Origin of the sequence: Mucilaginibacter corticis (assembly GCF_007558865.1) — a bacterium.
GTDB classification, from domain to species: Bacteria; Bacteroidota; Bacteroidia; order Sphingobacteriales; family Sphingobacteriaceae; genus Mucilaginibacter; species Mucilaginibacter corticis.
Window position 1 is genome coordinate 230,686 of the sequence record NZ_VLPK01000004.1, and the last position, 57,553, is coordinate 288,238.

The 57,553-nt window shown below is 42.3% G+C and carries 58 protein-coding genes (2 of these 58 running past the window's edge); 15 read left to right on the forward strand and 43 right to left on the reverse strand.

Features of this window, described 5'->3' with window-relative positions; translation table 11 throughout:
- The 3 genes from uxuA to FO440_RS19645 form a co-directional block, all read right to left on the reverse strand.
- Positions 1 to 344, reverse strand: the 5' end (the start) of a protein-coding gene (gene uxuA, locus FO440_RS19635; protein ID WP_144249999.1) for a mannonate dehydratase. The gene continues 853 nt to the left of window position 1, outside the view; the window shows 344 of its 1,197 coding nt (coding positions 1-344); its start codon is at positions 342 to 344; its stop codon lies off the left edge, out of view.
- A 304-nt stretch (positions 345 to 648) separates the two neighbouring features.
- The gene (locus tag FO440_RS19640; protein WP_144250000.1) at positions 649 to 2,322 is read right to left on the reverse strand and encodes a sodium/sugar symporter; all 1,674 of its coding nucleotides are present in this window, start codon (positions 2,320 to 2,322) and stop codon (positions 649 to 651) included.
- 98 nt (positions 2,323 to 2,420) lie between these two features.
- Entirely contained in the window at positions 2,421 to 2,771 is a 351-nt protein-coding gene (locus FO440_RS19645; RefSeq protein WP_144250001.1) for a hypothetical protein, read from the reverse strand.
- Between the two features lie 232 nt (positions 2,772 to 3,003).
- On the opposite strand from FO440_RS19645, the gene FO440_RS19650 reads away from it, so the two are divergent.
- The 3 genes from FO440_RS19650 to FO440_RS19660 all read left to right on the forward strand — a co-directional run bounded on the left by FO440_RS19650 (position 3,004) and on the right by FO440_RS19660 (position 5,615).
- Positions 3,004 to 4,998, forward strand: a complete 1,995-nt coding sequence (locus FO440_RS19650; RefSeq protein ID WP_144250002.1) for a glycoside hydrolase family 127 protein — start codon at positions 3,004 to 3,006, stop codon at positions 4,996 to 4,998.
- 32 nt (positions 4,999 to 5,030) lie between these two features.
- A complete protein-coding gene (locus FO440_RS19655; protein ID WP_144250003.1) occupies positions 5,031 to 5,345 on the forward strand; it encodes a toxin-antitoxin system YwqK family antitoxin in 315 nt (104 codons plus the stop codon).
- Positions 5,346 to 5,429: 84 nt separating this feature from the next.
- Positions 5,430 to 5,615, forward strand: a complete 186-nt coding sequence (locus FO440_RS19660; protein WP_144250004.1) for a hypothetical protein — start codon at positions 5,430 to 5,432, stop codon at positions 5,613 to 5,615.
- Positions 5,616 to 5,750: 135 nt separating this feature from the next.
- Here the strand turns inward: FO440_RS19660 and FO440_RS19665 are convergent, their stop codons facing one another.
- The 9 genes from FO440_RS19665 to FO440_RS19705 all read right to left on the reverse strand — a co-directional run bounded on the left by FO440_RS19665 (position 5,751) and on the right by FO440_RS19705 (position 18,400).
- Positions 5,751 to 6,203, reverse strand: a complete 453-nt coding sequence (locus FO440_RS19665; protein WP_144250005.1) for a hypothetical protein — start codon at positions 6,201 to 6,203, stop codon at positions 5,751 to 5,753.
- Between the two features lie 66 nt (positions 6,204 to 6,269).
- The gene (locus FO440_RS19670; RefSeq protein ID WP_144250006.1) at positions 6,270 to 7,085 is read right to left on the reverse strand and encodes an energy transducer TonB; all 816 of its coding nucleotides are present in this window, start codon (positions 7,083 to 7,085) and stop codon (positions 6,270 to 6,272) included.
- A gap of 81 nt (positions 7,086 to 7,166) precedes the next feature.
- On the reverse strand, positions 7,167 to 7,565 hold the full coding sequence (locus FO440_RS19675) for an ExbD/TolR family protein (RefSeq protein WP_144250007.1): 399 nt from the start codon (positions 7,563 to 7,565) through the stop codon (positions 7,167 to 7,169).
- Positions 7,565 to 8,263: a MotA/TolQ/ExbB proton channel family protein gene (locus tag FO440_RS19680; protein WP_144250008.1), complete on the reverse strand. Its 699-nt coding sequence runs from the start codon at positions 8,261 to 8,263 to the stop codon at positions 7,565 to 7,567. The genes FO440_RS19675 and FO440_RS19680 overlap by 1 nt, the downstream gene beginning before the upstream one ends.
- 11 nt (positions 8,264 to 8,274) lie before the next feature.
- A complete protein-coding gene (locus tag FO440_RS19685) occupies positions 8,275 to 9,588 on the reverse strand; it encodes a hypothetical protein (RefSeq protein ID WP_144250009.1) in 1,314 nt (437 codons plus the stop codon).
- 114 nt (positions 9,589 to 9,702) lie between these two features.
- Positions 9,703 to 11,586: a porin family protein gene (locus FO440_RS19690; protein WP_144250010.1), complete on the reverse strand. Its 1,884-nt coding sequence runs from the start codon at positions 11,584 to 11,586 to the stop codon at positions 9,703 to 9,705.
- Between the two features lie 14 nt (positions 11,587 to 11,600).
- Positions 11,601 to 14,732: a tetratricopeptide repeat protein gene (locus FO440_RS19695; RefSeq protein WP_144250011.1), complete on the reverse strand. Its 3,132-nt coding sequence runs from the start codon at positions 14,730 to 14,732 to the stop codon at positions 11,601 to 11,603.
- Positions 14,733 to 14,908: 176 nt separating this feature from the next.
- The gene (locus FO440_RS19700; protein ID WP_144250012.1) at positions 14,909 to 15,271 is read right to left on the reverse strand and encodes a response regulator; all 363 of its coding nucleotides are present in this window, start codon (positions 15,269 to 15,271) and stop codon (positions 14,909 to 14,911) included.
- Positions 15,272 to 15,463: 192 nt separating this feature from the next.
- Positions 15,464 to 18,400, reverse strand: a complete 2,937-nt coding sequence (locus FO440_RS19705) for a M16 family metallopeptidase (protein WP_144250013.1) — start codon at positions 18,398 to 18,400, stop codon at positions 15,464 to 15,466.
- Positions 18,401 to 18,629: 229 nt separating this feature from the next.
- On the opposite strand from FO440_RS19705, the gene FO440_RS19710 reads away from it, so the two are divergent.
- Complete coding sequence (locus FO440_RS19710; RefSeq protein ID WP_144250014.1) at positions 18,630 to 19,298, forward strand: porin family protein; 669 nt, start codon at positions 18,630 to 18,632, stop codon at positions 19,296 to 19,298.
- A gap of 116 nt (positions 19,299 to 19,414) precedes the next feature.
- On the opposite strand, the gene FO440_RS19715 is transcribed toward FO440_RS19710, so the two are convergent.
- The 4 genes from FO440_RS19715 to FO440_RS19730 form a co-directional block, all read right to left on the reverse strand.
- Positions 19,415 to 19,909 (reverse strand): RNA recognition motif domain-containing protein, encoded by a 495-nt coding sequence (locus FO440_RS19715; RefSeq protein WP_144250015.1) that lies wholly within the window; start codon positions 19,907 to 19,909, stop codon positions 19,415 to 19,417.
- Between the two features lie 176 nt (positions 19,910 to 20,085).
- Complete coding sequence (locus FO440_RS19720; RefSeq protein WP_144250016.1) at positions 20,086 to 20,445, reverse strand: response regulator; 360 nt, start codon at positions 20,443 to 20,445, stop codon at positions 20,086 to 20,088.
- 214 nt (positions 20,446 to 20,659) lie between these two features.
- Positions 20,660 to 21,874 carry a BamA/TamA family outer membrane protein gene (locus FO440_RS19725; RefSeq protein ID WP_144250017.1) on the reverse strand — a complete coding sequence of 405 codons (1,215 nt, stop codon included), beginning with the start codon at positions 21,872 to 21,874 and terminating at the stop codon, positions 20,660 to 20,662.
- Positions 21,875 to 21,967: 93 nt separating this feature from the next.
- Positions 21,968 to 22,291 carry a YMGG-like glycine zipper-containing protein gene (locus FO440_RS19730; RefSeq protein WP_186292726.1) on the reverse strand — a complete coding sequence of 108 codons (324 nt, stop codon included), beginning with the start codon at positions 22,289 to 22,291 and terminating at the stop codon, positions 21,968 to 21,970.
- 245 nt (positions 22,292 to 22,536) lie between these two features.
- On the opposite strand from FO440_RS19730, the gene FO440_RS19735 reads away from it, so the two are divergent.
- Positions 22,537 to 23,766, forward strand: coding sequence for a multidrug effflux MFS transporter (locus FO440_RS19735; RefSeq protein WP_144250018.1), 1,230 nt, complete (start codon positions 22,537 to 22,539; stop codon positions 23,764 to 23,766).
- 6 nt (positions 23,767 to 23,772) lie between these two features.
- Here the strand turns inward: FO440_RS19735 and FO440_RS19740 are convergent, their stop codons facing one another.
- The 9 genes from FO440_RS19740 to FO440_RS19775 form a co-directional block, all read right to left on the reverse strand.
- Positions 23,773 to 25,989, reverse strand: coding sequence for an alpha-galactosidase (locus tag FO440_RS19740; protein ID WP_144250019.1), 2,217 nt, complete (start codon positions 25,987 to 25,989; stop codon positions 23,773 to 23,775).
- Between the two features lie 110 nt (positions 25,990 to 26,099).
- Positions 26,100 to 26,783, reverse strand: a complete 684-nt coding sequence (locus FO440_RS19745) for a ClpP family protease (protein WP_144250020.1) — start codon at positions 26,781 to 26,783, stop codon at positions 26,100 to 26,102.
- A gap of 12 nt (positions 26,784 to 26,795) precedes the next feature.
- Positions 26,796 to 27,068 (reverse strand): hypothetical protein, encoded by a 273-nt coding sequence (locus FO440_RS19750; RefSeq protein WP_144250021.1) that lies wholly within the window; start codon positions 27,066 to 27,068, stop codon positions 26,796 to 26,798.
- Positions 27,049 to 27,582, reverse strand: a complete 534-nt coding sequence (locus FO440_RS19755; RefSeq protein ID WP_144250022.1) for an RNA polymerase sigma factor — start codon at positions 27,580 to 27,582, stop codon at positions 27,049 to 27,051. The genes FO440_RS19750 and FO440_RS19755 overlap by 20 nt, the downstream gene beginning before the upstream one ends.
- A 65-nt stretch (positions 27,583 to 27,647) precedes the next feature.
- Complete coding sequence (locus FO440_RS19760; RefSeq protein WP_144250023.1) at positions 27,648 to 28,040, reverse strand: hypothetical protein; 393 nt, start codon at positions 28,038 to 28,040, stop codon at positions 27,648 to 27,650.
- 52 nt (positions 28,041 to 28,092) lie between these two features.
- On the reverse strand, positions 28,093 to 28,251 hold the full coding sequence (locus FO440_RS24545) for a hypothetical protein (RefSeq protein WP_186292727.1): 159 nt from the start codon (positions 28,249 to 28,251) through the stop codon (positions 28,093 to 28,095).
- A gap of 151 nt (positions 28,252 to 28,402) precedes the next feature.
- Positions 28,403 to 29,398: an MlaD family protein gene (locus FO440_RS19765; RefSeq protein ID WP_144250024.1), complete on the reverse strand. Its 996-nt coding sequence runs from the start codon at positions 29,396 to 29,398 to the stop codon at positions 28,403 to 28,405.
- A gap of 23 nt (positions 29,399 to 29,421) precedes the next feature.
- The gene (locus FO440_RS19770; protein ID WP_144250025.1) at positions 29,422 to 30,195 is read right to left on the reverse strand and encodes an ABC transporter ATP-binding protein; all 774 of its coding nucleotides are present in this window, start codon (positions 30,193 to 30,195) and stop codon (positions 29,422 to 29,424) included.
- Between the two features lie 9 nt (positions 30,196 to 30,204).
- Positions 30,205 to 31,014 carry an MlaE family ABC transporter permease gene (locus tag FO440_RS19775; protein ID WP_144250026.1) on the reverse strand — a complete coding sequence of 270 codons (810 nt, stop codon included), beginning with the start codon at positions 31,012 to 31,014 and terminating at the stop codon, positions 30,205 to 30,207.
- 209 nt (positions 31,015 to 31,223) lie between these two features.
- Here FO440_RS19775 and FO440_RS19780 point away from each other — a divergent pair, with 209 nt between their 5' ends.
- Positions 31,224 to 31,496 (forward strand): hypothetical protein, encoded by a 273-nt coding sequence (locus tag FO440_RS19780; protein ID WP_144250027.1) that lies wholly within the window; start codon positions 31,224 to 31,226, stop codon positions 31,494 to 31,496.
- Between the two features lie 128 nt (positions 31,497 to 31,624).
- Here the strand turns inward: FO440_RS19780 and FO440_RS19785 are convergent, their stop codons facing one another.
- From FO440_RS19785 to FO440_RS19850, 14 genes are all read right to left on the reverse strand, one after another.
- Positions 31,625 to 32,326 (reverse strand): DsbA family oxidoreductase, encoded by a 702-nt coding sequence (locus FO440_RS19785; protein WP_144250028.1) that lies wholly within the window; start codon positions 32,324 to 32,326, stop codon positions 31,625 to 31,627.
- 56 nt (positions 32,327 to 32,382) lie between these two features.
- Entirely contained in the window at positions 32,383 to 32,574 is a 192-nt protein-coding gene (locus tag FO440_RS19790) for a heavy metal-binding domain-containing protein (protein WP_144250029.1), read from the reverse strand.
- A gap of 3 nt (positions 32,575 to 32,577) precedes the next feature.
- Positions 32,578 to 34,029, reverse strand: coding sequence for a PepSY-associated TM helix domain-containing protein (locus FO440_RS19795; protein WP_144250030.1), 1,452 nt, complete (start codon positions 34,027 to 34,029; stop codon positions 32,578 to 32,580).
- Between the two features lie 2 nt (positions 34,030 to 34,031).
- Positions 34,032 to 36,356: a TonB-dependent receptor gene (locus FO440_RS19800; RefSeq protein ID WP_144250031.1), complete on the reverse strand. Its 2,325-nt coding sequence runs from the start codon at positions 36,354 to 36,356 to the stop codon at positions 34,032 to 34,034.
- Positions 36,357 to 36,491: 135 nt separating this feature from the next.
- Positions 36,492 to 36,863: a hypothetical protein gene (locus FO440_RS19805; protein WP_144250032.1), complete on the reverse strand. Its 372-nt coding sequence runs from the start codon at positions 36,861 to 36,863 to the stop codon at positions 36,492 to 36,494.
- A gap of 103 nt (positions 36,864 to 36,966) precedes the next feature.
- Complete coding sequence (locus tag FO440_RS19810; protein ID WP_144250033.1) at positions 36,967 to 37,329, reverse strand: glycoside hydrolase; 363 nt, start codon at positions 37,327 to 37,329, stop codon at positions 36,967 to 36,969.
- Positions 37,330 to 37,456: 127 nt separating this feature from the next.
- Positions 37,457 to 37,825, reverse strand: a complete 369-nt coding sequence (locus FO440_RS19815) for a glycoside hydrolase (protein ID WP_144250034.1) — start codon at positions 37,823 to 37,825, stop codon at positions 37,457 to 37,459.
- Between the two features lie 121 nt (positions 37,826 to 37,946).
- The gene (locus FO440_RS19820; protein WP_144250035.1) at positions 37,947 to 38,849 is read right to left on the reverse strand and encodes a hypothetical protein; all 903 of its coding nucleotides are present in this window, start codon (positions 38,847 to 38,849) and stop codon (positions 37,947 to 37,949) included.
- Positions 38,850 to 38,984: 135 nt separating this feature from the next.
- Positions 38,985 to 39,986 carry a fatty acid desaturase gene (locus tag FO440_RS19825; RefSeq protein ID WP_144250036.1) on the reverse strand — a complete coding sequence of 334 codons (1,002 nt, stop codon included), beginning with the start codon at positions 39,984 to 39,986 and terminating at the stop codon, positions 38,985 to 38,987.
- Positions 39,987 to 40,091: 105 nt separating this feature from the next.
- Positions 40,092 to 41,081, reverse strand: a complete 990-nt coding sequence (locus FO440_RS19830) for a YncE family protein (RefSeq protein ID WP_144250037.1) — start codon at positions 41,079 to 41,081, stop codon at positions 40,092 to 40,094.
- A 51-nt stretch (positions 41,082 to 41,132) separates the two neighbouring features.
- Complete coding sequence (locus FO440_RS19835; protein ID WP_144250038.1) at positions 41,133 to 44,213, reverse strand: efflux RND transporter permease subunit; 3,081 nt, start codon at positions 44,211 to 44,213, stop codon at positions 41,133 to 41,135.
- Entirely contained in the window at positions 44,213 to 45,151 is a 939-nt protein-coding gene (locus FO440_RS19840) for an efflux RND transporter periplasmic adaptor subunit (protein ID WP_144250039.1), read from the reverse strand. The genes FO440_RS19835 and FO440_RS19840 overlap by 1 nt, the downstream gene beginning before the upstream one ends.
- Positions 45,152 to 45,154: 3 nt before the next feature.
- Entirely contained in the window at positions 45,155 to 46,390 is a 1,236-nt protein-coding gene (locus FO440_RS19845; RefSeq protein ID WP_144250040.1) for a TolC family protein, read from the reverse strand.
- 83 nt (positions 46,391 to 46,473) lie between these two features.
- Positions 46,474 to 47,157: a CPBP family intramembrane glutamic endopeptidase gene (locus FO440_RS19850; RefSeq protein WP_144250041.1), complete on the reverse strand. Its 684-nt coding sequence runs from the start codon at positions 47,155 to 47,157 to the stop codon at positions 46,474 to 46,476.
- A gap of 105 nt (positions 47,158 to 47,262) precedes the next feature.
- On the opposite strand from FO440_RS19850, the gene FO440_RS19855 reads away from it, so the two are divergent.
- Genes FO440_RS19855 through FO440_RS19865 form a run of 3 tightly spaced genes read left to right on the forward strand, consistent with a single transcriptional unit; the run spans position 47,263 to position 49,118 of the window.
- Positions 47,263 to 47,676, forward strand: a complete 414-nt coding sequence (locus FO440_RS19855; RefSeq protein WP_144250042.1) for an EamA family transporter — start codon at positions 47,263 to 47,265, stop codon at positions 47,674 to 47,676.
- Between the two features lie 34 nt (positions 47,677 to 47,710).
- A complete protein-coding gene (locus FO440_RS19860; protein WP_144250043.1) occupies positions 47,711 to 48,877 on the forward strand; it encodes an MFS transporter in 1,167 nt (388 codons plus the stop codon).
- Positions 48,878 to 48,929: 52 nt separating this feature from the next.
- Entirely contained in the window at positions 48,930 to 49,118 is a 189-nt protein-coding gene (locus tag FO440_RS19865; RefSeq protein WP_144250044.1) for a hypothetical protein, read from the forward strand.
- 60 nt (positions 49,119 to 49,178) lie between these two features.
- On the opposite strand, the gene FO440_RS19870 is transcribed toward FO440_RS19865, so the two are convergent.
- The gene (locus tag FO440_RS19870) at positions 49,179 to 50,867 is read right to left on the reverse strand and encodes an ArnT family glycosyltransferase (protein ID WP_144250045.1); all 1,689 of its coding nucleotides are present in this window, start codon (positions 50,865 to 50,867) and stop codon (positions 49,179 to 49,181) included.
- Between the two features lie 279 nt (positions 50,868 to 51,146).
- On the opposite strand from FO440_RS19870, the gene FO440_RS19875 reads away from it, so the two are divergent.
- Positions 51,147 to 51,692, forward strand: coding sequence for a DUF2911 domain-containing protein (locus tag FO440_RS19875; RefSeq protein WP_144250046.1), 546 nt, complete (start codon positions 51,147 to 51,149; stop codon positions 51,690 to 51,692).
- A gap of 87 nt (positions 51,693 to 51,779) precedes the next feature.
- Positions 51,780 to 52,862: a DUF3810 domain-containing protein gene (locus FO440_RS19880; RefSeq protein ID WP_144250047.1), complete on the forward strand. Its 1,083-nt coding sequence runs from the start codon at positions 51,780 to 51,782 to the stop codon at positions 52,860 to 52,862.
- A 65-nt stretch (positions 52,863 to 52,927) separates the two neighbouring features.
- Here the strand turns inward: FO440_RS19880 and FO440_RS19885 are convergent, their stop codons facing one another.
- From FO440_RS19885 to FO440_RS19895, 3 genes are all read right to left on the reverse strand, one after another.
- The gene (locus FO440_RS19885; protein WP_144250048.1) at positions 52,928 to 53,179 is read right to left on the reverse strand and encodes a hypothetical protein; all 252 of its coding nucleotides are present in this window, start codon (positions 53,177 to 53,179) and stop codon (positions 52,928 to 52,930) included.
- Between the two features lie 167 nt (positions 53,180 to 53,346).
- The gene (gene trxA / locus FO440_RS19890; RefSeq protein WP_144250049.1) at positions 53,347 to 53,643 is read right to left on the reverse strand and encodes a thioredoxin; all 297 of its coding nucleotides are present in this window, start codon (positions 53,641 to 53,643) and stop codon (positions 53,347 to 53,349) included.
- A 372-nt stretch (positions 53,644 to 54,015) separates the two neighbouring features.
- Positions 54,016 to 54,378, reverse strand: a complete 363-nt coding sequence (locus FO440_RS19895) for a response regulator (RefSeq protein WP_144250050.1) — start codon at positions 54,376 to 54,378, stop codon at positions 54,016 to 54,018.
- A 400-nt stretch (positions 54,379 to 54,778) separates the two neighbouring features.
- Here FO440_RS19895 and kaiC point away from each other — a divergent pair, with 400 nt between their 5' ends.
- The 4 genes in view from kaiC to FO440_RS19915 are tightly spaced (at most 11 nt apart) and all read left to right on the forward strand, a layout consistent with a single transcriptional unit that may run on beyond the window.
- A complete protein-coding gene (gene kaiC / locus FO440_RS19900; RefSeq protein ID WP_144250051.1) occupies positions 54,779 to 56,521 on the forward strand; it encodes a circadian clock protein KaiC in 1,743 nt (580 codons plus the stop codon).
- A complete protein-coding gene (locus FO440_RS19905) occupies positions 56,518 to 56,811 on the forward strand; it encodes a circadian clock KaiB family protein (protein ID WP_144250052.1) in 294 nt (97 codons plus the stop codon). The genes kaiC and FO440_RS19905 overlap by 4 nt, the downstream gene beginning before the upstream one ends.
- An 11-nt stretch (positions 56,812 to 56,822) precedes the next feature.
- Positions 56,823 to 57,128: a circadian clock KaiB family protein gene (locus tag FO440_RS19910; RefSeq protein ID WP_144250053.1), complete on the forward strand. Its 306-nt coding sequence runs from the start codon at positions 56,823 to 56,825 to the stop codon at positions 57,126 to 57,128.
- 7 nt (positions 57,129 to 57,135) lie between these two features.
- Positions 57,136 to 57,553: the 5' portion of a PAS domain-containing sensor histidine kinase gene (locus FO440_RS19915; protein ID WP_144250054.1), read on the forward strand. Its footprint extends 1,241 nt past the window's final position; only the first 418 of its 1,659 coding nucleotides appear in the window; it begins with the start codon at positions 57,136 to 57,138; the stop codon falls past the right edge of the window.

Sequence of the window (57,553 nt, forward strand, 5' to 3'; positions counted from 1 at the left end):
GTCCAGTCCAACACCGGCATAAAGTTATAGCATACGGTGCTTACGCCTGCGGCGGACAGGTTCTTTAGCGTTTCAATGTAGTTATTGATGTAATGGTCGCGGTCCGCGTCGGCGGTTTTAATGCTGTTGTGCACATTCACGCTCTCAACAACCGACCACCTGAAGCCGGCTGCCTCAATGATAGCCTTACGCTTTTTGATCTCGTCAAAGCTCCACACTTCGCCGGATGGGATATGGTGCAGCGCGTTCACTATGCCGGTAGCGCCGGTGTGGCTTATAGCGGTAAGCGTAGCCGCGTCATTCGGGCCGTACCAGCGAAAGGTTTGTTCTAAATCAGGTATCATGATCAACTAATATAGTACGATGGTTTATAGATTACAAATAAACGTAATTTGATGTACTGTACCACGTGAGTGTGTAACAGTTGGAACATTTGGTACACCTGTTTTTGCAATTTGTTGATAATAAAGCAATTAATTTCCTGCAGGAGATTTCATGATACACTTTGGCACAACTTTTACGTCAGTAAGTTTACAGACAAAAAATCTATAAATTATTGTATATAAGTTTATTGCGCTGTTGAAATTTTTGAAAACAAAAAAGGCGATGAATTTTAAATTCATCGCCTTTTAAAAATTGTTTTATTTCTTACCAGAACATTGAATACAAAGCAACCAGCGCGCCGCCAATTACTAAAGTACCGATGGCAAAGCTTCTTGATGTTTTGAACATGCTTGGGTCAACTTCAAGGCCGTGAACTTTATCGCCTTTGGCATTTTCTATCATTGAAATAATATACATACCCACCACGCAGATCAGGAACACAAAACCCATACGGTCAATAAACGGCATTTCGTAAACGCCATCAGCATTTTTATCGGCAAAGCCTGATGATGCCAAGCCCTGAAGATTGATATAATGCGGCATTACCTTGAATCCAACGGATAAAATAAAACCACCAACGGTAGCAAATAGTGCCGCGCTTGAGGTAGTTTTTTTCCAGAAGAAACCTAAAATAAACATGGCAAAGATCCCCGGCGAAACAAAACCGGTATATTCCTGGATATATTGGAAACCGCCTTTTTTGTCGATGCCCAAATGCTTACAAATAAGTACGCCAAGCAACATGGCTACAACCACGGTTATCTTACCAATAGTTACTGTTTTTTTATCGGTGATGCCCGGGTTAATTTTCTTGTAAACGTCAAGAGTGAATATGGTTGCGATACTGTTTGCCTTACCTGCCAGTGAAGCTACCACCGCAGCTGTAAGCGCCGCGAATGATAAACCTTTTAAGCCTGAAGGCAACAGGTTAAGCAGGACAGGGTATGACCTGTCAGGGTTCACCTCGCCGCCAATAGTCATTTTACTGACAAAGTTAGATACGTCCTGTTTATATAAGATGAATGCTGCAATGCCTGGTAATACCACAATTATCGGCATTAATAATTTTAAGAAAGCAGCGAACAGGATCCCGCCGCGGGCTGTTTTTAGATCGGCACCCAAAGCACGTTGGGTGATGTATTGATTACAGCCCCAATAGTTCAAGTTTACTATCCACATACCGCCAATTAATACGCTTAAGCCCGGCAGGTCAAGGTAGTTAGGGTTATCGGTTTTAAAGATCATGTGGAAGTGGTCGCCGGCTTGTTCTTTCATGGTGCTTAAACCGTGTAGAAAGCCGCCTCCGCCAAAACGGTCAGACACTAAATTTACTGCGATATAGGTGGTTACCAAACCGCCCAGTATTAAAAAGAATACCTGGATAACATCTGTATAACCAATAACCTTCATGCCACCCAGCGTGATGATAACCGCGAATATGGCCATACCCCAGATACAAACATCAATATTAACGCCTGAAATTGCGCTTACTGCTAATGCCCCTAAGAAAAGTATAGAAGTTAAGTTTACAACAACATATAGCAATAGCCAGAAAATAGCCATAATCATAGCCACTGTGCCGTTGTACCGCTGGTTCAAAAACTGCGGCATGGTAAAGATCTTGTTCTTGAGATAGACGGGGATAAAGAACACAGCTACGATTATCAGTGTGGCGGCAGCCATCCACTCGTACGTAGCAATAGCAAGGCCCATTTTAAAGCCCGACCCGCTCATGCCGATAAATTGCTCGGCAGATATGTTTGAAGCTATCAGCGAAGCGCCAATTGCCCACCAGGTTAATGAACCTTCGGCCAGGAAGTAATCGTTTGATCCGGTTTCGGCTTTACGCTTGCGCCAGTAAACCCATAGCCCATAAGAGGCAACTACTACAAAGTAAATAGCAAATACTATATAATCGCCATTTGAAAGCTTATTCATATTGTGTAAAGTTTATTAATTGGAGCGCAATTATAAACTTTATATAACGCTTTATCAAGCTATACGTAGCGTTTGTTACAATTATTTATTAAAAAGTATTATTTGCTTACTGTTATCTGATTAGGCTCTGAAGCTACAATTTCCAGGCTGTTTTTATACAATTCCAAAAGTCCGGTCACGCAAACGTGTTTTCGTTTTAGGTTAACCCAATCCAGTTGCAATTTATTGCCCTTTATCGCTATGGTAAATTTTTGGTTGGGATAATTACCGCCCATGTTTAGTAACGTTAGCGTATCACTGAATATTTTCACACCATAAACGGTATCGCATAAGGTAGCTTCCTTACCAATATGGTCTTTGTATTCGGTTGGGGCAAGTGGTTTTTGCTGGGCTTTGGCAGTAAAGGCAAAGCAGGTTATCAGTAAAAATGAGTATAATAAATTTTTCATAGCAGGTAAGTAAATGTGTTTTAAAAGTAACAAATATTCCTGTGCTATGTTTATGGGCGTTACCTTTAATTCGTAGAACCACGATATCCTGTCCCTGCAGGGTCTCTCAAAGAGGACCCTGCGATGAGAGCTACTTTTAATTCATCGCTCTTAAAATGAAATAAGTTATTACCGTTCCGTTAAATTATTTATAAATTAGTTTTCCAATTTTATAAATAGCCAACCAAACTCCATGAGTGTATTTAAAATAAGTGCAGTTTTTGCAGGTGTTGTTCCCGCGTTGTTTTCCGCGTCGGTATTCGCGCAGCAAAATGTTGCTAAAATGACGCCGGTAAGTTTCTCAAATGTCGAGATCAATGATAAATTCTGGTCGCCGCGTATCAGCACCGTAACCAATGTTACTATACCTGTCTGCATAGAGCAAACAGAGGTTAAAACACCGCGCATCCGTAATTTTGAAAAGGTGGCCCGCGCCAAAGGCGAAAAGCATGAAGGCATTTATTATGACGACTCGGATGTTTACAAAGCCCTTGAAGCTATTGCCTACTCGCTTAAAAATCATCCCGACCCAAAACTTGAAGCTAAGGCAGATGAGTGGATAGATAAAATTGCCGCCGCCCAGCAGCCCGACGGTTACCTGAATACGTACTACACCTTATCGGGCCTTGACAAACGGTGGACGGATATGGAAAAGCACGAGGATTACAACGCCGGCCACCTGATAGAAGCCGCTGTTGCTTATTATAATACCACGCATAAACGTAAACTGTTGGAAGTAGCTATGCGTGTTGCCGATAATATTGACAATACATTCAGGCAAAAAGGCCTGCACTGGGTATCGGGCCACGAAGAGATAGAGCTGGCGCTGGTTAAGCTGTATAAGGTTACCGGCAAGGAAAAGTATCTTGACCTGGCGGATTGGTACCTGCAGCAGCGCGGGCACGGCTATGGCAAGGGCGCTATCTGGAATAATAGGGATATGGGCGCAAAATATTGCCAGGATGATGTACCCGTAGCCGACCAAAAACAGATAGAGGGACATGCCGTTAGGGCCATGTACCTGTACACCGGGGCTGCAGACGTAGGCGCTGCAAAAAATGATCCCTCATATTTTAAGGCGATGAACAATGTTTGGGAAGATGTGGTTTATCGCAACATGTATATTACGGGTGGTATCGGTTCGTCGGGCAGTAATGAGGGTTTTTCGGTTGATTATGACCTGCCTAATAAAAACGCCTATTGCGAAACCTGTGCTTCGGTAGGGATGGTGCTTTGGAACGAGCGGATGAACCTGCTGACAGGTAACGCCAAGTTTGTTGATGTTTTGGAGCGAAGCCTGTACAACGGCGCGCTCGACGGTCTATCCCTAAGCGGCGATAGGTTCTTTTATGGTAATCCCTTAGCGTCAGAGCCTAACTACCAGCGCAGCGAGTGGTTCGGTACGGCTTGTTGCCCGTCAAATATCGCGCGGCTGGTTGAGTCGTTAGGTAATTATATTTACGCGTCTAATAACGACGCGGTTTGGGTTAACTTGTTTGTGGGCAGTAAAACCAGTATCCCGCTTAAAAAAGGCACGGTGCAGTTACAGCAGGAAAGCAATTACCCATGGGATGGCAATATCAAGCTGACGGTAAATCCGGCAGCCAAACAAAGCTTCCCGCTGCATGTACGCATCCCGGGGTGGGCCAACAATCAGCCGGTACCGGGCGAAACTTACCGCTTCGCGGATAAAGAAGAAAACCCTATCAGCATCAGCCTGAATGGAAAACCTGTAAAATATGAGATGCAGAATGGTTATGCGGTGATCAGCCGCGAATGGAAAAAAGGTGATGTGATAGCCCTGAATTTACCTATGCCGGTAAGGCAGGTGCTGGCTACAGATAGTGTTAAGGCCGACCGTAACAAAGTAGCCATACAACGCGGCCCGTTAATGTATTGTGTGGAACAGTTAGCCAATGCCGACCCAAAACAGAATTTCATTATCCCGGACAATGCAACGTTTAAAACTGAATTTGAGCCAAACCTGCTAAATGGCGTTACTGTGATAAAAGCGGATGTATCAGTCATCAAACCGACTGCCAACGGCAAAAGCCTGGAAACACAAAACGGCAGTATCACCGCTATTCCATATTATTCGTGGGCCAACAGAGGCCGGTCGCAAATGGAGGTATGGCTGCCAACCAAGGTTAGCAGTGTAAATATTAAGGCTAATAGTGATGATAATTAATAGATAAGTTTGATAGTTCACTATAATAGGATATGAGCCTTAGAGTAAATTATGATGATTTGGAGATAATTGGGTTTGATGGCGGGGGTATAGAAATGTTTAACTATGAGGGACAGCCGTTTACCGGGATAGTAGTTTCTATGAAAGATGGCGTTGTGTACACCGAGGAAGAATACCAAAACGGGTATAAAGAAGGTTTGCAAAAAGAATATTTCTTTACAAGTGGGGTACTAAGATTTGAATTTACTGTCAGGAATAACAATTTGAACGGAGTTTTTAAAACCTGGGATGAAAATGGGAATTTAGTAAAACAGTCAAACTGGAAAGATGGAGCAAAGATTAGTTAATTCTATACAGGTTAAGTGCAAACTAAAACAACAGAAACTTATTTCGATCTGCATTGTTGAATTTATTACCAAAACATAAATACGATGAAGACTTTAACAGTTCCCGGTGATCCGCATTCAGTAAGCGCAATTATGGTGTCAAAAACAGAAGATTTCCATGATCATGAGATCGTGCAGATCAACTCGTCTGACGGCAGCAAAAGCGTAGAGAAGAAAATTTTCCGCGTGGTAGATGGCGGCGAAGACCATTGGGAATTGCAATTTGAATAACAATTCGCCCTGTAAAGCGTCCACGCTTTACAGCATATAAATGCGAGCGTCCACGCTCGCGGATTGGATTGAGTTTGAGCGCAGACGCTCAAAAAACTTATTGTTAAAGCGCAGACGCTTTAACAGGCGGTGTATTTAAAACCAGCTTTTAAGTTTTCCGGGGATTTTTTCCTCTTCGGGTGTTTTGCCGCATATCAGTTCGTCGATCCCAGCGGATACGCTGAATGCTACGCTTTCGTGTCTTATTAAATTGGTAATCCAATTAGCGCCGCACAGCCATGAAAATGTGGCTATACCTATCCACCATGGCCCTCCGTTTATTAACGCAAATATTTCTGCTAATACAGATAATATGGATGTACCTGTAAATAGCTTACGCATATTAATTTGATAAACAAGGCACCAGCAATTGTTCTTAAAAGCAAAACTGAATATGCCGCTATCGACACTTCCAAACAGTGACCCTCTCCAAATAGACGTAGATCCATTATAACTCACATCTAATTCTGTAACAGTAACATTATCCGCTTTATCCTCTGAGATATATTTTGCTATGAACTGTAATGCTTGCGGTTGATTTTCGGACATTATTTCGGCTTTCAATTTTTTGTTAAATCGTACAGAAAAAGGGAAAATCATTTTGAACGAATAAGCCTAATTCACCTTAAACACAAACACTACAGTACCTACCTGTTGGTCAGGTGCCGACTCAAGCGGATTAAGTTTGGAGTTTTTAACGGCATCCTCGCATTTTTGCAGCAGGTTCGAGTCGGTTATGGTGGTGCCGCGGGCACCTGCACGGGCATAGGTTACGTTACCGTTCTTATCTACACGTAGGTCAACCACTACCTTACCGGTATGCCTGCCGTCATCACTTATGGCCGGTTTGCTGGTAAAGTTACGCTGTGACATCATCAGGCTGCCGCCGTTGCCTGAGCCTGTACCATTATAGTTATTGGTAAGTGTACTGCCGGTTGGTTTACCCTGGTTGCCCGGCGTATTGGTTGTACCGTCGCCTTCGCCCACGCCATTGTTGGTTTTGCCTTTGTACAGCGCGTTTTGATTTACTGTAGGTTTGCTTACCGCCTTGGTTGGCTGGGTGCTGATATTATCGGTTTTCTTTTTTGTATTTGCTGCAACTTCGGGTGCGTCTTCGGTATTTTGGGTGACTACGTTTTTATCGCTGGCATCTACTTTAGTTTTCTCTTCGGTAGGCGGGGCCTTGGTTACTTTGTCGGGCCGGGTATGGTTGGCCTTTTCGGCTACCGACGGCTGCTCGGTGCTCATGTAATCGCTACCCATACCTTCGTCGGTAGTACCGTAATTTACCAGGATCCCACCTGTACCATTCTCTGGCGGCGGCGGATTGTTAAACACGATAAAATAACACATAGCCATCACCAGCGCCAGGATAACGCCTGTCGCCGCAAATGCCTTTGGATAGTTATTTTCTTCCTGGTAGTAATTCATTGTTCAGTTTGCAGTTGTTAGTTTGCAGTTACCAGTTAATAGTTCGGTTTGCAAACTGCTAACTGCCTACTGCCAGCTACTCTACTTAGGTTCCGTTGCCAGTACCAGTTTAATATTTAATTTTTGTGCGATGTCCATTACCGATACTACATCCTGTATGGCTACTACTTTATCAACGTATAAAACGATTGTTACTTCGGTATCCGCGGTTTTATAGGTAGATAGTACAGCATTAAGGTCTGCCACGGCTACGGGTTTTTTATCAACGTAGTAGGTCAGGTCCTTTTTGATCGAAACTATAATGGTTTTCTTAGCGATTGATTTACCCGCTGCCGACTTAGGCAAGCTCAGCTTAATCACATTCGGATTGGTCAATGTCGACGCGATCAGGAAAAACAAAAGCAGGAAGAACATGATATCGTTCATGGCCGAAGTATGTACCTCGGCAGATGCCCCCCTCGTTCTCTTTCTTAAATTCATTATTTGCTGGGCTCTTCTAACAGGTCAATAAATTCAATGGCGTCAGTCTCTAATTGTAAGATCACCTTATCAACCATCATATTTAAAATGTGGTAACCCACATAAGCAATAATACCTACAAATAAGCCAGCTGCAGATGTTACCATCTTTACGTATAAACCACCGGATATTACAGACATACTGTAATTATCGGTCATAGAGATATCGTAAAAGATCTTAATAACCCCGGCAATTGTACCAAGGAAACCAAACATGGGCGCAATACCGGCAACTATACCTAAAATACCTATGTTTTTTTCAAGCTTTGATACTTCCAGCTTGCCAATGTTTTCAATAGCGCCTTCAATATCCTTAATTGGCCTGCCGATACGCAATAAGCCTTTTTGCAGCATACGGCCCAAAGGCGAGTTATTGTTACGGCAAATAGCAATAGCCGATTCCAAATTACCCGAATGGATACTGCTGCGGATCTGCTGCAACAGGTTCGACTCGTTTTTTGATGCCTTGCGGATAGTGAAATATCTTTCAAAGAATATAACCAGTGCCAGCACTGCCAAAATACCAATAGGTATCATTACCAATCCGCCTTTTACTATCAACTCGCCAAAATGAAGTTCTTTTGGGGCCGCTGCTAATTGTTGTGCAGCATGATTAGCTGTATCTGTAATATTTTTTACTGTGTCTGTTACTGCTTGCATTAATTATTGTGTTATTTTTTTTGTGGTATAATTTCTATAGGATAAGCGTCTGTACTTACTTTACCATTTTCCTGCTGTTGTATCCCATAGGCCATTGCTTCTTTTTGTGTTGCAAAATGACCAATGGATATATGGATCAATTTACCCGGGGCATCTGTAACAATGCGCGGATCCAAGCCTTTTTTTCTTAACTTCATACTGTAACGCATAGCTGTAGGCATAGTTTTACAGGCCAATACATAAACTTCAAAACGCCTGGTACCCGTAGCGTCTGATGGTTTTAGCGCGCTTGTATCTAACGCTGCCGCCGCAGTAGTTGTTGCTGCCGGTTTTGTTACCGTTACTGGCGGTTTAGCCGCAGGCTCTTCTTTTTTAGTTGCTACCACCGGGGCTGCTTTTTTCGGCTCTGTTTTCTTAACTGCAGGCGCGGCTTTAACAACGGTATCTCCTTTACTTTGCGGGCCTTCAGCTGTTTCAATCGAATCGGTGTTAGCTGTATCTGCAACCTTAACGGGCACCTCTGTATTAGCTTTAACGGTGTCAGCAGGTTTTGTATTGTCCTGCCAGAAAGCAACTTTAGCAAAAACATCCGGGTAATAGCGGTAAATCCCAAGTATAACAGTATCCAGCAGAAGTATAATAACTACTATTATCAGGAAGATGCGTAAAGGGCTCTTACGCTCATCAGTTTCAGGGGCTACATAGGTGTATTCAGCACCTTCCTGCCGGTTGTAAAATTCTACTGGTTGTGCCTGGTAATGATTTTCAAATACTACAGGTTCACTAACAATTACCGGTTCAACAACCGGCTCAGGTACAATTACCGGTTCAGGGTGATGTTGTACTTCGGCAACTACCGCTGTTTCTTCTGCAACAACTGCTGCAGGTACAGCAGGTACTTCTTCAACAACAGTACCATTTGTTTTGGCTATGCCGACAGGTTCAAGCCCGTAAAAAATGCTGTCGTCAGTTATTTTATCGGCAGGCTTAAAGGTTAGCTGACCGCCATCGGTATAAAACCAGCCGAGGTTACCAACAGCAACTTCACCGGTTAGGGCTTCCTGTTTTAGGTTGGCTACGTACTTTTCAACAAAATATTCTGCAGATGCACCAGAGATGTGTTTTTTTAGCGCGATATAGCCGGACAACTCTTCGGTGCCCGCAGTACCTGCAGTAAATTTAGCCCGGTGATAGGGCGGATAAAATGCGCGTTCATTCTCGTCGTAATACCCACTCATACGCAGCCGCTCAAAGTTACCCAGTCCGGGTATGTCTACTTCGCCCTGCTGCATGAGCAATTCGCTTAAATAAAAGCCTACATCCATTTGCTAAAAGTAACGGTTAATTAGTTAACTTCAAATATAAGTCTTAAGACGATACTGTAAAATGTTAAGTAGTTTAAAAAACTTGCTTAACAGTTTAATCATATAACTTTAATATTAGAAGCTGAAACTGGCACCGCCAAAGATATTAAATCCGTAGTCAGGATAATACAACCAGGTTTGATTTGTTGAATTTAAAATGTTATTTACTTTTCCAAAAATGGAGATTTGTTTGTTAATGCTGTACTCAACGCCTCCGCTCAGGTCAGCAAACTGGCTGATCTGTGATATAGCGGTAGTTGGCGGATTTACACCAAAAGTTTTGTTATACAATGCGTTGTTAGTCTGATCATAAGCTATGCCCCTGAATAATAACGAACCGGTAACTTTAACCTTATCATTAATATTGATAGATGTACCTGCGGTCAGTTTAAACTTAGGCAGGTTCCAGGCCTGTACTTCGCTGGCCATGCTGTAGTTTTTAAATTCGGCACGTCCAAACACACTTACATCACTTGATGCTTTAAAGTCCAGTTCGCCGTTAAAACCGCTTATGGTAGCTGTGCCATTGTCATAAATAACACCAAACCTGTTTTGGCCGGCAGCAAAGTTAAAGTTGCTCACAAACAAAGGCATGTTTTTAACCGTGTTCCTGAAGAAGGTTGCTTTAAAACCAAGCCCCGGTGCCAATGTGCCTTTAAGACCGGCGCTCAGGTCAAGCTTATCAACCGAATTTTTGATATCCAGGTTCTGGCCCAGGAAAGGGTTAAGCCCGTAAAAATCTTTTAATGATGATTTATTTACATCGCCTTTGGCCTCAACAAAAATGCGCACATATTTAGGGATAACCTGTAACTCCGCCTTAGCAGCCGGGAAGATCGAGAAGCGCGATGCAAAGCCAAACTCATCGACAATGTTTACACCTGCGTCAACTTTATAAGCCGTTCCCTGGAATTTGATATAGGGGTTTAACCTTACAATGCTATTGTTGTAGTTATATAAAGAGTCCTTTTGTGTACTCAGATCAAGCGAGGCGCTTAAACCGGCGTAGAACTGGTTAATGGTCTCGTTTAAAAATCCTGACAATACCAGGTTGCTTTCTCTGGCATCAAACTTATCGCTGAAAATATAGCCTTTTAATTTAAGGGCGTAGGTAAAGTCGTTTTCAACGTCTTTGTAGTTTTTAGCAATCTCGCCCTCAGCGCCTAAGGTGCTAAAAGTCTGGCCGGCAACATCAAGCTTAACAGGCGGATGGTCTTTATCATAACCGAAAAAGTTGTTACTGCTGTTGCTGTAATCAATGCGGCCGGTTAACGTATTTTCGTCGCCTATGTTTTTGCCAAAAACGCCTATCTGATCATTACGGGTGTCTTGCTTGTAGTAAGTGGTACCGCCCTGCATTAAATGCTTAACGTAACCGCCCACCTGTAAAGCCTGGTCGCGGCCGTTACCAAAATAGCCTTCAAAAAAGGTGGTTTTTAAATTACCAACCGCGCCACGTACAATGTTGTTGTATGGCAATGTATCCAGCTGGGCAGGCATTTTCATGGCATCCAGTTGTTTTATCTCAGAGTTTTGCTCTAAACGTTTATCAAGCGGCGTATAGGTTAATGGTGCTTTGTATGGTATTTTATCCTCCAGGTCAGGGTTACGACGAATCTTTACAGCATCAGCCAGTAAAGGTTTGTAAGCTGATGTAATTACAATCTCTTCTGATAGGCTGCCGCCGTTAGCGCCATTGGCACCACCTGCGCCGCCGCCACCTTTAGTAGTATCAGCCGCGCTTTTTGCAGCCTGATCGCCTAATGATTTAGTATCGGTTGCTTTTTTTGTACCTGTTGATTTTGCAGCCGGTTTAGCGGTGCTTTTGGCAGGTGCTTTCTTTGCAGTAATTTTTGTTGTCGTCGCTTTTTTTGACTTGGTACTTTTTTGCGCGTCAGCCGGAACAAAGTATAATACCATGATCAAAGTAAACAGCGTATAGGTGTATTTTAATTTCATGTGCTTGTCTTCTTTTATCCTTTGTTAACCGGTTTATTAGTTGTAGTATCTGTTTTACTATTGGTGGAATCAGGTTTGGCTTCATCCGTAGGAGTGGCGAGTGATTTACTGCCAGCCTTTCCTGGTGCAATTTTTTCCATCCTTTGTTGTGCCGCAGGCAATATATCATCATTGCCTTTGTAATTATCCAGTACGCTTTGCAGTGTAGCCTTTGCCTGGAATTTGTCTTTCAGCGCTATATAATCATCGGCCAGCAAGATAAAGGTCTTGGCTATCCAATAATCATAATTAGGCATCTCTTTAGCAATTTCAAAGCAGGTTTTTTGCGATGCTTTGTACTGGTGTTTTAAGTATTGAATGTTGGCGATGTTGTACTTAGCCTCGGCAGCCGCAATGGTTTTGGTATTGCTGATGGTGTAGTCAAACTCGTTTATAGCTGCTGTGGTATCGCCTTTCTGTAAGTGAGCTATACCCGCATATAAACCGGTCTTGAATTTATCTTCCTGCGATGATTTTTCATTTTGCCTAACCAGTTTTACATAGTTCAGTACATCGTCTGATGCTTTCATTTGCGAGTAGCATAGCAGCAGGTTGTTAACTGCAAATGTGTAATCGGCTTTATATTCGGCATTGATCTCCAATTTTTTCAGGAACACCACCGCGTCATTGTATTTTTTCTGGTTCATGTACAGCTTAGCCATCGCGATCAGCGACTGCTCTGTTGACGAACTGGTCCAGTCGTTCAATATCACGTTATAATCCTGTACGGCTTCGTCTGATCTGTTCAGGTTAACTAACGCTTGCGCGCGGATAAACCTGGCTTGTTTTTCGTAGATAGGTTTGGTTGGGAACTTATCAAAGTAGCCATTCACAGCGGATACAGTTCCCTGCCAGTCGCCCTTTAAATATACGTTATTGGCCGCAGTGTACATGATGTTTTCCTGGTCGGCAGCCGAGTAGTTACCGATAGGAGTAGTGCCAGCGTAAGCAATGAAGGTCTGCGCGTCGCCCTTATCTGTATAGATCTTCTCGATCTGTTTAAGCGCTTGTTTAGCTTCGTCTGTTGACGCGTAATCTTTTATCACCTGTTTAAACGACTCGACAGCAAGGTCATCATTACCCGCATTATAGTCTATTAAACCAATGGTAACTAACGCCCGTGGCACATAGCTGCTTTGCGGGTATTTTTGGATCATGGCCTGTAAAAGCGTTTTGGCAGTAGGGCCGTCATTCTTTACAAAGTAAGTATAAGCTATCTCGAAGTCGGCATCGTCAGCATAATCAGAGTTAGGGAAAGTGCTTAGCAGGTCTTTAAGGGTACTGATCTTAGTATCAGGCGCGCCTTGTAAACCCTGAATCATACCGCGTTGAAATAACGCGTAATCCTCGCCTTTTATATGCTGATTAATAATGCGGTTGTAATACTCTAAAGCTTTTTCATAGCTCTTTAATACAAAGTAGCTGTCGCCTATGCGGGTTACCGCGTCATTAATAGTGTTAGGGTCTTTTTCTTCGCCGTCTAAGAATTTTTGGAAGTAAGTTGCAGCAGTTTTATATTTTTCACCATAAAAGGCAGCATATGCTAACGCGTAGTTGGCGTAGTTATAAACGTTAGTTTCTTTAGCTTCGGGCATATCCAGGAAATCCTGGAAGGTTGATACCGACTCGCTGTATTTACGCACCTCATACATGGCCTCGGCCATCCAATAGGTAGTTAAAACTTTAACTTTCGGATCAACCGGATCTTTTAATGAGCGCAAGAAAATACCGATAGCATTTTCAAAGGCGCGTTCGTTGTAAAACTCTAAACCACGGAAATAAGTAACTTTTTGGTAAGCGATCTTGGCACTTTGTGTTTTATTGGGGATAGGCTCTAAGATCTCAACTGCTTCTTTATAGTTATGCGAGTTCAGTAATTCTTCGCCTAATAAAACCTTAACTTCGGTAGTACGGGTCGCTCTTGGGTAATTTTTTAAGTAAAGACGGGTAGCTTCAAGGGCCTGGGTGTTAAAGTCAAGCTCGTATGAAAGTTTTGCATACTGAAACAAAGCGTCTTCCTGTAATTGCTTATCAAATGTTAACCGTGATGCGGTAAAGAACGCGTTACGCGCGCTTTGCTTATTATTCATTTTCAGGAATACCAAGCCTAAGGTATAGCTGCCGCTTTGGCTGTAAGCATCGTTTTGTTCAATCAGTTTTTCAAGTTCGCTGGCAGATTTGGTATAGTTGCCCACTTTATAATAAGCGTAACCCATCTGGTAGCTGTCCTGCGTGTTTTGCGTTCTGCCCTGGTCGCGCGCCTCAAAACGGTCGTAATATTTTACAGCGTTGTCATAATCAACCTTAGCGAAGTACGACGCGGCAATAATGCGCAGCATTTCGGTTTCGTTTTGTTGTTTGGTTGAGTTTACAATGGGTACGGCATAGCTTATTACATCGTCATAACGTTTATCTAAAAAATAAACCGCTGTGATATAGTATGGATAGCTGTTGATGTATTTTTTAGAGTTTTTTAACTTCTCGAAATTCACCAAAGCCAAATGGTAATCTTTGTTCAGATAAGCTATATACGCGAAATAATAAGTAGCGTCATCGGTAAATGGCGAGCGCCTTGTTTTTACCTCGCTAAACAATAATTGCGCATTGGTATAATCGTTCAGCGAGAAATAAGCATAACCTTTGCGGAATTTATACTCGGTATTTTCACTGCCGGTTAATTGGCCGGCGGTTATTTTATCAAACCACTCTAAAGCTTCTTTATATTTCCCCTGAATAGAATAGGCGCGGCCTATCTGATAAACAGCCAGCTTTGCCAACGGATTTTCAGGATGCTCGTTTATGAACTTTAAAAATAGGCTTTCAGAATTGTCATTACCCAGCTCAAGCGCACAAAGGGCTATGTAATATTGCGAGTTTTCTTTTAACAGGGATAATTCACTTTCAAACTGCGGCTGGTTACTTGTTTTTAACGGTGTAGACATAACCAACTGGTACTGCTGCGAAGCGGCAACATACATACCGCGCTGTAAAAGATCAGTAGCCGCATGGTACGTATGGTACACCTTAAACGATTGGTCTGTTTGGGCGTGTAAAGTAAGAGCGGAGGATATAAGTAGTATGAATATGCTGTATTTGAATTTTATCATAATGCGTAACAATGGTGGCGCTAATTTAGCTAAACACAAAAATGTAATTCACAATAGTAATTAACAAACTGTGGAAAACACTTTTTAAACGCACATGTAAAAAGGGATGTTGTTTTTGTTGAAAACTTTAAAGATTGTTAATTAGTTAAGGGGCTTGTTAACAATCTTATAGTATGTTAGGCAGCCAGCTGGCGCTCAACTCGGTCAAGCAATACGTCAATATCAAAAGGTTTGGCAATAAAATCGTCGGGGTTGCCATTTTGTTTCAGACTGTCTGTTATCGCGTGGCTGGCAGACAATAGGATAACCGGGATGCTGTTGGTTTCTTTTTTGGCTTTAACGAGGCGGCAAAGATCGCGGCCGTCTAAATTACCCAACATAATGTCCAGCAAGATCAGGTCAGGGTGGTGTTTCTCTATGCGGTCAAATAAATATTCACCATCGGCAAGTGTTTCTACTTCGTATCCTGAGTCTTCAAGTATTAACTGTAAAACTTCTAAAATGTCTTTGTCATCATCAACCGCTAAGATCCGTTGCATTGTATTAAGTATTAATCCTTTTCAAAATAAAAAAGGTATAGTTATATGTTAAAACAGTTATAACAATTACTATACCAATATTATTTTTAATTATTAATATTTAATTATTAGCCATAATGTGTTGTAAAACAAGCACTAAATAAAACCTATACGTTTTATTTAGTGCTTGTTTTACAACACATTAATTAGTTATTAATAGCCAAATATTTGTTTCAGGTCGGGCTTTATTAATTCGCCATATTTTTGCAGATCGGTATCATTAACCCGTTTAGCCGAGGCTACTATGCAATAGGTATAAGGCTTGTCTTTTAGCTCGCTATCATGAAAAGCTTTGATGGTATTGAAGTCAAGCTTGTTCAGGTTATCAAAAGTGGTTTTACGCAGATCGTAATCAATCCCCAGGCGCCGTGCTGCCAGGTAATTAAATATAATATCATCCTGGGTTATCCGGTCTGTTTCTAACGATTTTCGGATATTATCCTTAGCATCACTCAATCCTTTTTCAGATTCAGGCATATCATTCAACAGGTCGTTCATGCTTTTAACGGCTTCGTTCAGCTTATCAGCCTGCGTACCTACGTAGCCTATAAAAAAGTTAGGGTCGCTCTTTTTAACCGGCGACGCGTACGACGCGTAAGTATTATATGCTAATGCCTTAGACTCGCGGATCTGCTGAAAAACAACCGCGCTCATGCCACCGGTGCCAAAGTAGTTGTTAAACAGTTCGATCTTTGGTGCCTGGGCCGGGTCATAAAGGCCTTCATTACGGATCCAGTAGATCTCTGCCTGTACCATATCATAATCAGCAAATAATACCTGGTTGTGGTCAGCCTGCAGTTTAACAAAATGTTTTTTCTCAGGGTATGGTGTAAACACCACAGGTGTACTATGCAGTTTGGTTAATGCTGTGGCCGCCTGTAAAGCAGTATATGGCCCGTAATATAAAATGTTATGCTTGTAGTTGTTTAACTGGTGCAGAATATTCACCAGGTCTGTCGCTTTAAGGTTATCCAGTTCGGCATCGCTCAATACGTTGTTAAACGGATTTGACGGCCCGTATTGCGCGTAGCTCACCAATCCCTGGGCTATGTTTGTTTTATTGAGTTTAGCGTTTTCACGTCCTTTTCTTATCCTGGCTTTAAGCGCGGTTAATGCTGCTTCGTCGGGTTGACAATTGGCTAACAGGTCTTCATACAGTTTTACAGTAGCGTTAAAGTTTTCCTGCAAGCCACTGATAGTGATGGTGGAGATCTCTGTACCGGCAGATATATTGAATGACGATGCCAGTTTATAGAACGCCTTGCTAAAATCCTCGGCGGTTTTTGTTTTGGTACCCAGGAATTGGATGTATTGGGCAGCAATAGGGAGTAGCTTGCTGTTCCAGCTGCCCATGTCATAGCGATAGTATAGCCTGAAAATACTGTTGTCTTTATTTTGTACTGATAGCAGTTCTGCACGGCCCGACTTTGCCCTTTGGATATCTTTATTATAATCAAGCCATACCGGTTTTACCGCACTGGCAGGTATGGCCGCGACGCTTTGTAAAAATGGTGATTGGGCGGTAGTATTTACATCAACAGGGGTAATGGGTGGCTTAACTACTTTTATTACACTTTTGTCTTCGCCCTGGTGTTTGTAAACTATCACATAGTTGTTATCCGTAAGGTATTTGTTGGCGAATGCCACAATTTGTGCTTTGGTTATTTTTGACAGCTCGTTTATGGTACCCACATCTGCGCGCCAGTCAACACCTGCAGTAAAATCGCTCAACAGGTTTGAGGCCCGGTTCGAGTAGCTTTCGTTTTGTTCGATAATGCTTTTTTTCTCGTTATTAACTATCGATGTAATCAGGTCTTCAGAAAAGTTGCCATTTCTCAGTTTGGCTATTTCATTAAGCATTAAGGTTTTTACCTCGTCTAATGATTGTCCTTTTATGGGGTTGCCAGTTAACAGTAATACGCTGTAATCTTTTAAGGCGTATGAATTTGCGTTGGCGCTTAACAGCAATTGTTTTTTGGTAAGATCAAGATCAAATAAACCGGCTTTACCATTGGTAAGCATTGATCCCATCAGGTCAAGCAGGCGGGCATCGCGGGTGTTAGCCCCCGGGAAACGGAACCCGATGGTTAAAGTTTCAGGGCTTGGGCCATACACATCTTTTTTTACCGGGCTGGTGATCGGTTTTTCAGGTGCGAAACTATAAACCGGGATAGGCTTGGCTTTCATGTAGCTGAAATGATCATCAACCTTTTTGATCATTACATCAGGGTTAAAATCGCCCGAAAGGATAATGCCCATGTTATTAGGCACATAGTAAGTGTAATAATAATTGCGGATGGCTTTTAATGACGGGTTTTTCAGATCCTGAATAGTGCCTATAGTGGTGTGTTTACCATAATTATTATTTGGGAAAAGTGCGGCAAACATGGCCTCGACTGTTTTGCGACCGTCATTGTCCAGTCCTATATTTTTTTCTTCATAAACAGCCTCAAGCTCGGTATGGAAAAGGCGTAATACCGGTTCGCGGAAACGCTCGGTTTGCAGGGTTAAATATTTATCTATGGCAGAGCTGGGGATATCGTCCTCATAAACTGTTTGCTCAAATGAGGTAAAGGCATTGCTGTTTTGCCCGCCCATTGCAGCCATGATCTTATCATACTCATTAGCTATCGAAAACTTTGCCGCCTGGCCTGATACCTGGTCTATCTGCTTGTAAATGTCGGCGCGTTTACCTTCGTCTGTAGTCGAGTTATATTGCTCATATAAGGCATCTATCTGATCGAGGTAAGGTTTTTCCTTCTCGTAATCCATGGTGCCGTATTTGTCAGTGCCCTTAAACATCATGTGTTCCAGGTAATGCGCAAGGCCTGTGTGGCTATCCGGATCTGTTTTGCTGCCTGCCTTTACTGCAACGTAAGCTTGTATGCGCGGTTGCTTATTGGTTGGGCTAAGTATTACCGTAAGCCCATTTTTAAGCGTGTAAAAACGCGAGTGGGTAGGGTCGCCGGTTACATATTTATAAGTATAACCGCCGGATGTGCCTTGTTTCCAGGCAATAACGGTTTGCGCGTGCAGGTTTGATATAAAAGCAGAAAGAAAAATACAGATCAGAAATAACTTGTGTTTCATGGGGCTTGTTTGAACCATAAATGTATTTAAAAATTTTGTTTGATAAAAGGTGGCGATCAGCACAAAAAAATGTCTTTAGCATAGCTGAAATCAGCTATTTGATGTTGTTTGTTAACTGTTGTTACAGTGGTATTTATTAATATTTAACAAAAATATTTCGGGGTAAATAAACCTTTACAAATGTCATCGCTCTAAAAAACATTGTTTAACAATATAAAAATACACTACAATGAAAAAAAATTTCTTCTTAGCTATATTATGTTTGCTAATTGCAGGCTCAGTAAGCGCACAACGACGGTACTACCACTCGCCGCGTAGTGGTTACAATTACAACAATAATGATAACAGCGATTTTTACACACCATCTGTAGGCTTTGAGATCGGTGCCAACGTGTCCAACATGGTGTCGTCAAATTCGGATTATAATACAGGTAGTTTGGCCGGGCTAAACATTGGTCTTACTTTCGACCTGCCCATCATTTACCCGGTATCTTTCGCGCCCGAAGTTTTATTCTCGCAAAAAGGATACACTGCAACCACCACCGATGGTAACTTTACACAGCGTACCAACTATATCGATGTGCCGTTATTGTTTAAATTTAAGGCCGCGCCGGCATTCAATATTTATATAGGCCCGCAATTGTCTTACCTTGTATCAACAACCAATACTTATGATAACGGTTTTGAAACTACCAGCGAGCAATACTATGAAAGCAACAACGGCCATAAATCATACCTTGACGGCGTGTTGGGTATAAGCTTTGATCTGAGCAGGAATGTCGACCTGCATGCACGTTATACCATAGATCTTCAGAAAACAGATTACCAGGGCAATACCTATGTGCCTAACTACCAAAACCAGGTTTGGCAATTTGGTATAGGATTTAAGTTTAAATAATAATAGACAGCGATTAATATATAGCGATGGGTTTAAAACCCATCGCTATGAAAAAACATGAACGAAAAAAGCCGGATCATAATTTATGATCCGGCTTTTTTTATATCATCTGCAAATTAATAGTCAGAATTTTCTTTACCGCCACGGTCACGGTAGCTACCGCCGCCGCTCCTGTCGCGGTCTTTGTTATAACCACCACCGCTGTTGCCACGGTCTTTGTTATAACCGCCGCCACCGCCGCTGTTCCTGTCGCGGTTGTAGCCGCCACCACCGCCGCCGCTGTTGCCACCACGATAACCACCGCCACCGCCGCTTCCGCCACGATAGCCGCCGCCGCCACCATAACCGCCACCGCCGCTCGGTCTGTCCGTTTTTTCTTTAGCCTGGCTCACCGCAATGGTTTTGTCTAAAATTTGTTTTTCGTCAAGGTTGGTAATGGCGTTTTGCGCCTCTTCATCATTTGGCATTTCAACAAAAGCATAGCATTTGCTCCTGCCAGTCTCGCGATCCATGATTACGTTAGCAGAACTTACTTCGCCATAAGGGGCAAAAAGTTCAATAATGTCAGCTTGCTGGTATTGGTACGGCAGCTTAGCGATAAAAATTTTCATCTAAAAAATAAGTTAATGAGTTGTTTTAGTTATAGCAATAGTAAGCATTATTAATTGTAAAAAAACATAGCCATCAGTATATGATATGCCCAATCTGTTTAAAAGACAACATTGGTATGTTTTTATTGTTTGCGCTTTTTAATTATTATAGCTAAAGGGAGAGTGAAGCGCAGCGCCTAAGATATCAGGCTGTTAACTTTTTCAACCAGCTCGCTAAGATCAAATGGTTTGTTTATAACCGCGTCGCAGCCGTAACCAAACAATTCGTCGTCATGATTAATATAAGCCGAGAAAATAATAACAGGGGTATCTTTATATTCGGGGTGGCATTTTATTTGCCGGCACAGTTCGCCGCCGTTTGCACCAGCGACGCGGTAATCCAATATCACCAGGTTTGGTTCAAAGCTTTCAACCAGGGGCATAACCTCAGCCCCCTCAGAGATGCTCTTTACATCAAAGTTTTCGTACGACAGTGTTTCGTGAACGATATCCAGAATGTCCTGGTTATCGTCTAATATTAAAATACGTTTTGACATGTATATAAATTAATACTACTTCGAAAAACTTGTAAATCGTAAAATGTATTGCTTCTAATTAAGCTTAGAGGGTAAAGGCTGATATTTTTTCGAACGTTAATAGCCAAATATACTTATATATTTTTAATATTATTATATCAAACGTAACAATCCGGTTAAAATATTGTAAAAAAGATATTTATGCTTTCAACACTATTTAAAGGCAGTTTTTTGCTTAAAAAGCCTCGCCTAAATTGAGTATCAAAGCCGAATAATTTTTACTGAAACCATAGTCAATACCAATATTGGTGTCAGACTTTTTATTGAACTTAATGCGCAGCCCGCTACCGCCGGCCAGGTTCCAGTATTTAAACTCGCGCAGGTGCGCTTGGCTGGCCGAGTTTGCATTGGCAAATATTACAAAACCCAGTAAACCATTGTCAGTAATATCGCGCCGGTATTCTGTTTCAAAGTAAAAAAGGTTTTCGCCCCGGTACCTGTTTTGCGCTATGCCGCGGCCCGAACGCTGGTAGGGATCATTGCCGATAGAAGGCAGGTTAAGATAAGGTGTACCAGATGAAAGCGAGGTCCAGTAATAGGTCCAGAAAGCGATCATGTTTTTAGTAGGGGCGGTTGTTAACGATAGATATTTACGCACATCAACATATAACGATTGCCAGTTATCATTACTACCCAGCGCCTCCATGCTGTAACGATAAATAATATTGCCATACCAGCCCGGCAGCGGGTTGATGGAGTTATTGCGGGTATCATACAATAAGTTGACACTTGGCCCCGACGAGAATGAACTTTGCCCGGTACCAAACTGGTAGCCGGTAAACTCTTTAAATGTTTTAGATGTACCGTTGTCGCTTTCTACATCCATGTAGTAATCTAAATTATAGCCAATGCCGGCAAAGAAATAGGGCGTTATTTTTTTTAACGCGCTTTGATAAAAGCGGATGTATTGGTAATTGACCAGAAACTTATCAGACGCGTGCTGGCCGCCACCCAGCCCCCAGGTGTATTGCGGATACACCAATACGCGGGTATCGCCCTGTATATTATAGGCATTATTGTTAAGCCAGATACTGGAGTGAATAGGTAAACCATACCGGCCCTTAAAGTTGGCGTAGGGCGTAAAGGTAATGGATGACAGGTAAGTTGTACGTCTGTCGCCAAGGTAAAAACCCGCGGTGGTTGATGTGATTAGCGTTTTGCCATTGGCGATACCTGACGATGAAACCGGCAATACCGAAAAGTAGAACTTCTTTTTTTCATTGGCAGATATGGTACGTGTCCTGATAGTGAAAAGCGACCGGGCGATATCGATTAAATCGACCTTGGCAATGGTATCGGTAGGGCGGTATTTTACAGAACTGCTGTCGTTTTGTGCCCATAACAGGGCGGGTAAAAAGCAAGCAAGAACTGTAAAGAAAACTTTTACCATTAAGATTATAACGTAGTTTGCATTGCTTTAAATATACTAAAAATGAAAAAGCCTGTGGCAAACGCTACAGGCTTTTTCAAGAATCAATAGTTATTACTTTGGTTTTCTGTAAACATAGGCGTTTGGATAATGCCCGTGTTTACGATAATAAGCCGCTCTGTATGCGGCACGTCTCTTTTTCTCAACACTTTTACGGTGCTCGTTACCAATAATATAACCGCCACCGGCACCAATGGCACCACCTATTAAGGCACCGCCCACGTTATGACCTACTATACCACCCACTACAGCGCCACCCGCGCCGCCTATAATAGCACCTTTACCCTGATCGCTTATTTTTTTATGCTGCGCATGGGCCAGGTTGCTGGTTAGCATGAATGTAGATAGTATCCCGATATATGCAATTAGCTTTTTCATAAAAAATAATATTATAATATAACTGTTGTAATAAATAACTAATCAAATAATAAGCCAAAGTTGGCAATCATCAATAAAACAGGTTAGCCATACTTAAAGTTTTAAATTACAGGTATATCTTAAGAAGGATATAATTTCACCGGTGACCTATAATGTATGTTTTAATAGGCAATACGGTTTAATTTACTTAAAAATTACCCGTTATATGACGGCTGTTAACATGGAAAAACGATCTTTGCCGAAACATGACCAAACAACGTTATTTTTTTACCGTACTGATATTAGGAGCATTAACGGCACTGGGCCCGTTCTCTATCGATATGTATTTACCCGGTTTCCCGGCTATAGCCAAATCACTGCACACCACTACTGCTGAGGTATCACTTTCGCTTTCCAGCTTTTTTGTTGGGCTTGCGGCCGGCCAGTTATTGTACGGGCCGCTGTTAGATAAATATGGCCGTAAAAAGCCTTTATATTTTGGTTTATCGCTGTACCTGGTGGCTTCTGTAGGTTGTTTTTTTGCTACCAGTATAGAAACGCTAATCATTATACGCTTTGTACAGGCCATAGGCAGCTGTGCCGCGGGAGTAGCATCAATGGCTATGGTGCGCGATATTTTCCCGCTTGAAGAAAACGCCAAGATCTTTGCTTTGCTGATACTGATATTGGGTGCATCGCCCATGCTGGCACCTACCATTGGCGGTTATGTAACGGTGATCTGGGGCTGGCACGAGATCTTTGTGATATTGGGCATTATGGCATTCCTGATCCTGCTCTCCGTAATATTCTTCCTGCCCGAAAGCTATAAACCCGACCCCAATTACTCGTTGAAACCCGCGCCCATCATCAATAGCTTTTTAACGGTGATAAAAGAGCCGCAGTTTTATACCTACGCTTTAACAGGTGCCTTTTCATTCGCGGGTTTGTTTGTATATGTTTCGGCTTCGCCGATAGTTTTTATGGAAGTTTTTAAGGTAAGTGCCAAAACATACGGCTGGATCTTTGCCAGCCTTTCAATCGGTTTCATAGGCTCGAGCCAGGTAAATAACCTATTGCTGAAAAAATATAAGAGCGAGCAGATCATCCGTGTTTCATTAAGTATACAAGTAGTGACCAGCCTGTTATTTGTTATAGGCAGCTGGTACAATTGGTATGGCTTGGGTGGCACCATATCTATGATATTTATTATGCTTTGCTGTATTGGTATTTCAAACCCTAACGCTTCAGCGCTATCCTTGGCGCCGTTCGAGAAAAACGCGGGAACGGCTTCCGCACTATTAGGCGCCATGCAGTTAGGCCTGGGCGCGACAGCCACTTTTGGCATCGGGATGCTAAACACACATTCGTCCGTACCCATGTCATTAATTATGGAGGTTAGCGCATTTATTGCCTTGCTAATATTATTTTTTGGCAGCAGGCAAATAGTTAACAGGATAGAGGTGAGCAGTAATGCCGCAGCGGGTATGGCGCATTAATATTTACTACTCTACCACAAACCATGTATAACTTTCCGGGCCAATTGTAAATGTCAAATCGGTTGTAAAATCGCGATCAATATTTTTTTCGGTTTTGGTTTCGCCTTTTTCTAAAAATGTGGCGGTTTGGCTAAGGCCGGTATAATACAGCGGTACTTTAATGGTGCGCGTTATTTTTTCTTTAAGCGGATTGTACAACATGATCAGGCCTTTTTCTTTCAGTTGCGGGTTTACGTGCATAATACCATCCCAATCCCTGCCGTCGGCACGCTGTAGGTGAATAATATCTGCATTCAGTATCTCCCTGTATTTCTTATACCAGGATATTACGTCGGCAACTGTTTGACGGGTAGCCTCTGTATCGTACAAGCGTGGCCCACGGTAACAAGCCTGTACGCCCGACCCGTAATATTCCATCATCAGCGCCTTGTAGGCGTCAAGGTGCTCACTTAATGGCTCTAATATGGCCTCGGGGCCGCCTCCCTGGTATTTTGTAAGCGGCACAAAGCCCCAACCCATACTCGGGATCTCGTTCCAAAGGCCGTCATAAATATTTTGCCGGTTAAGAATAACCTGCTGCTCTCTTGAAAGCGAGAAATTTACCTCGCGGTAGCCAATGGCAATTTTATTGGTTCCGTCCATAAAATACCAGTCGGGGGCGTTGATATAAACGCCGCGCTGGTTAAGCCAATGGTATAGTTCTTTTTGTATTTCCATTTGCCGCCACTGGCTGTCGTCTAAATTTTTGTGCCCGGGATGCGTGGTCGACGCGCAGACATCACCGGGGTAGGGTCCGTCGTTCTCCCAGATATCGAACCCTGTCGCTGTAAAAAACTTCTTTATTTTATCGCGGTAGCCTAATCCCCACTGGCTGCCGTAGCATGGGGCATTGCCAAAAAAAGCGCCGCCTGGTTTGCCTGTTTTTGGGTCGACTACATCATCGCTGTCGCTTATCTTGCGTGAGCTGAATAAAGAGTACCCGCCCAGTTTTATGTTTTTACTATGGGCGTATTCGGCCAAACGTTCCCACTTTTTCAAATTTGCTGCCGATGTATCCTCCATATTTAAATGACTGCCGAAGCTCAGTATCAACGCCTCATAGCCGGTTGCCACGCATTGATCAATAGCGGTGCGTACCTCATCATCATTTTTACTTACCAGGTGCATAAAAATGGGGTTGGCAGTTACCCATGGTGTTAAAGTACGGTACATTTTACGTATGGCCAGTCCGCGCCTTTCGCGGTCGTAGTTGTCTAGCAATAGTTCATAAGTGCGTACCGACGTAAAATTGTCGCGGGGTTTAAGTTCCACAGCCGTAACTTTCTCGGGGTAAACCTGCAATAAACATGGCGTTTGGTAATCATAGTTTACCTGCGATGTGTATGTGCTGTCGGCCAGCCAATGCGTGGTTTGATCGCTTAAGCGCGAACGCATGGCATTGTTGAAGGCGTAGTTATTTTCAATATAAAGGCTTTGCGGGGTAAGCATTTCTTTAGTGCTCCCTACCACGGCGCTTTCTTCTTCAACAACACCCATTATTTCATTTACCACCCGCCCTATAATAATTGCCGAAGCTGTTTTGTTGTCAACAGTGACCCATTTACTGATCAATGGGATACCATCATAAATGCTGTAATGCACCGCTACTGTTATACCCTTAAGTTCTTTCAGCTTTGAGTGATAGAAAAAAGAAACGGTTTTGCCTGTTGGCTGATCTTTATTGCTTGCCCACCATCCGTCGCTTTTCCAGTTGATTATTGGCGCAATAGGCGATACCTCGTATCGCTCAAACTGGAAATCTTCAGTGTTAGCAATGAAACTGTCCAGCCAGCCGGGCAGCAGGTAGGCGTTTTCTTTTTGGCCGTACAAGCCGCCAATATTATATGCTTTATTGTTTATAGTTATCCTTGCTTCAGCTTTTACCGAACGGATAAGTTGTTTGCCATTTTGCAGGTTTACCTGATCATAGCAGGCAACGTTAGGCGATATGCGGAAACTACGCCTCACCAAACCATTGTAAAGTATAATGTTTTTGTTATCGGGTGTTTTGTAAACACCGGCCAATTTTGTTTCGGGCTTAACCAGCCAGTCGCCTGTAGCATTTGCGTTCATCTCAGGCTTCCATACCGGCAGGTCTTGCGCCGATGCAAGATGTGAAAAAGCCAGCAATAAAATTACGCCCGCGAAAATATACCGACAGGGTTTGAAGGGTTTTGCTTTCATTGAAACTAATTGGTTAATGCAATATAGTCAATCAAGTCAATATCCGCTACAAGCCTTAATTACACAAAACAGGTGATTCACATACTAAAATGAATCACCTGTCTGATTTTTTAGGTCAACACTTCATCTATCACGCCAAATTCTTTGGCTTCGGCGGCTACCATCCAGTGGTCGCGGTCGCAAACATCATGTACTTTCTGGTAATCCTGGCCACTGTGTTTTGATATGATATCATACAGCTCTTTTTTAACTTTTAACACCTGGTTGGCGGTGATCTCAATATCAGATGCCTGTCCCTGCACACCGCCCAGGGGCTGGTGCAGCATTACCCGCGAATGTGCCAGCGCGCTGCGTTTGCCTTTGGCGCCGCCACATAGTAATATCGCCCCAAAAGACAGCGCCATGCCGGTACAAATAGTAGCAACATCGGGACTTACCAATTGCATGGTATCGTAAATACCAAACCCGGCGTATACCTCGCCACCCGGCGAGTTGATGTACATATGAATGTCCTTCTTGGCATCGGTTGATTGCAGGAACAGCAATTGCGCCTGTACAATATTGGCGATGTTAGCCTCAACGGGCGCGCCCATAAAGATGATCCGGTCCATCATCAGCCTTGAAAATACATCCATTTGCGATACCCGCATTTCTCGCTCTTCAGTAATATAAGGCGTCATGGCGGTCGGGATGGAAGTTCGTTCTACTGTCGAAATGTAGTTATCTACCTGATCTTTTTGGACATGGCAATGCCCCACCGCAAATTTGCGGAACTCGTTCTTGTCAATATTCATGATGTTTTTGGTTTATTGTTTACTAAACAGTCGCCTTATTTTTTGCGCGAAGCCGGTATGCTCATGCTGCGTAAACAGTTGTTGGTGTACTTGTTCTATTTCTTTTTTAAGCTGACGACGGCCAAATTGCTGTATGGTTTCGTAAGTTTTTTGCTGCCAGGTCACTTTGTCGGCCAGGTCGTTATCCAGCATCAGCTTGGCTTCAAATAATAAAGCATCGCCTGTGTTGGCCGTCCCCATGATGTGGGCTTCTATCTGCCGGGTTTCATTCCATGAAGTCGTCATACGTCAACGCTTTTTCTTTAACGGTTTCTCTTACTTTCTCTAAACATTTGTATTTCTGCACTGTGGCGCTGCGAATGCCCGAATAGCCAAATTCGTTGGCTATCTCCGTAAGCGATAGCTGATCATAATAAAAGCCTTTTAACAGCTCCATACACTTTTTACCTGCGGTTTCTAGGAAACGCATCAGGCGGTTGTTTGACAGGTGTTCCTCGTCGGCAAATGCCACATCTACCAGATCAAGCGGTATGTTTTGATTGCTTTGCCTGTACCGCTTTATCCATAAGTTTTTGGCAGTACCAACAAGGTAGGCGATATCATTATTTAACAGGGCAGGCGATACGATAGCCTTTTCATAATAAACCACCAGCGCATCCTGGAAAATATCTTTAGCCTCGTCAAAGCTTCCGCCCATACGGCTCACGTATTTAGCCACAACCGGGAACGCGCTTTTATACAGCCGCACAAAAAGCTCCTGCCGCCTTGCCTGCTGATCTGAATTGCTGATACCTTGCATACAAATGTCTTTTTATAACTATGTGCAAATTATGGGTTAAGTATCACCTTTTATTTTTAATTATTTTACTCCTTCACCGCGGTAACTTCAGATCCATCTGTTCCCTTGGTTGAGAAAATGATCTGTTTACCTGTAAAATCTTCTATATAGAACGGAAACTCGCGGGTTTTGCCGTCGGGCAGGATCTCTTTGTATTGGATATTCCGGCCATCTATTTTGAAGGTACCGTGCGATAATACCTTGCTGTCCCAGTTAATGATCAGGCTGTCTTGCTGCGTAAACTGGATGTAGGGTTTTTCTGCTTGCAGGGTAACAGCACCAACACTATCCGGCGGACTGGCATTTGGGTTACGCACACGGATATATTTCCATTTGCCATACAGATCCTGCGGTGACGCGGATGGTTTGCAGGCAGCAATAGACAAAGTAATTATAACAAGCAGTAAAAGGTTTCTCATAACTTAAATCAAGCCGTGTTTATTAACGGATGATAAAGCTAAGTTATAACAATTAGCCTTGCTTTTTTTGCCCCTGCTGTAATTTCTGTTCCGCTTTTTTTACCTCGTCCTTTTCACTCATCGGGAAATCAGTTTTTATTTCCTCGCGGGATTTAACAACAACCTTTTTAGTACCGGTGTTTACTGTGGGGTTTGGTTTTGCAGTTTTCATAAGGCGTTAAATTAAATGAACAGGTATGAGACCACCTGTATTATTTAAACTTATGAAATAGGAAAGTGTTTGACTAAGATTTACAGGTTTAGAAGATTATAGGATTAATTTGCTGTCTATCCTAAAATCCTCTAATCCAAAAAATCTTAGTTTAGTTTTTGTTAGCCTTCTTAATACTGTCAGCCTTAGCTTTCGCACGATCTTTAAAGAAGCCTTTCAACAGGAAATTATGTTGAGCTGCTTCAAGGTCCTCATTCAATTTGATGGAACTTTGCTGCAGGTTTTGTATAGTGCTTTGTACCTGTGCGGCTGCTTTAGGATCGTTTAACAATACACCTACAGCGTTATCTGTACGGTTAAACTTATCAGTAGTAGCTTTTAAGGTATTGGTAATATCTGTTGTATTAGCGGCCGCTTGTTTAAGCTGGTTAGTAACCGCTTTTATGCTGGCAAATGTCGTGGTATCAGTAAATAATTTATCTGCAAGGCCGCCTTTGCTATTCATTTTTACACTAAAGCGTTGTAACTGCGCGGATAACTGAGCCGCGTTTGCACTGGCTTTTTGAAAATTGCTCATGGCATTTCTAAACTGGATCCCCACGGTGCTATCGGCCATTAAAGTGCCTACCGTACCCTTGCCTTGTAATATTTTACGGCTCAACATTTTAAAATCGCCGGTTATTGATAACAGGTTCTGGTTGTTTTGCTGTAATACCTTTAACATATCGTCGGTCGAGGTTACTTTCTCAGTTTGTAAAACATCGTTATCCTGAATAATAGGTGCCTGCGGGCTACCGCCATCAATTACAATTATCTTATTACCTATCAATCCGTCAGAGCCAATATGAACGCCCGCATTACGGTGTACATATTGTTGTGAAGCTTCGTCAATACTCATGCGCACATCAACCTGCGAGGGGCCGATGAAATGGATCTTGCTGATGCTACCCACCTTAACGCCCGAGAACCAAACGCTGTTACCGATTTTTAATCCCGAAACATCATCGAATACCGCGCTTACATGTATGCTTTTTGAAAAGGTTTTTGACTGGCTGCCCAATGTAAAAACGCCAAGAATAAATACGATCAAGCCGATGGCTAAAAATAGCCCTACTATTACCGCTCGTTTATTTTCTGCTTTTTCCATTATATTTTAATGCTTTTATGAATCTATTTTATAAAATTGTAATCAAAGAATGGTTTTACCCGTTCGTCATTTGTATCAAAAACCTCGTCAAAAGTACCCTGGCGCTGAAACTGCCCGTCTAATAACATGGCTATCCTGTCGCCGGTTTGTTTGGCACATGTCAAATCATGCGTGATGATGATCGATGATGTTTTATATTTTTCCTGAACCTCGTTGATCAGTTCATTAATTTCAATACAGGTAATGGGGTCAAGGCCTGCTGTTGGCTCATCGTACAGCATGATTTCAGGGTTCAGTATCAACGTACGGGCAATGCCGATACGCTTACGCTGACCGCCTGATAATTCTGACGGCATCTGGTTGATGGTTTGTGATAAACCAACCGCCTCCAGTACTTCTTCAACCGCGCTATCTATTTCTTTACGGGTAATGCCCTTGCGGTTACGTACCAATGGAAACTCCAGGTTTTTACGTACGGTCATGCTATCATATAAAGCACTATTCTGAAAAGAAAATCCTATGCGGATGCGTAGTTCCTGCAATTCCCTGTCTGTAATACTGTTGATATCCTTACCCAATACATTGATAGATCCGGTATCGGCCTGTAATAAACCAGAAATGATCTTTATCAATACAGACTTACCCGTGCCCGAACGGCCAAGCACCACAAGGTTCTCGCCCTGGTACAGATCAAGGTCAATACCGCGTAATACATGATAATCATCAAAAGACTTTTCAAGTCCCTTAATGGTTATAACCGCGTTAGTGTGATCAATAGGTGCCTTTGGTTTGTACATAATTTATATTTAGCGGAACCAACTGGTCATTTGTACGATAACAATTTCTTCAATAAAGATCAAAAACATAGCCGTTACCACAGCGCCGTTAGCGGCTTTACCAACACCCTCGGTACCCTTGGTAGAGTAATAGCCCTGGTAGCTGCCCACAATGCCTATAGTAAACCCAAACACGATGGATTTGATAAGCGATGAAGTAAAATCTGTAAACGTAAGCGGGTCAAAAAATTCCTGAACGAACGTGTTAAAGCTAGTGCCCTCATTTACTGCCACGTTGATATAGCCACCCAGCATAGCCACCAAACCTGTGTAAGTAGCCAAAATTGGTATGGTAAGCGTGGTAGCCAGCACGCGGGTACATACTAAAAATTTAAAAGGTTTGGTGCCCGATACCTCCATGGCATCTATCTGCTCGGTTACGCGCATAGAACCTAATTCGGCACCTATGCCCGAACCTACTTTACCTGCTGCAATTAACGCTGTTACCAGTGGTGCCAAAGCACGCATAATAGCTATGGATACCAAAGACGGCAGCCATGACGTAGCGCCAAACTGACCTAATGACGGGCGTGATTGCTTGGTAAATATCAACCCGACTATAAAACCGGTTAATGATATTAAAGGGAATGAGCGTACCCCGGTTTCATAACATTGCCTTACAATTTCTTTAAACTCGAAAGGGGGTAAAAAAGCTTCCTTAAAAAACCGGATAATAAACTTATTAATATTATAAAGGCTTATTAAAAAGGTATTTATCTTGCTTACAGGCTTTTTGGCCTTTTTTTTAAGCTGAATACTTGTGCTGTTTGCAGTGTCCATTAATTGAGGCAAAGGTATTACTTATACCAGATATTTCCTGACTATATTATACAAAAAGTTAATAAACTTGTTTTATACAAGTAAAAATTAATCATTTGATTAAACGTCAAATGTACATTTGTTTATGTTAGGTTAAAGTCAAAAAAATAATATCGCTGTATAAAACCATTGCGCTTATTATTCCTTTCTATAAGATAATCATAACTATTATGAATGCTTATCAACAAAAGTGGCTTGATATTTTGCAGCATGCCAACCTGCCGGGATGGGAAATTAAAGCCGTAGAGGATGGTATTTATGTTGAAATGCCAAAGGTTACCGATCTTAAACTGATCAGGGATAACCTGCCTGAAATCCTGGCGGCTTTGTCGTTAGATATTGAAATACCTAAAATAAGGCTTAAGTTTCATTTTCATAACGGGTATGAAAATTTTGAATATATCTTAAATCCTAACGATGGTGATTTGAACAGGGATAAGTGATGCCCAGTTAAGCGTCCACGCTTAACCGAATGAAAAATGCAAGCGTCCTGGCTTGCATTGTAACAGTGAGAGCAGATGCTCACAATATTTATTAGTAAAGCGAACACGCTTTATTATGCTTAATTTATTTAACAATCCCCGCCAACCTCGCAGCTATCGCCTTCAATAACATCCAGTTTTACAGGTTTGTTTAACGCCCATTCATTATAGGCTTTTTCTAATGTTTGCACAAAAGTCGGTACAGCCTGCGCGCCCGATACCCCGTATTTATTGTCCATTACAAAAAACGGAACACCGCGGATACCTAACTGCTGAGCCTGTGCAATGTCCTGCTGAACATTAATAGCATATTTATTACCCGCCAGCGTATGATAAACCTCGGCTTTATCTAAACCTATGCTTTCGCCAAGATCAGCTAAAACATCATGGTCGGCAATGTTTTTACCTTCGGTGAAGTATGACTTGAACAGGGCTTCTTCGGCTTCATCACCCAAGCCGTTTTGTTTTGCTAAATGCGCGAAACGGTGTGCATCAAAACTATTGGCTACAATAGCCTTATCAAAATCATAAGTTAAACCAACTTCGGCGGCCATTTCGGTTACCTGGTCGTTCATTTGTTTGGCGTGATCCAATGTTATGCCTTTAATATCGGCAAGGTATTGGTTAATATTTATGGTGGGGTCTGTTACCATGTTAGGGTTAAGCTGAAAGCTTTTCCATTCTATCTCTACTTCATCTTTGTGCTCAAATTGCTGCAAAGCTTGTTCAAACCTGCGTTTGCCAATGTAGCAGAACGGGCACATTACGTCAGACCATATTTGTATCTTCATAATGCAAAACTACTATACCGCTACAAAATCAACGTAAGCACAAAGTAAAATTAAGGCTACTTTATAGTGTCTCGTTCAACTAGCTGCATCCCGCATTTGGAGCAGATTCCAGGTTTATCTGCTCCAATTTCGGGGTGCATAATGCAGTAATATTTATATTGCTTTTTCTTAGCAGGTTTATCCTTGCCGGCATTACATGCGCCTAAGCATAAACCTATAAATGCCAGTACTACCAATGCTTTGGTCATTGCTTATTTGTTTTTAATGAATGCGGTAAAGCCTAACAACGAAACTATTAAAACCGTCAACGCCGCTAACATACTCACAATGTCGCGGATATCTTTGCCTGCCCAGGTCATCCAGAAAAATTTATGCAGGAAAATAAAGCTCAGGCCCTCGGCACGGTCTATCCCGGCGACTTCGGCCGCCAGCTTGGCCGATGTGGTTTCGATATACCTGTTACGGCCATCAGCATAGCTAAGCCTTTGTACCGGCAGGCGCTTGTTGATGAAACCGTATTCGTTATCAAACTGACCTATCCTTGTGATAGTCGGATCGCCTATAGTTTTATCATCGCCATAATATTTACCTAAAAACGCGGCATATTGTTTATCACCATCCTGTAGCTCTGTGCCATTTACAGCATCAAAGTACAAAATCTGTTTTTTATTATTGGTTACCTGGTAAAAGGTATGGTTGTTAAACCTTGCAAGCGCTACGCGTTTGATGTTACTATCGGCCAGTGGTAATTGCAGGTTAGATAAACCAAGCTGGTTGCGGTAGATAAGTTGGGCGTATTGTGGCTTATCTTTTTGGTAGCGTAACTGCACCACCAAATGAAACGCGCCGCTGATGATGAATAGTAACAGAATAAAGGATATCCCCAACCCGATCTGCCGGTGATAACGGTGGATAAACCTTTTATCTTCTATACCTTTTTGTTTGCGCTTATCTGTTACGGCTTTAAAGTTTTTCCAGAACAGGCCATACACTATAAGCCCGCTTAGTAAAGCTAAAAACATAATGCTAACCAGCGTGAGCAATACGATCAGTCTGAACGTATTGCCGCCCAGATCTGCCAGAAACTGCCACGTATGAAACTGTTCAAACACCCACAAAAAAGTTTTGCGGGTGTTGTTGTTAAAAGTGCCCATGCGGCTTTGCGCGGTTTCAATGTAAACATCCATGCCATCGGGGCGGTTCAGGGCTATCTTCCATACCGGCAATAGGTGGTTAATGGGTTGGTATTGCCCGTCGAACGCTTTTTGCAACATCGCACTTTTTATGGCCGATGTGCTATCCTGCGTAAAGTATCTCGCCAGGTAAATAGCATAAAGCTTGTCTCCGTCAGGCAATAACCTGCAATTGTTTGCCGAATAATAATTATAAACACTGTCCTTGTCAATAACCTGGTAATAGGTGTTTTTATTAAAGCTGACAAGGCTGAAGTTTCTTAATTCGGTAATATGATTCTGGTCCAGCACCTGCTGAATGGATAATGCAGGTTTTAATTGATTTTGGGTTGGCTGCGCGTACACCTCGACAGGTATATACGGCCTGAACCAGTTTGACATGAACGGGTGCGACAAACCGCTGATGGTCCAGAAAATAACAGGCACTAATGCGGTTAAACCAATTATGCGGTGCCATTTATAAAAACTGCGCTTTGCTGCAGTATTACGTGGTTCGGTACTTGTTTTCATATTTAGTTTTTAGCGAATGAGTAACTAATACCTAAGGTAAAGGTGCGAGGTGGAGCGGCGTTATAAGTGTCGCCGTATTGATTGCTGGTTACCGTGGTGGCGTATAATTTGTTGGTCATGTTTAGCACATTAAACCATATGCCCACACCTTTTACCAGCGTTTGCTTAAAGTCATACCCTAACCGCAAATTATAAATATCATAACCAGAATAAGTTTTGGTATTTGCCGGGTTGGTATAATATTGGTCGATATGTTGCCATTCTGTCGCAATTCTAAATCCCGGCAGGTAATTGGGCTTATAAGTTAACTCGGAATTAGCTATCCAGGCAGGGGCGTTGTTCATGCGTTTGCCGTTGTAACTGATGCTGTAGATGGTATTGGTGGTATAATTGGTGGCAACCTCGCTGTAATCAATGTAAGTATGTTTAGCGTTTGTCCCGTTAAATCTAAAAATTAACTGATTAACAGGCGCATAAGTTATGGCATATTCTATTCCCTGGTGACGCGTAGCACCTGCGTTTTGATTTTGGGTAGTATTATCAGGCAGTAGCTGGTTGATGATCTCGTTATGACCTTCAAGGTCATATAAACTCACTTCTATGTACATTTTCTTATCAAAAGCTGATACCCAGCCCCCAATTTCGTAGTTATTAAAGGTGGCCTGCTTAAGCGGCGTTAACTGGCGGGCACTATACAGGTCGCCGGTTTCAGGTGGCTGAAAACCTACGCTGTAATTGGCATAAAAACCCTTGTTTTCCCCCAGATCATAAGTTAAACCTAATTTTGGGGCAACAATATTAAAATCGTTGATTTCGTGCTGCTTATATTTTGTGTTGTTGGTTAAACCGTTGGTGAAGTTATAATGCACCCGGTCATAACGTAAACCCATCACTACACGCAGCGGTTCAACGGGATTAATCTCATATTGTGTATAGGCCGCGGTATTAAAAAGCTTTATGCGGTAATTGTCAATATAGTTACCCGTATTAGTAAACGACGTATAATAATTATTGGCCACGTCCTTGGTAATATCCAAAAACTGTGCATAGTAAGAGCTCGGGCTATCATCCAAATAAACACCGGCAATTAAGCGCGAATTCAGGAAATCAAAATTACTGCGGTGCTGCACCAAAAAGCCGTAGCTCTGAAACTTCTGGTCATTAATCTGCCCGTTGCTACTCAGGTAAGCGCCGGTATTATCCCGCACGTCGGCAATATAATAGCTGGGTAACTGGGCGGTCGAATTATCCCTGAAGAACGCGGTGAAAAAAGTGCTGTTCTTATCGTTCCAGTTATGTTCAATCTTAGCGCTTGCCCTAAAGGCCTCAACCTTGCGGTAAGTAAAGCGCTGGTTGCTGCCATAGCTTTTGTTATAAAAGTGGGCGCTATCTAAACTGCCCGGCGTTTGGGTGTTTAAGTAATTGTAGGCTGCGCTTGCTGTCAGTTTGGTACGGTCGTTAACGGCGTAGGTGGTTTTAAAGTTGACGGAGTATTTATCAAAATCGGAATAATCCTGCCAGCTATCTTTTTGATGGGCTACGTAGCCGCCTGCATACAAACCGAACTTGCCCGATGTAAAACCGCCGTCGGCATCAACCCTGCGGTAGTTAAAATTGTCGCCTTGTATGGCTAGGTTGCCTGCATATCCGGCAGGCGGCCCCTGGGTAATGAAGTTTACCGCCCCGCCAATTGAATTACTGCCATATAGTGATGATGCAGGGCCCTTGATCACCTCGATATCTTTCACGCCGCTCATGTTGATCTCATAAAGCGAATTGTGGTTAAAGATTCCCGTAGGGCGAATAGGCACACCATCTTCCATATATAGATACAATGCATTATAGGTGATTGGCTGGCGGATAGCCATGGTATGCTGCTCATTACCTAAATTAACCATGTATACGCCTGCTACCTTGTTCAGCAGTTGGTACAATGCGGTGGCTTTGGTATCTTTTATCTGGGCCGAATTGATCTTGCTGATAGCAATGGGCGCATCCTGCCTGGCTTCGCCTTCGCGGCTGGCTGATACGATAACGGGTTGCAGATCGACATTTGATGGCTCTATCGCTATGCTTAATTTATCGCCGGTTACGTCAACTGTTTTAGCGATGTAGCCAACCATGGTAACCGTAATTGTTTTTATGTCTGCGGCGATAGTGAACTGGCCTTTAGCGTTGGTTTGTGATAGGGTAGTGCCAGCTTGTTTGATCATTACGCCGGGTAATGGCTCGTGCGTAATGGCATCAGTAACTGTGCCGGTTATGGTTTGGGCAAATGCAATGGTGGTAAAAAAGTTCAGCAAAAAAAATATATAATATTTTTTCATATTAATGTGTAAGAGAAGTTGCCTTCTGTGGTTAAGAAAAAATTGGATGTAGTAGGGTACAGGATCAGGTATAAAGACGCGAAACCACGTTTATGGCGTAGCGCATATTTACCTGAAAACTGTAAAAAGGAAAACTTAACCTAACTGCGGAGGGCGGAAAACAGCGCCGCTAAAAGCTACAGCAAGCGGACTGTTGTAAGGGGTTGACACGGTACGCAATAACCGGGTGTGGAAGGTAATTGTAGTGGCTGATGCAAAAAATACTTCCTGGAAAAGATTTTTTTGTGACTGGCGCGAATCATTCTTTTCGGCATCCTGCGCAGCCTTGATCTTTTTCATGAAATAGCAATGGCCATTACAATGCATCCAGGGTTTATCGCGGTTCTCGCACAAATTAGTGGCGATGTATTTCTTGTTTAACTCAAATCCCGCGTATACAAAATAGCGCGAAAAGTTGGCCGAAACCATAGTAACAAGTAATAAAATGGCGGTAAAACGCTTTAACATATCGCTGCAAAGGTAATTGCTAAACGATGCAAAAGCAAATAGGCAGAGTATTAAAAACCGGCCATTGCTACAAGTAGTAACAATGGCCGGTTATGTACTACTATTATTTATCTCTTTTTAAAGTGGCGCGCAGGCTTTTGCCTGCCACATCAGCTGCAACTACAACAGAGTCGCCATAATATTTTCCGGTGTGCATTACAACCAACTTGCCTACTTTTACATTAAACGTAAGGTCATTGCCTGTTAAAACACCATCGGTAATAGGCAGGTCATTACCATCTGGTGATTGCACTGTACCGGTTAATTTATCGCCATCAACTTTAAAATTGTAAACCAGGGCGATATCATCTTCAGGGGTGATTTTTACTGAGCCGGTCCATTTGCCGTTTAACCCGGTTATTGCTGCAAGGCATACAGCAAAACTACCTAATACTAACAGCGCGGTTGTTAAGATTCTTGTTTTCATAATCCTGAGTAGTTTTATTTAAAAATACCCGGCTTATGTGAACAAAAAATTATCCTCGATTTAAGTAAACAATAAGTTAAGTTTAACTTACCTGTTAATATTAAATGAAGGTTGCTATAATGCTAACTCAGTTTTTATCAGCCACTTTTTTTAGCACGGAGTGAACTTTTTGTCCGTCAAGCAGGGCAACTACAACAACCGAATCGCCATAAAATTTGCCGGTACTTGGCACGGTCTCATCATTTACGTCAACTTTAAAAGTAAAGTCTTTTTCGTTTATGATCTTACCGTCATAGATCTTCAGCTCGCCGCTTGGTGAAAATATGGTGCCTGTTAATTTATCGCCGTCAACATTAAAATTGTAGGTAAGTGAAATATCGTCACCATCGGCTGTTTTGATCGATCCTTTCCATTTGCCGGCAAGGCCGGTTACGGCAGCAAAACAAATAAGCGCACAGCTTACCAGTAAACTTGTAGTTATGATTTTTCTTTTCATGATCGGTGGTTTTATAATTCATTTAAATTTAGAACTTTTATTTCAACAAACGAAACACAAAATAGTTAGTCTTATTTGTTGATTTAAAAGTAGATAACCTGCCGATCATAACCGTCCGTGATCAAGGGGTGTTATAGTAGTAAATAGGAGCGAAAATACCCTCGCTGGTGGTATAGTAGCCTTTACCCTCGGCTGTAAAGCCAATTGCCTCGCCTTGTCTTTCCTGCTGATAATTTAACTCTTCGGGTTTTTCCTGCATAACTTTCCATACAGGTTCATCCTCATTGCGTTTCCAGTAATAAACCTTCTCATAACTTTTTAGCAGGATCTGGCGTCCGTCTTTTGATATATCGCCGGCAGTTATCCATTTAAATGGCTTAAAGCCGGCAAAAAATAGTTTGGCACGACGGGTCATTACAACCGTATCATTGGCTTTGTAAGCAAGCGGAGCAGTGTAAATACCTACCGTATCATGTCTTTTTGAAACTACGTAGAACAGCTTTTCTAAAGGATCAACCATTAAAGTTTCAGCATCTTTCGGGCCGTCGGGGTATTTTAAGTGGAGTGGGGTAGCTGTTGCATGTGTAACGCCTTCTTTAAAAAATGACGGCTGTTCGGCCATCCGGTAAATGGTAATGAATTTACGCATGCTGTAATTGTCACCGATATCGCCCATATAAACATAGCTTTTTTTACTATCAGGGCCGGGGCCAACGGCTATATCTTCACAATCAACTACACCCTTTTCGGCTTTAGTAGCGCCCTTAAAATAAATCGTCGAGATCAATTTGCCATCAGGTGATATGCTGAAAAAACGACTGGTATCACCGCTGTCGTTATGTACGTAATAAATATCCTTTTCAATGCCCGATGCCGAGATACCCGAAATCTCGTTCATCTCTTTATCCTGTAAATGCCCCGTTATGGTTATCTGTCTTACCATATACCGATGCCTGGCATAAGCCCCTAAAAACAACGCGAATATGACGGGGATGAGTATATTTAATTTTTTAGTCCGGCTCATTGGGGGCTAAGCGTTTTGTGCAAAGGTACTTAAAATGAGTGGGGCGCCCAATTCTAAACTAAACGACTTATGTTAAAAGATGTTAACAGATTTGATTTTCAATAACAAAGGCCCCGTCAGGGCCTTTGTATATATTTAATTATGTGCCATTTCCGCATCGGGTTTTGATACGTCGGTAAGGGCAACTTTGCCTCTTTCTTTTCTCAGGATCCGGTTAAATAACGAGATCTCTTTATCAAACAAAAAGCGGAAAAACAGCTTGGTCCATGATTTATGAGAGTATAAAGTATCATAATATTCAGGCGCGGTTTTCTTTATCTGCGGTAATTTGTTCCATGGGATAGACGGAAAGTCATGGTGCTCATTATGAAAGCCTACGTTAAAGGCAACCAGGTTTAAGCCGCCGTAATAGCTGTAGGTTTCCTGCTCAACACTATGGGTTAAATAGTGTTCCTGTATCCAGCGTGCGCCAAGCGGGTGCAAACCAACAGAAAACATGAAGCTTAATATTAAAAATGCTAACGCGTGCCATCCTAAAAAATAATATATGGCGGCAGTAAATGCTACTTGTACAGCAAGGTTTGCTAAAACCCAGATATCAAAAGGATGGATCTCGCGTAACCTTGAAAGACGGAAGATCTGAAATACCGGGTAAAACAGTAACCACAAGGCTTTTCCTAAAAATGAATTATTAATAAGCTTTGCTTCCCACCTGTTTGGCAAGTCGGCATCTAACTCATGTACACCCTGGAAAGAGTGGTGTTTGATATGATAACGCTCGAAAGAAATAGAACTTGGGAAAATTTGCGGCATATTAGCCAACATACCGGCCCAGCGGTTAGCCGAACGGCTCTTAAACAATAACTGGTGTGCACACTCGTGGATCATTACAAAAAGCGCATGATCTGCAAAAGCCCCTAATAAATAAGCAGCGCCAAATACCAGCCACCATGATTGGTCGCGAAGCAGGTAAGCTAATACCAGTTGGAAAGCAACAAGGCCAATTATCGCAAATATGGTACTTGGATTTTTGCCTATCAGGTTCCGCATATTAGGAAACTGCTTTAAAATTTGTTTGGTGCGTACACGGTGTGGCTCTGCAACCTGCGAGTAGACAAAGTCTGTTCTTTTAGTCATAAAATTTTATAAAAATCAATTTTTTAAGTTTGTATAGGGATATATATTTATAAACTCAATTCTCCAATAATAATTATAAAATTTTACATATAAGTTATAAAAATATTATTCTTGTTTAAAAACTAATACCTTGAAAGTGCCCGGAATTGCTTTACGGGTACCCTGTTCCATGGTGGCTACGCTCAAGTAAATCTTATGTGTTTTAGTATCTAAAGCTAATGTTTTTGCACGGGTTTGTGTAGCTAATGTTTGTACAACGGCATACTTATCAGCGGCTTGTTGTTTAATGATGGTGGTAGTTCCGTCGCCGTTCGAGCAAAAGATCAGCTTGGTTTCAGGATCGAAAGCTACCGCGTCAACACCTGCACCAATGGGTACGGTAGCCACAACTTTGCCTGTTAAAATATTTACTACTTCCATTGCTTTATTTTCACGACAAACAGAAAAAGTGCGATTGGTTTTCGGGTCAAGCGCTATACCGGTAGGGCCGCCACCGGGTGCAAGAGGATAATTTTTGATCACCTTCATTGCTTTCGCGTCAATAACATTCAGGCTGTTCTTGTCTTCCAGGTTATTGTATATTTTGCCTTTACCATCGCTTACAGCAAATTCAGGCCCGCCGCCCAGTGCAATGGTGCCAACTTGTTTAAGCGTATTCGGATCTACAACCGACGAATTGTTGCTTTCGCCGTTAAAGCTGTAAACACGGTCAGTAAAAGGATCATACATAATAGCATCCGGTCCTTTGGCGTCGACAGGGATAGTCGCTATTGTTTTTAAGGTCTTCAGGTCGAAAGCTACAACCGCGTTAGCACGCCCATCACTGATAAAACCGCGATTAGCTTTATTGTCAATAGCTATACCATGTACGCCCTTCATGTTATCAATTACACCTACCTGTTGGTCTGTAGCCAGGTCAACCACGTTTACCATAGTGCCATGCGATACATACAAGCGGTTGTTTACTTGGTCGATAGACAGGTAATCATAGCCGCCATCGCCCGTTAAATTGATGGTTTTGTCTAATACATAAGTTTGGGCATAGGTCATGCCGGCCAGTAATATGGCCGCAGCAGTTAAAAAGGTCTTTTTCATTGCGTAGTTTTTTTATTCAAACATCGTTACCGATTCTGTAGAAAGCTTGTATTATGCAACATGTATTTTTAAATGATCGTGCGGATCAACATCTCCTTTGCGATACAGGATTTTCAACATACTTGGCAACACAATGAGCAACAAAGGCAATGCAGCCAGGAATCCGCCAATTACCGCGATAGCCAGCGGCTGGTGCAATTGCGCGCCTGCGCCAATACCCAAAGCCAGCGGCATTAAAGCAATGATGGCGCCCAAAGCGGTCATTAATTTAGGGCGTAATCGGGTTGAGATAGAATAGATAATGGCCTCGTCTGCTTTACTGCCGTCTAATACGCTTTGTTTAAATTGCAGGAACGTGAATATGGCATTTTCACCAATTATACCTACAATCATGATTAACCCTGTATAACTGCCCACGTTAAGTGGGGTGCCGGTTAGAAACAATGCCAGTAAACTACCTGAAATACCCAATACGGATACCACCAGGATCAACACCGCTATCCTGAACTGTTTGAACAGGAATAATATCACCCCAAAAACCAGTAAACAAGCAGTTATCAAAATAGTCAGTAACTCTTTAAACGATTGTTGTTGCTCGGCATCGGCACCGCCATATTCTATGTGATAACCTTGCGGCAGGTTTATTTTGGCTACCGCTTTTTTAATGGCCGGCATTACCGTACCCAGGTCGCTGCCCTCAATGCGTGAACTTACCACGCCTATGGATTGCAGGTTTTCGCGGTTTATTTCGGCATCGCCGGGTTTTAGTTCTACTGTTGCCAGTCTGCTGATCGGGATCATATTACCCTTTGGTAAAAATATATTCAGATCTTTTACCCCCGATATACTCAATGAGCGATTGCCCGGATAAACCATTCGTATAGTTGATAGCTGTTGTTTATCAAGTAAATTACCAACGATACTTCCTTCCAGAGCGGTTTGCGTTTGTGCCTGCAGGTTAGCAGGGGTTACATTATATTGCGCCAGTTTATCATAATCAGGCACAATACTTACAGAAGGCCCCGCTATTACAATGCCGTTAAAAACATCAGCCGTGCCTTTTACCGTATTTAGCGCGTCGGCAATCTGTTTGGATAATTCTTGCAGTTTATGCTGATCATCGCCGTAAACTTTTACCTCGATAGGTTCGGCGGTGGTGGTCAGGTCGCCCAGCATATCGCCTATAACCTGCCCGAAATCTATCACCAGGGCAGGTTGGGTTGACGAGATTTTTTTACGCAGTTCGCTGATTACTTCATCGGTACTTTTATCGCGTTGCTTTTTTAGCTGGATCAGGTAGTCGCCACGGTTCGGTTCAGTAATAAAGAAACCCATCTGCGTGCCGGTACGGCGCGAGTAGGCTTCAACTTCGGGTTGTTTGATGATGATCTTTTCGGCCTCGCGCAGCATGCGGTCTGTTTCTTCTAACGAAGTGCCCGGAGGCGAGGAGTAATCTAAAACAATACTGCCCTCATCAATATCCGGCAGGAAACCGGTTTTTAACGTTCCCGGAATAAGTACGATCACCACAATCAAACCGATGATGATGGCAAAACTTAACCATGGGCGCAATATGAACCAGCGCACCCATTGTTGTTTGGGAACACGGTGCGGCTTTTCTTTTTTCGCCTTTAACAGATCGGCAGATTTTGGCTTGCGGGTAAGCAGCAGGTAAACAACCGGCAGGCCCATCCACGTTACAAAAAATGAGCATACCAATGTGATGATCATGGTATTGGTCAGCACCTGGAAATAAGCACCTGCAACACCCGTCATCAATAAAAACGGCACAAAAATTACAATGGTACTTATAGAAGATCCTACCATTGCCGGGAACAAATAGTCTACAGCCTTGTGGATCAGTTTGCTGGTCAGTTCGTTTGGATGTTCTTCATGAGCGCGGTGGATCTGCTCGACAACCACAATGGCATCGTCAATAATTAAGCCTATGGCCGCGGCAATAGCGCCCAGCGTCATGATGTTGAAGGTATAGCCCACCCAATACAACACCAGCAAAGTGAGGCTTAGCGTTACGGGGATGGTTATTAATATGGCGATACTTGCTTTTAATGATCGTAAAAATATAATGGCTACAATTATTGCCAACAGTAAACCCACCCATAAGCTGTCGCTCACACTTTTTATAGAATCGTTTACAAAATCAGCCTGGATATAGTAGGGCTTTATGGTGACATCGGCAGGCAGGATCTTTTGCATTTCTTTCACCTTATCAGCCATAGCAGTTGACAGCGATACCAGGTTTGCGTTTGGCTGTTTAATTACAGCTACCAGTACACCATCATGCCCGTTGGCGTTAATGCGAGTGTATTCAATGCCCTCGTTTATTTCCACATAGGCAATATCCTTTAGCTGGATAATACGCTTACGGTCATTGCTCACGATCATGTTTTGCAACTGCTCTTTGGTGGCAATGGTGGCATCGGTAACGGCCAGGTACAGCATTTTATAGTCAGACAGGTAACCGCCCGATTTTACAAAGTTGGTTTGCGCCAGCGCGTTGGTAATAACATCGGGCGTTACGCCCAGGCTGCTCATTTTTTGGCGATTAAGGATAAGCCAGTACTCTTTTATCTTACCGCCTATTATCCTGATCTCTGATACACCATCAACCTGCGATAAAAAGGGCTTAATGGTATAAGTTGCCAGCTGGCGCAACTCGATCGGCGAGCGGTTATGGCTTTCTAAAGTGTACCCGCTAACAGGCAAGATCGACGGGTTCATTTTTTGCACGCTGATATTTACATCGGCAGGCAAATCGTTCTTTATCTGGTCAATAGCCGATTGGATACGTTGCTGGCTCAGGTCCATATCAGCATTCCAGCTCATAAAGGCCGATATTTCGCAGCTGCCGCGGCTGGTGGTGCTGCGTACAATTTGTAGGTCGGGCACCTGTTTAACAACATTCTCCAATGGCTTAGTAACCGTAACCATCATTTTGTCTACGGGTTGCAGGCCCTCGTCGGCAATGATCTTTATCTTGGGGAACGTGATCTCGGGGAAAAGCGAGGTTTGCAGCCGTGTATATGCAAAGATACCCCCAGCAATAATTAATACCAGTACCAGCGCCAGTGGTTTTTTATGCGAAATAAAGAAGTCTTTTACAGGCGTCATTATTTAACTATTTTAATTTTGGCGGTATCTGTTAAGCCGTAGTTACCGGTAACTATAATTTGATCCTGCCGGGTAAATTTTGGCGATAAGATCTCCACCCTGTCGCCAACATCAATGCCCTTGGTAACGGGTACTTTAATTGCCGTGGTAGGGTTGATCAGTTTCATTACCCAAAAATCTGTCTGGGTTTCGTTGGTCAGTACCGCTGTTTTGGGTAATGACTGCGTATTTGATTTTGATGAACGAATGATCCTTGCTTTGGCGATCAGATTTTCGGGGATGGTATTATCGGCTGGTATCTTGATAACTACACCCTGGGTTTGCGAAGCAGTGTCAACCGATGGCATAAACGCGCTCACTTTGCCGTTCATTTTTCTGCCATCGGGTAGGGTAAGCAGTACATCCTGGTCAGGTTTTACAGTCGACCGCATTTCATAAGGTAATTGCATCACGAAGGCAAAACTTGCGCGGTCGCTTATTACGGCAAGCTGTTCGCCGTCCTGTACATAATCGCCGCTTTGGTGGTTCAGTTGGGTAAGGTAACCATGCTCGGGTGCTTTTATCTTGTTGACGCCCGAGAATTTAAACGTGGTATCTAAAATGTTAATGGTATTGCCAATACTTTGTGCTTCCTTTGTCTTGATACTGAAAAGTGCCTGTCCCTTATTGACATACTGGCCCGGGTGGATATTGATATTTTGTACATACCCGTTGGCATTGGCCTTCACAATATTTTTCTGCTGAAAGGTTGATGTAGCGTTCAGGTTGGTATAATCTACCAAAGTACTGTCATTTACGGTAGTCACGGTAACCGGGGTTATGGCTTCTGTTTTCGCATCTGCTTCGTCGCCGGCCGCGTCTTTACCCTTACAGGCGGCCAGCAGCATAAGCAGGCTTAACGCAAAAAAGGAAAATTTATAGGTGCACAATATCTTCATGAGTTATTTGTTCCAGTAATTTAATTGGTTGGTCAGTTGCAGGCCTGTTATGGTAGTTTGTGTAAACAGGTTCTTTACAGCCAGGTAATTGTTTATGGCCAGTATCAGGTCGGCAATTTTAAGATCGCCGGTTTGCATGAGTTGCGTGTCAACTTTTATCAGGCTTTCAATGTATTTCATCTGGTCGGTTACCTGCGCAAGTAAGGCTTCATTCTCCGTGATCTGCTGATTTAACTGCGCCCGTTGCTGGCGGTACTGCATATCAAAAAACGTCTTATAATTTTGGCGGGTATCTTCTTGAAGGTTCAACTTTTTATAGGCCAGTTTTCGCTGCCCGCCGTCATATATCGGGATGGAAAGGGTAAAACCGGCGCTCAGGCCAAAATTTTTATATTCCTGCCCGGTAAAATCGCTGTTAAAACCGACATCCGCAAGGGCGTTGATTTTGGGTTTGTAAGTAAAGTCAAGCAAGCGGCGGCTGTTGATCAGCTTTAAACTATCTACCTTAAACTGGTTAAAAAAAATACTTTGGGCCGGGCTTACCTTTACGGTTTTTTCAATATCGGGCTTGGCTATGGCAATCATGGCCGTATCGGTCACACCTGCCAGGTAATTGAGTGTAGCGTAATCGTTTTTATATTGCGCCCTTGATTGCGATAGCTGTAACTGCGCTTGTTTTAAGGTAACTAAAAATGACAGGTAGTCGCTTTGCCGGTAAACGTTAGCGCGCGTCAACTTCTTTAATACCTCATCTTCTTTTGCAAGCAGGTCAACTATTTCTTTGTTAAAATCATATTGCTGCAAGCTGCCGTAAGCAGTTATGTATTGCGCGGTGATTGATTTTTTCAAATCCTGCTCTGATATTTTTATGGTATTGGTAAACGTTTGCGTTTGTAACGATACGGTAAGCACTTGCTCATTCACATTTTTACTGCCTACAATGGCCTGGTTAACACCCAGCAAACCGTTCAACGTATGCTCATTGGTAATAGCTGCCGAATAGCCATAACCATTAATAACAGGTGCATATAGCCCGGCGCTGTTAACTGCCACTTGCGGTCGCAGGCCGGCTTTTATGCGCATACTGTCTATTTGGTTTGAAGCTATCTGGTTGCGCAGATCCTTTAGCAGGGGGCTGTTTGTTTTGGCAACATCCAGGTAATAATTTAACGAATTGCTTTGAGCCAGCGATGCTGTGTAAGTGAAAATTAGTAAGATAACGCTGAAAAACAATTTCATCAGATGATAGCTATGAGGGTATTACAAGGCTAAAATAAAGATATAAATCTGGATTAAATTTGTAGTAACATAACAATTACTGTTTATTTAACAAAGTGGTGCAAAAGCGAAAGTGCCGCCCAATCAACTAAAAAATGAACAATAATAAGTGGCTTGATATTACGGTAGTAATTGTAGTGCAGGCCGGCTATCATACCAAATAGAAACGTGAACACAAACTCGCGCGCACTATGGTACTTATAATGCATTGCCGAAAATAATACGCCCGAAATAATTACCGGAATATATTCATTCTTGAAAAATGATGTCAGGCGGGTTAAAACATATCCACGAAAAATAACCTCCTCGCAAAAGCCCGCAGTCGCGGATATAAAAATTATCAGGAAAGGTTTATCTGACAAGAATTTTGCCATGGCACGCATCAGGGGGTAGTTTTCAGGAAAGCCCAATAGCTTGGTTATGGCAGACACCATGTTGGCTGCCATAGCAAGTAGAAAAAGAAAACAGATCCATTTTATAATAAAGTTTACGCCCGATTCTTTTTCTTTCCAGATGATGAGCTTTTGGTTTTCGTACTGTTCGGCATACCACCACAAAAAAAGCACCTCGCCCCAAAAAATAAACCGCGAATAAAATAAAGATTGGGTAGGCATAATATGTAACCTGCCAAACAACTCCATTGCTACCGATGGAAAGACGGCTGCTATAATGATACCAATTACGATGACCGTTTTATTAGTTTGTGTGGCAGATAGTTGGTCTTGCAAGGTGCGACAGGTTTTTTTAAAGATAGCGCAAATCAATTAAATACAAAGCGCGCAACAAGTTTTACACAGAATTGTTATTGAACTTTACAGCTTAAAAATAAAATTATGTGGTGGATCTACGCTTTACTTTCGGCACTGTTCGCGGCCCTTACGGCCTTGTTTGCAAAAATAGGTATCAAAGGGGTTGATACTGACCTGGCTACGGCCATACGTACCGTGGTGATCATCATACTGGCATGGGCCATTGTATTTGTTAAGGGCAGCAACAATACCATAGGCAGCCTTACGCGGCAAAACTGGACTTTTTTAATTCTTTCAGGCTGCGCTACGGGTTTATCCTGGATCTGTTATTTTAAGGCGCTGCAACTGGGTAAGGTGTCGCAGGTGGCACCCGTTGATAAATTGAGCGTAGCATTATCTATAATATTAGCAGCCGTATTTTTAGGCGAAAGCATTACGCTAAAAACCGGGATAGCCGCAGCGTTAATTATCGGTGGTACATTTATATTGATATTTTAATATCACTTGCCTGGTCAATGCTTAATTTTGCACATTGACTGCTGCTACTAAAATATCCGCGCCACGTACGCCTAAGCAATTGCGCATTGCCAATGCTGTTTTCTTTTTCCTGTCGGGATTTGGGTATGCTTCATGGGCATCACGCATCCCAACCATAAAACATCAGCTGCATTTAGACGAGGCACAATTAGGCGGCGTATTATTTGCCATGCCCATTGGCTTGTTATTGACTTTGCCCGTAACCGGCCATTTGTTAAGTAAATACAGCAGCCGCCGGGTTATGCTTTTTGGCAGCCTGTTTTTTAGTGTTGTTTTAGCATTCATAGGTTTGGCTACCAGTGTGTGGCAATTAATACTGGTGCTGTTTTGTTTCGGAGTATCGCGTAACCTGTTCAATATATCAACTAACGCCCAGGCAGTGGCCGTACAGGCTTTGTACGACAGGTCCATCATGGCCAACTTTCATGGCATCTGGAGCCTTGCCGGTTTTGCCGGTGCCGCGGGTGGTTATTTTATGGTGTATTATAATATCGGCACAGGCTATCATTTACTGGGTGTAAGCATATTGCTTATTGTGTTTACACTGTGGTTTATAAAGGGTACTATTTACCAGCAACCTGTTCCGCAGCCTCAAAAAAAGTTGTTTACATTGCCTGATAAATCATTGATTGCTTTTTCGCTCATCTGCTTTGCCAGTATGGCCTGCGAAAATACCATGTATGATTGGAGCGCCATATATTTCGGAAAGGTGATCCATGTTGACAAAGCCACGGCAACCGGCGGCTTTGTGATCTACATGATAGCCATGACCACCGGCCGATTTGTAGGCGATGCCAGTGTGAATCGGTTCGGGATAAAAAACATTTTACGCTTTAGCGGTGTGTTTATCTTTTGCGGGTTGCTGTTGTCGGTATTATTTCCTTACGTTCCCACAACTATTGCCGGGTTTATATTGGTAGGGCTTGGCGTATCGTGCATTGTGCCCATGGTTTTCCAGATGGCGGGTAAATCAACCACTATGAGCAGCGGTACCGCGCTGGCTTCAATATCATCCATTGGTTATTTGGGATTTTTGATCGTTCCGCCGTTTATTGGCTTTATAGCCCAGGCTGCCGGTTTGCGGTGGTCGTTCGGATTGATATCCTTGTTAGGCGCATTAGTTATTGCACTGGTTTACTCCATTAAAGACGATAACGACTAAACCCGCAAACAATTTGGGGTGTTAAGCGTTGCTTCTATACAGTTAAGTCCGTATGAAAGTGGCCGAAAAACATTTTAAGTTTATTAACAGTAAAACAGGGTATGTAATTTATTATTACACCTTAAAAGAGCACCTGGATGATGCTGACACTAAAGCTATGCTCGAAAAAATTAAGGCCGATGTCGCTTCAAAAAACAGCCTGTTTTTAGATACCATTTATTGGGAAGAAGAGAAAGCGTAAATACCTCTCCTAAATCCTCTCCAAAGGAGAGGACTTCAAAAGCAAATTAATAAGCGCTGATTATTTAAGCCCATCTCCTTTGGATAGGGGTTGGGGTGAGGTTATCAAATAAACCTTATCCAGCAGTTTTTCCCGTGTCGCGCTGTTTACAAACGCCGGCAAGATGCGTTCCTGCGAGTAGTTTTGAAAAGATTGTACAATACGAAAAGGTACGTGATTAGCTATCAGATAATTTAGCGAGTATTGCGTCATATAAAATACCGCATTTTGTTTACCATCAAATTTGGCGAACTCTTCGGTAGGCAAATAATTTACCGGCTTATTGCATTCAAACTGGAACACATTACTTTCCATTCGACCTATGTAAACGTGATATTGGTTGTATTGTGGCTGATTGATGAAATTGGCTGCGGTTATCTGGCCATTGTATGAAGCTATGGTTGGGTAAAGAACTGTCGCTAAATAAAAATTGGCAAACAGCGCGGCTGCGCAAACTGTAAAAAATGTTTTCAGTGGCTGGTCGGATACCCGTTTGTTGATCAAGAAAACCAACAAAACAAACACAACACAATCAACCGCGAAAAACGTGTATCCGTCAGGTTTTAAAAAGTAATTTATAACAAAAACAAGTACTATAAATAAAACAGCGTAGATCCATAAGTTGATAGACCTGAATTTACTGCCTGCATTTGATAATTGCTGATAACAATAGGGAGCGGTAATAACGGCAAACAGAGGGAACACGATATTTGCATAAAAAGGCAACTGGAAACGGGATAGAGAGAATAACAGCAGCAATAGCAAACCCCCGCTCAAAGTATAATACTCGGGCAATTGCACCTTATTAAAGACCTCGCGGGCACGTTTATATACCGCGTAGTAAAATAACAGGCACCAGGGTGCAAAGGCCCAAAGCAGGGTATGCACATAAAAAAATAGGTCGCCGCCGCCTTTAGTCCTGCTAATGGGGCCGCTGTTTACAAACCGGCCAAACTGGCTATCCCACAAAAACCATTTAATGCCTGATACATTATGCCTGCCAAAAACCAGTTTCTCAGGATGCAGGTCAAACTGCAGGTACAGCGCGTAAAACTCGGGTAAGGTAAATATCAGCGTGAGCAAATACAGCCCAATAAATTTAGGGCTGAAAAGTGTGGTAAACTTTCCTTTAAAAATAAGCTGCCCCAACAAACTGCCATAAATAGCTATAATCACAAAAATACCTTTTGTCATAACAGCACAAGCCGTAAACAGCGCGGCTAATAACAGGTCTTTTAGGGTAAAGCGTTCTTCAAGATTGGTAATGTGGTATATGCTTGCAATGATTAAGCCCATTAAATAAGGTTCAGCGCGTACGTCGGTGTTTGACATGATAACGTATTGCGACGTCATCAATATTAAAACTGACGTAAAAGCCGCCTCGATTCCATAAAATTTACGCGAGAATAAGTAAGTGTACCACGCACTCATTAAAAAGAAAAGCAGGGCGGGCAGCCGGTATGCCCAAACGCTTATGCCAAACAGCTTAAAGCTCAGCATCGCCATCCAAAATGGGAAGTGAGGTTTATCCAACCAATCGCGGTTGTAGGTAAATAATTGTAAAAAGTCTTTTTTGTAGATAAGGTTCTTAGCAATAGACGCGTACAGGCCCGGATCGTCTGTAAAGAACTTTACATTTATGCCGGCCACATTAACCGTAAACGCCAAAACAAACAATAACAAATAAATGGGTTTGTCTTTATCCTTCATCTATCAAATAAAGTGTAATAATAAGTTTTTTGGCTGTGTGATGCTATAAAGGTGCATAAAAAAACCCTTGCCTATTTTGGGCAAGGGCCAACTCACAACAATTGTTTCACCTCGGGCTATGAACCCCTCAGCTATTCCTAACTGCAATGCGAATCAGTTGTTATAACATTATATGTATAACTTAGTTTTAAGCTGAACGGTAAAAAATGATTTTTTATTGCGGTTGCAGCAATCAAATTTCGCCCTATCTTTATACAGTAAATCAATCTTAAATTTATTATGAAAAAAGCATTTAAATTGAAGGCGATCGCGGTATTTGCGGTTGCATTTTTAATCTCGACGGTTGCCTGCGCACAAATGAAGATGAAAGGCAAAATGATAGCCAGCCCGCGCGATAGTGTATCTGGTAAAGTACACGGAGCTGCAATAAGTATTAATTACGGTTCGCCATCTGTAAAAGGCAGAAAGATCTATGGCGGATTAGTGCCTTATGATCAACCATGGAGAGCGGGTGCTAATGAAGCTACAGTGTTTATTACCAGCAAAGACATTATGATTGACGGTAAAAAATTAGCTGCAGGCAGGTACTCTTTCTTTGCAACACCGGGCGAAAAAGAATGGAAGGTGATCTTTAATTCGGCTAATGCACCTGGCATGTGGGGTGTAAATGATAAAGGCACTAATGATGATCCGGCTAAGGATGTTTTGGTGGCTACTGTTAAACCTAAAACCGTTGCTAAATCAGAACGCTTGAAATATGTAATCACCGCGACAGGTTTTTCATTAATATGGGATACTGTTGAAGTACCGGTAACCATAAAATAATTAATTGGTAAATAATACCGTTTAAATAGCGATGGGTTTTACCCATCGCTATTTTTTTATCAATTAAATTTATATTTTGCCTTATAGATGCCGTCGCGACTCAGTAAAATACAAAAGCAGTTAATTACCATACTTACCCTTGCAATAGCGCTATTCCTGCTGTCGGTATTTGAAGATCACCCGGCGGCGGTCGAAAAATATTACTCACAGGGCTTCTATATTTTTATTTGCAGGGTATTTCACCCTATTTACAACATCATTCCGTTTAGCCTTGGCGATGTAATTTATATCGTTGTCGTAGCTTATCTTATTTATTTATCCGTTAGACTGGTAAAGCTGTCGCTTAAAAAGCAGTTTAAGCTTGCAGGCAGCCTGGTGTTAGGTGTGATAATTGGCACACAGGCCGGTATTCTAATTTTTTATCTTTTTTGGGGATTAAATTATTTCAGGCCCTCTGCCGCAGAGCGGCTCAACTTACGCGACACCAGTTTTACTACCGCCCAACTACAAGATGTTACCTGCATGATCATTGATAGTGCCAACGCCACCCGGTTACGTATTACACATGATGATACGCTGAAAAGTAATGATGCTATTTATCAAACTGCGGTAGCTGCTATGAATAAAATTTCAAAGGATTCTGCAAGTTTTCGGGCTTACGATCCCCACATAAAATCATCGATCTTGACGCCGTTAATGAATTATTTAGGTACGTCCGGCTATTATAACCCTTTCACGTCCGAAGCACAGATGAATTACCAAATGCCGGTTTTTGAGCGGCCGTTCGTAGCTTGCCATGAAATGTCGCACCAGATAGGGTATGGGCCGGAGGATGAAGCTAATTTTGCCGGTTTCTTGGTCGGGATAAATTCTGACGACAGGTTATTACGTTACTCGGCCTACCAGGTTGCATTAGATGAATGTATGCACGCGCTTCGCCGGCGCGATACCGTTGCTAATAATGAATTGAAATTGCATATCTCTAAAGAAGTACGTGCCGATCTGCGTGTGCAGCGTTTATACTGGCAGTCGTTCAGGGGGCAAATAGGAATAATAAGCAGTATTTTTTATGATGATTATTTAAAAGCGAATAATCAACCGCATGGCATGGATACTTATAACGAGATGGTATTATTGCTGATGGCCTGGTATAGCAGGCCGCATCCATAGGGTAGGATGATGGCAGGGCGGTTCTCGGCTGCACGCTCTAAACCGCCGCGTTCAAAATGACAGGTTTAAAAAGAATACGAATAGTGATTATTGATGTGCTTCTCTAACTGATCCATCAACGCTTTTTTTAGCCGGCCTTTATAGCAAACAATTTTCTTTTGTGGCGTGTAGTTAACCTCGCCTAAAACCTGCCCGTGTTTAATTACTCTAAAATTACCGCTTGTACCTGGTAAAACGGTTAGATTTTGTTCTTCATTGGCGTCGTTTATTAAAATATGAAACTGGCGCTGTGGCAAAAATGCTGATTGCTGTGACATGACGATCCGTATTAAATTAACAATAAACCTGTAGGTAGATGATGTATAAAGTTAATAACAAAATAATTGGCAGAATAGTATAAAGCAGTTCAAATTCTGCCTTAAAAGTACTTATACTAAAATATCAGCCCGATGTGAACCCATGGCTAATACAATATTAAGTTTAGCTACAGGTACTGTGTTAATATTTGCTGCAACTGCGGGGCTTGCATAACGCCACTTTGTCGCCACTTGGTTTCGCCTTTTTTAAATATCATTAAAGTGGGTACGCTTTGTACTTTATAAGCGCTTGCGGCTGCCGGGTTTTTATCGATATCTATTTTAATAATGGTTACCTTATCGCCCAGGCTGCTTTTTAGTTGCTGCAAGATAGGGGGCATCATTTTGCAAGGTCCGCACCACTCGGCCGAAAAATCAACCAATACCGGTTTGTCTGATGCTATGATCTCCTGAAAATTTGCCATGTGTTAATACCGTTTATATTTCTATAACCATCAAAAATAAAATGTGTTTAATAAAATATAATATTTACGTGCACCGGCTTAATATTCGTCTTTCTGGCCTCTTTTTTTAATAACATAAAATCCTTTTTTACATTTGGCACAAAAAAACTTGCGCAAAGGCAAGAAGAAAAGTATGTTTCTTACAAACCAACTTCTGTGTAGTTGATAGTGGTGCGGACTGCCACATTTTGGACAGTATTGGAAGGTTGGATTTGGTAGCGGCTTAAATTCTTTCAATTCTCATTAACTAAGTTCAATTGGAATATCTATATACGAGGTTTACCAATAGGGGGATTGCAAAAATACAATAAATTTTCTAATTAATAATCAATTTTATTGCGTCAGCTTTTTGATCTTGTTCAACAAATCATTCATTTCAAAAGGCTTAGATAAGAAGTCGTCTGCGCCGGCCGCCAAGGCAGACTCTTCAATATTATGGCTGGCTGATACCATAATAATAGGTATGTCGCAGGTACTTTCAGCCTGCTTTAGTTTTTTGCAGACATCCCTTCCGTCCTGCCCGGACATCCAGATATCAAGCAATAACAGGTCAGGGAGTTGATTTTCCATATCTGATATGGTATGCCCGTCAAAAGTAGGTATCACTTTATACCCCTCAAATTCAAGCAGCATCTCTATAGCATCAACTATACCCGGATCGTCATCGGCAATCATTATTTTTTTGTAGTGCTGCATTATTATATTGTAGATGTATAATAAACAGGCCTGTTTATTTGAAAATAGGCTCATTATTATTGGTTGGCTAACAATAGCAAAAACCGTACCCTTTCTATAGCTAATTATTAATAGTAGGTATACGTCCTTAACATTTAGCGGTATTTTATTATTAGATTACAGTAACAGAAAGTTTATTTAATTGGCAAATTAAATTACATTTGATAAATAATGTATTCCAACCTAAACATAGCCGCTGCTCATTCTGATAAGTTGTACAAAAAATAATTCCGGAATATAATTTCTTTGATACAAAATCATTTATTTCAAACAATTTAAATATTGATGATATTATAATACCTGATTTTAATATCACCTAATATGTTTTAGCCGAAAGGCCATAATAAAATAGTATTTGAACATGAGCACAGCCCCTAAAAAAAGTAAGTCAGCACCACATTATCCAACCTTACCCAAAGCAAAGACCGGCATTACCGGCCTAGACGAAATAACAGGCGGCGGGTTGCCCTTGGGACGTCCTTCATTAATTTGCGGCGAAGCCGGTTGCGGTAAAACACTCATGTCATTAGAGTTTTTGGTTAGGGGAGCCATACAGTTTAACGAACCCGGCGTTTTTATGGCTTTTGAAGAAAAAGCATCAGAGCTGACCATGAATGTGGCATCATTAGGTTTTGACCTGGATAAGCTGCAAGCCGAGAAAAAGGTTAAGCTGGACTATGTACATATAGACAGAAGCGAGATAGAAGAAACCGGTGAGTATAACCTTGAAGGGTTGTTTATACGCCTTAATTATGCCATTGACAGCATTAAGGCTAAACGCGTAGTGCTTGATACGTTGGAGAACCTATTTTCAGGCTTGACCAATCAGGCCATTCTGCGTGCCGAATTACGCCGCTTATTTCAATGGTTAAAAGATAAAGGTGTAACGACCATTATTACCGGCGAAAAAGGGGATGGTAACGCGCTTACCCGCCAGGGATTGGAAGAATATGTATCTGACTGTGTTATCCTGTTAGATCACCGCGTTATTAACCAGATCTCTACCCGCAGGTTAAGGATCGTCAAATATCGGGGATCTGTACATGGTACCAATGAATACCCATTTTTAATAGATGAAGAAGGAATATCCGTGTTGCCGATAACATCCCTGGGTTTAGAAAAAGAAGTATCGTCAGACAGAATCTCGTCAGGTATTCCGGCAATGGATGCCATGTTGGGCGGTAAAGGTTTTTTCAAGGGGAGCAGCATATTGGTATCGGGCACGGCAGGTACGGGTAAAACCAGTATCGCGGCTTACTTTGCTAACGAAGCCTGTAACCGAAAAGAAAAGTGTATCTATTTCGCTTTTGAAGAATCGCCTAAACAGATCATCCGTAATATGCATTCTATCGATGTCGATCTGCAAAAACATATTGATAAAGGATTATTGCAGTTTCACGCGTCGCGCCCTACTTTACACGGGTTAGAAATGCACCTGGTGGCTATATATAAGATTATTAAAAAATTCAAACCACGTGTAGTTGTACTCGACCCTATCACCAATTTAATTACCGTAGGATCGGTAAGCGAAGTTAAATCTATGCTGATACGCCTGATAGACTTTTTACAGGAAGAGCAGATAACCGTTATGTTTACCGCCTTAACATTAAATAATATAGTTAACGAGCAAACAGACGAGGGGGTATCATCGTTAGTTGATGCATGGATACTGGTGAGAGACATTGAATTTAACGGCGAACGTAACCGGGGTATGTATATCATGAAATCGCGCGGTATGAAACATTCAAACCAAGTACGTGAGTTTATTATTACCGATAAGGGGCTTGACCTGGTAGAGGTTTATTTAGGCCCTGAAGGCGTACTTACCGGATCGGCGCGCGAGGCACAGAAATTGCAGGAACAAACCGGCGAGGTGCTGCGCGATTTTGCGTTGAGCAGCAAAGACCGCGAACTGATCCGTAAGCGTAAAGTGTTGGAAGCTAAAATTTCTAACCTGCAAATGGAGTTTGAATCGGCAGAAGAGGAACTGAACAAAATGTACCAGCAGGAGCAGTTAATTAAACAAGCGACACAAAATGCAAGGGATGAAATTACCAACAGGCGAAGAGGCGAACAGCCTGTTAAAAAAGGAGGCAAAAAATGAGTAAGCAAGAGAAACCGACGGCCTACGAGTTAAGATTGTATATTGCCGGTAAAACAGCAAAATCTGTAACGGCGCTTGCTAACCTTAAAAAGTATTGCGAAGAGCATTTAAAAGGACAATATAAAATAGAAGTGATAGATCTGTTGGTGCAGCCCCAGCTTGCAGAGGGCGACCAGATATTTGCTATCCCTACTTTAGTGCGTAAAGTACCTGAGCCGATAAGGAAAATAATCGGAGATCTTTCAAATGAAGAAAAAGTACTGGTAGGACTAAACATCAGGCCTGCATAAGCAACCTATAAATGACAGAGCAACCACAAGAGCCCGAATATGATGAAGATGAAACCTACCAATTACGTTTGTTTATAACCGGTGCTTCGCCAAATTCTACCCGTGCTATCTTAAATTTAAAAGAGATCTGCAACCAGTTTTTGAAGGATCATTATGAACTTGAAATAATTGACGTTCACCAGCAGCCTTTAATTGCACAGGCAGAGCAGATTATAGCACTGCCGATGTTAATTAAAAAGGGCCCGGGCGCCGAGCGTCGTTTAATTGGCGATATGTCAGACCGTGAAAAAGTATTAAGGGGACTTGGGTTAAGCTGATTTTAAAATGGAACGCGAAAAACTTACATACGATGAGTTACTGAGCGAAGCCAATGAACTTCGCTATAAGCTTGAAGAGGCCAATGACACTATTGAAGCTATTCGTACCGGGCAGGTTGATGCCTTAATTGTACAAGGCGAGGAAGGCCACCAGCTTTATACCCTGAAAACTGCCGACCAAACCTATCGCATGTTCATTGAAAAAATGAACGAGGGCGCGGTTACCATAAACCATGAGGGGCTGATCCTGTACAGTAATTCGCGCTTTGCCGAAATGGTAAATATACCGTTGGAGAAAGTGATAGGATTAGCGTTCGAAAGCTTTATTGTTGAACAATCACGCGATAAATTTAACAAGGTAATAGAAGCAGCCTGGGACAACGAGTGTAAGGAAGAGATAGAGCTGTTAAGCAAGAACCGCAATC

Excerpts from the sequence above, each read along its gene's own strand:
- FO440_RS19685 (WP_144250009.1), bottom strand. The coding sequence starts at position 9,588 with ATGGATGTAGGCTTTTATTTAAGCGAATTGCTCATGCAGCAGGGCGAA.
- FO440_RS19655 (WP_144250003.1), top strand. The coding sequence starts at position 5,031 with ATGAGCCTTAGAGTAAATTATGATGATTTGGAGATAATTGGGTTTGAT.
- FO440_RS24545 (WP_186292727.1), bottom strand. The coding sequence starts at position 28,251 with ATGAAAACTGCAAAACCAAACCCCACAGTAAACACCGGTACTAAAAAG.
- FO440_RS19715 (WP_144250015.1), bottom strand. The coding sequence starts at position 19,909 with ATGAAAATTTTTATCGCTAAGCTGCCGTACCAATACCAGCAAGCTGAC.
- FO440_RS19870 (WP_144250045.1), bottom strand. The coding sequence starts at position 50,867 with ATGAAGGATAAAGACAAACCCATTTATTTGTTATTGTTTGTTTTGGCG.
- FO440_RS19785 (WP_144250028.1), bottom strand. The coding sequence starts at position 32,326 with ATGAAGATACAAATATGGTCTGACGTAATGTGCCCGTTCTGCTACATT.
- FO440_RS19855 (WP_144250042.1), top strand. The coding sequence starts at position 47,263 with ATGTGGTGGATCTACGCTTTACTTTCGGCACTGTTCGCGGCCCTTACG.
- FO440_RS19830 (WP_144250037.1), bottom strand. The coding sequence starts at position 41,081 with ATGAAAAAGACCTTTTTAACTGCTGCGGCCATATTACTGGCCGGCATG.
- FO440_RS19800 (WP_144250031.1), bottom strand. The coding sequence starts at position 36,356 with ATGAAAAAATATTATATATTTTTTTTGCTGAACTTTTTTACCACCATT.
- FO440_RS19745 (WP_144250020.1), bottom strand. The coding sequence starts at position 26,783 with ATGAATATTGACAAGAACGAGTTCCGCAAATTTGCGGTGGGGCATTGC.
- FO440_RS19645 (WP_144250001.1), bottom strand. The coding sequence starts at position 2,771 with ATGAAAAATTTATTATACTCATTTTTACTGATAACCTGCTTTGCCTTT.
- FO440_RS19910 (WP_144250053.1), top strand. The coding sequence starts at position 56,823 with ATGACAGAGCAACCACAAGAGCCCGAATATGATGAAGATGAAACCTAC.
- FO440_RS19700 (WP_144250012.1), bottom strand. The coding sequence starts at position 15,271 with ATGCAACGGATCTTAGCGGTTGATGATGACAAAGACATTTTAGAAGTT.
- FO440_RS19770 (WP_144250025.1), bottom strand. The coding sequence starts at position 30,195 with ATGTACAAACCAAAGGCACCTATTGATCACACTAACGCGGTTATAACC.
- FO440_RS19735 (WP_144250018.1), top strand. The coding sequence starts at position 22,537 with ATGACCAAACAACGTTATTTTTTTACCGTACTGATATTAGGAGCATTA.
- FO440_RS19670 (WP_144250006.1), bottom strand. The coding sequence starts at position 7,085 with ATGAATTACTACCAGGAAGAAAATAACTATCCAAAGGCATTTGCGGCG.
- FO440_RS19760 (WP_144250023.1), bottom strand. The coding sequence starts at position 28,040 with ATGAGAAACCTTTTACTGCTTGTTATAATTACTTTGTCTATTGCTGCC.
- FO440_RS19865 (WP_144250044.1), top strand. The coding sequence starts at position 48,930 with ATGAAAGTGGCCGAAAAACATTTTAAGTTTATTAACAGTAAAACAGGG.
- FO440_RS19675 (WP_144250007.1), bottom strand. The coding sequence starts at position 7,565 with ATGAATTTAAGAAAGAGAACGAGGGGGGCATCTGCCGAGGTACATACT.
- FO440_RS19805 (WP_144250032.1), bottom strand. The coding sequence starts at position 36,863 with ATGTTAAAGCGTTTTACCGCCATTTTATTACTTGTTACTATGGTTTCG.
- FO440_RS19740 (WP_144250019.1), bottom strand. The coding sequence starts at position 25,989 with ATGAAAGCAAAACCCTTCAAACCCTGTCGGTATATTTTCGCGGGCGTA.
- FO440_RS19875 (WP_144250046.1), top strand. The coding sequence starts at position 51,147 with ATGAAAAAAGCATTTAAATTGAAGGCGATCGCGGTATTTGCGGTTGCA.
- FO440_RS19795 (WP_144250030.1), bottom strand. The coding sequence starts at position 34,029 with ATGAAAACAAGTACCGAACCACGTAATACTGCAGCAAAGCGCAGTTTT.
- FO440_RS19640 (WP_144250000.1), bottom strand. The coding sequence starts at position 2,322 with ATGAATAAGCTTTCAAATGGCGATTATATAGTATTTGCTATTTACTTT.
- kaiC (WP_144250051.1), top strand. The coding sequence starts at position 54,779 with ATGAGCACAGCCCCTAAAAAAAGTAAGTCAGCACCACATTATCCAACC.
- FO440_RS19660 (WP_144250004.1), top strand. The coding sequence starts at position 5,430 with ATGAAGACTTTAACAGTTCCCGGTGATCCGCATTCAGTAAGCGCAATT.
- FO440_RS19710 (WP_144250014.1), top strand. The coding sequence starts at position 18,630 with ATGAAAAAAAATTTCTTCTTAGCTATATTATGTTTGCTAATTGCAGGC.
- FO440_RS19680 (WP_144250008.1), bottom strand. The coding sequence starts at position 8,263 with ATGCAAGCAGTAACAGACACAGTAAAAAATATTACAGATACAGCTAAT.
- FO440_RS19895 (WP_144250050.1), bottom strand. The coding sequence starts at position 54,378 with ATGCAGCACTACAAAAAAATAATGATTGCCGATGACGATCCGGGTATA.
- FO440_RS19815 (WP_144250034.1), bottom strand. The coding sequence starts at position 37,825 with ATGAAAAGAAAAATCATAACTACAAGTTTACTGGTAAGCTGTGCGCTT.
- FO440_RS19775 (WP_144250026.1), bottom strand. The coding sequence starts at position 31,014 with ATGGACACTGCAAACAGCACAAGTATTCAGCTTAAAAAAAAGGCCAAA.
- FO440_RS19825 (WP_144250036.1), bottom strand. The coding sequence starts at position 39,986 with ATGACTAAAAGAACAGACTTTGTCTACTCGCAGGTTGCAGAGCCACAC.
- trxA (WP_144250049.1), bottom strand. The coding sequence starts at position 53,643 with ATGGCAAATTTTCAGGAGATCATAGCATCAGACAAACCGGTATTGGTT.
- FO440_RS19725 (WP_144250017.1), bottom strand. The coding sequence starts at position 21,874 with ATGGTAAAAGTTTTCTTTACAGTTCTTGCTTGCTTTTTACCCGCCCTG.
- FO440_RS19705 (WP_144250013.1), bottom strand. The coding sequence starts at position 18,400 with ATGAAACACAAGTTATTTCTGATCTGTATTTTTCTTTCTGCTTTTATA.
- FO440_RS19750 (WP_144250021.1), bottom strand. The coding sequence starts at position 27,068 with ATGACGACTTCATGGAATGAAACCCGGCAGATAGAAGCCCACATCATG.
- FO440_RS19690 (WP_144250010.1), bottom strand. The coding sequence starts at position 11,586 with ATGAAATTAAAATACACCTATACGCTGTTTACTTTGATCATGGTATTA.
- FO440_RS19665 (WP_144250005.1), bottom strand. The coding sequence starts at position 6,203 with ATGTCCGAAAATCAACCGCAAGCATTACAGTTCATAGCAAAATATATC.
- FO440_RS19885 (WP_144250048.1), bottom strand. The coding sequence starts at position 53,179 with ATGTCACAGCAATCAGCATTTTTGCCACAGCGCCAGTTTCATATTTTA.
- FO440_RS19790 (WP_144250029.1), bottom strand. The coding sequence starts at position 32,574 with ATGACCAAAGCATTGGTAGTACTGGCATTTATAGGTTTATGCTTAGGC.
- FO440_RS19880 (WP_144250047.1), top strand. The coding sequence starts at position 51,780 with ATGCCGTCGCGACTCAGTAAAATACAAAAGCAGTTAATTACCATACTT.
- FO440_RS19840 (WP_144250039.1), bottom strand. The coding sequence starts at position 45,151 with ATGAAGATATTGTGCACCTATAAATTTTCCTTTTTTGCGTTAAGCCTG.
- FO440_RS19810 (WP_144250033.1), bottom strand. The coding sequence starts at position 37,329 with ATGAAAACAAGAATCTTAACAACCGCGCTGTTAGTATTAGGTAGTTTT.
- FO440_RS19730 (WP_186292726.1), bottom strand. The coding sequence starts at position 22,291 with ATGAAAAAGCTAATTGCATATATCGGGATACTATCTACATTCATGCTA.
- FO440_RS19765 (WP_144250024.1), bottom strand. The coding sequence starts at position 29,398 with ATGGAAAAAGCAGAAAATAAACGAGCGGTAATAGTAGGGCTATTTTTA.
- FO440_RS19780 (WP_144250027.1), top strand. The coding sequence starts at position 31,224 with ATGAATGCTTATCAACAAAAGTGGCTTGATATTTTGCAGCATGCCAAC.
- FO440_RS19720 (WP_144250016.1), bottom strand. The coding sequence starts at position 20,445 with ATGTCAAAACGTATTTTAATATTAGACGATAACCAGGACATTCTGGAT.
- FO440_RS19845 (WP_144250040.1), bottom strand. The coding sequence starts at position 46,390 with ATGAAATTGTTTTTCAGCGTTATCTTACTAATTTTCACTTACACAGCA.
- FO440_RS19695 (WP_144250011.1), bottom strand. The coding sequence starts at position 14,732 with ATGATAAAATTCAAATACAGCATATTCATACTACTTATATCCTCCGCT.
- FO440_RS19820 (WP_144250035.1), bottom strand. The coding sequence starts at position 38,849 with ATGAGCCGGACTAAAAAATTAAATATACTCATCCCCGTCATATTCGCG.
- FO440_RS19905 (WP_144250052.1), top strand. The coding sequence starts at position 56,518 with ATGAGTAAGCAAGAGAAACCGACGGCCTACGAGTTAAGATTGTATATT.
- FO440_RS19835 (WP_144250038.1), bottom strand. The coding sequence starts at position 44,213 with ATGACGCCTGTAAAAGACTTCTTTATTTCGCATAAAAAACCACTGGCG.
- FO440_RS19755 (WP_144250022.1), bottom strand. The coding sequence starts at position 27,582 with ATGCAAGGTATCAGCAATTCAGATCAGCAGGCAAGGCGGCAGGAGCTT.
- FO440_RS19650 (WP_144250002.1), top strand. The coding sequence starts at position 3,004 with ATGAGTGTATTTAAAATAAGTGCAGTTTTTGCAGGTGTTGTTCCCGCG.